The sequence below is a fragment of the Blautia sp. MSJ-19 genome, from assembly GCF_018918125.1.
Lineage (GTDB): Bacteria > Bacillota > Clostridia > Lachnospirales > Lachnospiraceae > Blautia_A.
Genome location: NZ_JAHLQA010000026.1, coordinates 1 through 57,671 on the forward strand (window position 1 = coordinate 1; position 57,671 = coordinate 57,671).

The window sequence follows — 57,671 nt, forward strand, 5'->3', positions numbered from 1 at the left end:
TCCTTTCTATGCACCCATATCAGATGAAAGAAGTATAACATAAAAAGGAACTCCCCTTGAAGTTTGTCAAGGTAAGTTCCCTATTAGACAAAAACGGGAAGTTCGAATAATAATTTACACAAAATCTGTTGTACTTCTAAAAAGACTTGATTTCATGCGGGGGGGGGCGATATACTATATATGTATAATTATGCAATAAAGAGGATTTTTGTTTTAATGAAAAAAATTGTAATTTGTGAAGACTCAGAGATTGACCGCGAAATATTGAAAAGTGCTTTGAATCAATACTTCAGTGAGATCAACGAGGAACTTGAACTTATAGAATATATCTCTGCAGATGCGATGATTGCAGATGTGGAAGAAGGATATGCGGAGACAGGCGCGGATGTATTATTTCTTGATATTTATATGGAAGGGTTGAATGGGATGCAGGCAGCCCATAAATTGAGAGCACTGCGCCGCAAAATTCCTATCATTTTTCTGACCGCGTCGCCGGATTTTGCAGTGGAGAGTTATGAGGTAAGAGCCGCAGGATATCTTTTGAAACCGTTTGAGGAATCCAAACTTCGGGAACTTCTCAGTCGTATCCTGCAGACAGAACGTAAACGACGCATTGCTGTTAAGGTCGGAAGACAGTATCGTTATCCATATACAGATGATGTCATGTACATTGAGAGCAGAGGACATGTGGTAAAACTGCATCTGAAAGACGGAACGGAAATTTCATCAGTAGAAAAGCTCAACGATATAGAAAAACGAATCAGTGAAAAACGTTTCCTGCGTTGTAACCAAAGCTATCTGGTCAATATGGACTTTATCCGGGATGTACAGAAAGATTCTTTTGTCATGCAGAACGAAGCACGGATTCCGGTTCGTGTCAGAGGCAAAAAGAACGTCTTTGACAGTTATAATGAATATTTTGTAAATAATTTTGCAGAATAGAAAATATGCAGGCAAAAATCATGAAAAAGAAATTTGCTGAAAAATTTATGGAGGGATTTTATTAAGAAAGATGATTTTTTTGTCGAAAAAGTTGATGTATTTGTGTAAAAAGGGAATAAACATCAAAATATGGTAAGATAAACTTGTGGAAGTTCTACAGGTCATTTGATCATAGGAAAATGTTTAAGCCGTCTGTTGGATTATCTCCCGGCAGACGGCTTTTTTCATAAGTTTATAGAAAGATTGCTGCGGAAATGAAGCAGTGCAGGAAAAGGAGAGGAGATTATGAGTAAACAAAAAGAAAAAACATCAGGAATCCATAAGTTCTGGACCGTGGTAGGAGTGATTCTCTGTATTTTTTTGATACCAATACTGGTCATCAACTGTACCTTGCTTTTCAAAGGTTACACGAATTCGGATGAAGTCCCGGGGATTGGCGGAATCGTTCCAATGATTGTTCTGACAGATTCCATGTATCCGGAAATTCAGTCCGGAGATCTGATCCTCTGCCACACAGAAGATGCAGAGGATGTAAAAGTTGGAGATGCGATCGCATTTTTTGATCCGGCTGGCAATGGCAGCAGCGTTGTAACCCACCGCGTTGTGGAAATTACAACAGATGAAAATGGAGACCTTGCATGGGTGACTAAAGGTGATGCCAACAATACCGAAGACCAGGCAATCGTCCCGGCAGAGAATCTGGTAGGTGTTTATCAGCACAGATTTGCGAAGCTTGGTAATGTGGCGATGTTCATGCAGACGACGCAGGGCCTGATCATCTGTGTCGTATGCCCTATCATTTTGCTGATTGCGTATGATATGATTCGTCGTAAGCTTTATGAGAAAGAAAAGAAGAAAGACACCGATGCGCTTATGGCAGAGCTGGAAGCTCTCCGGGCGGAGAAGAGTAACAAAGGCAATTAAGAAAGACACCGATCAAAAATTAAGGTATTTAGTTCCGGACATGCCACACGGAATTGGATATAAATAATACATGCTGGAAAGGAGTACATAATAATGAGAAAGAATAAAATGATGAGAACAGCAGCTGTTCTTGGTGTAGCTGCACTGCTGACTACCAGTGCACTGTCTGGAACACTTGCGAAGTATACGACTAGTACAAATGGAAGTGACGAGGCGAGAGTTGCATATTGGGGATTTAATCAGGATGCTAATACCACTATTGATTTATTTGATGCTACATATAACAATGTACAATCTGAAGATAGTAAGAATGTTATTGCACCAGGAACTGAGAAGACAAGTACATTTGCATTTGGTTATGATGTTAATGATAACGCTAAGGCACCTGAAGTAAAATATGCGCTGACTGTTGATGCTACAGCAACAGGAAGCTATGCTAAACTGGATAAGAATTCAAGTTTTAAATGGACACTTAAAACTCCGAAGGCTGCTACCGCAACAGAATACGATACAGTAGCTGAATTAACCGCAGCAATTGAAGCTTTGGCAGGAGATGAATCAGGCACAAAAGAGTACGAACCTGGAAAATTGCCGGATACATTTACCGCGGCAGACGAAGTATACACCGTTGGATGGAAATGGGCATTTGATAACAATAATGATTCTGCAGATACAATAATGGGTAATGCTGCGACATTGGATAATGTAAAACTTGTTATTACTATCACCGCAACCCAGATCGACTAACCACACCAACAGCATAATTCCAATTCTGTGAATTCAGATTTCTCGTCCCTGTCCAGTGGCAGGACAGGGACGGTTCTTCTGATTTTTCCAAATGACAGAACGGATTTAAGGTTACTGTTCACTCCGTTCACAGTAACGATTTAAGTTCTGTTTTTTTGAAAGCTCAAAAGATAGAATTGCACATTTATAGAAAATATAAAAGGAGGAGTCAGCGCATGCCGGAGAAGTATTCCAGTGTGAAAGAATTTCATAATCGAAACCGTAATCTCTGGCAGTTTGTACTCCTGCTTGTGGTTTTGGTGGCAATTACGGTTACTCTGGTAGTGACCTGCCTGTATCAGTTTATTCATCACAGTGATTATGAGATCAACCTGTATCAGGGTCTGGTAAGTGCTGACCAGAAGACATCTTCTGTATCAGGAACCAGAACAGCGGACAGCAGTGTGAAGGAACTTACCGGAAAACAGGCAAAAGCGTTTGATTTTAAAGTTGCAGATGATGAAAATGTCTGGAGTACGAATACCTCGATCGAACTGTTTCATACCAGTTATCAGAACAGCAAAGGCGAGATTACCGTACAGAGTGCAGACTCCAAAGAAGTCGTGGCACCGGGCACAGAAGGAAATTATACATTTTCACTCAAAAATGCCAGCAAACTGGATTCCAACTACCAGGTATGGCTGGAGGCAGGTGTGAATGTCAGCAGTTCTGGAATTCCGATTGAATTCCGAATGGCAGGAAGTGATGGCTGGGTAGATGATAAGGGCGAATGGCTGAGTGCGAATGAACTGAATAAGATCACAGAGAGAAAAAATCTTTATTCCGGAAAAAGTACAGAATATACGCTTTACTGGAGATGGGCATTTGAACGCGAGGAAGACGAGGCGGACACTTCTTATGGAAATCTCGCGGTGGATGCAGGAAATGTGTCCACAGGAAATCTGGAAGTAAGTCAGGCTGTTTCTTATAAAGTCACATTACACACCCTTGCTTCTGAGGGACTGATTGAAAACAGTACAACAGATTCTCCGACAGTAACACCGGGAACATCAACTATCACACCGGCACAGAACAAAAATATCGGAACAGCAGGTAATAGCAGTTCTGTAAATGAAAAACAGGCAACAGCAAAGGATACAACAGCTATTACAAAGAAGGCAACAAAAACTGGCGATGATACACCTGTTTGGGGCTGGATCCTTTTACTTGGTGCAGCGGGAACCATTGCAGCAGGAATCGGTTATCATCGTAGAAAGGACAAATGATACAGTGAAAAAAGGTCTTACCATTCTTCGAAGAATTTTTCTGATGATTCTGGGTCTGGCTCTGGGTTTGACACTTTATTTTACGAATGCACAGAAGATTCTTGGAAATCAGCTTCCAATGCCTTTTGGAATTGGTATTGCGAATGTCCTTTCCGGAAGCATGGAACCGACTTTTTCAAAAGGTTCTCTTCTTATTATTAAAGAGACCCAAGAGATAAAGAAAGGGGATATTGTTGTTTACCAGTCAGGAAACAGTCTGGTAGTACATCGTGTCATAGAGATTCAGAAAGATCAGATTACAACGCAGGGCGATGCCAATAACACATCGGACCCGGTTTTTAACAGAAGCGAGATTCGCGGAACTGTAATTGCCTGGATTCCATATCTGGGAACTATGCTCAGTCTGGTACGTACACCGGTTGGCGTGATCATCCTTTTGCTTCTTGCATTCCTTCTGATCGAAGGTTCTTTCCGCAGACAGAAAGATGAAGACGAACAGGAACTGGAAGCAATCAAAGAAGAAATCCGCAGGCTGAAACAAGAATCTGATAAGCAGGGAAAAGACAACATAGAAGATAAGTATTAGACAAAATAAAGTATTTTGGAAAAATGAAGTGAAGAACTGATAAAATGCAAGTTATTAAAAAATTATCATATCGTGAAGGGAGGCAGGGCATTATGGAGAACAGAAGAAATTTCAGCAGACTGATCATGCAGGCGTTCGCCATCTTGCTTTGCTTTACTTTGCTTTCTATGTGGCTCTTAAGCAATATGTATGCCAGATATACCACACAGGCATCTGGTGAAGACAGCGCGAGGGTAGCAAAATTTAATGTGACGGAGACAGGGAAACTTACTCAGGACATAGAGGATATATCAATTGCACCGGGTGGTTCTACAGAATATGAAGTTTCCGTGACAAATAACAGTGAAGTTGCAATATCGTATTCCATCAGTGCAGTGAATAAATACAAAAATCTTCCCCTGGAATTTCAAATGTATAAAAAAACAGATTCAGACAGTGACACCAAAATCCTTGTCGTTGAAGACCAGATTTCAGCGACTGACCGATCAGAACATACCTATACGTTGAAAATCAGCTGGAATACAGAGGATGCAGGACAACGGAGCGAAAACTATGCAGGAAAAACAGATGCTTTTGTTATTACATTAAAGGCAGTGCAGATAGATTAGCCTGTACATGACAAACATGGGCAGGCTAGAGGAGATGAGAAAATTGACAGGAATGAAGAAAAAAAGAAACAGAAGAAAAAAACGCAGGGACACAATTGCCGGTCTGAGCAGGACAGTTGTGTTTCTTGCGCTTTTTTGTGTGTTTCTTGGAATGCTGACTTTTGTGGCAGCCAAATATATCAGACAGACAGAAAAAACAAGTGTGGCAAATGCACAGGAATTTTATTTTACCAGTGATCTGCTGGATGGAAATGTGCACCAGGTATCTACACAGACAGATGGAATGGCTTCTGTGACGCTGACATTAATGAATCATGCAGATGAACTGAGATATTCAGAAGTAGATATTGCTTATACAGTTACAGTAACAGATGCAAATGGAAATGAGGAGACTGGAATCACAGTTGATCCTGCAAAAGGGAGTATCGCTAAGGGAGAAAACCACGATGCAGAAATCAAAGTCAGCGGTTTGAAAGCAGGAGAAAAATATGTCATAACAGCGTCAACTGACAATACATATGCAAAAACTCTGACAGGTACAGTAAGCGTTAACGCAGTTGACAGTCAGGTGTATGCTTCTGTAAAAGACGGAGGAGTTTATATTGAAGTGACAGTATGGACTACAGAGAGTTCTGTTTCAAATATGATACTTAAATATTGTGCTGGTTTAATCCCTGATAATACAGATACTCAGTTAAAAAATGCGGTGACAGCATCTACAGATACATCAATACAGATTGGCGAGAGTGGAATATGGACAGCAAATACGTCTCATGTATACCGCTTTTTCAAAAGTGTTGCATCCAGGACTTACAAAGCTGAGACAAACGGAACGGAGGTGACTGTCAGTGAAGCAAACTAAAAATACACATCGCAGACGAAGCCAGACCGCGTTCTGGAAAAAACTCTGCTCTCTGATGTTGGCAGTCTGCCTGATCGGGGTAGTTCTGCTCGCAGACCACCTTACAGGTGTTCGTGCGACAGAGGATTTCTCGGATTTTACTTCTACAGAAACAGAAAACGGCGAAGGTGTAGTGCAAAATGATACTGTATCGGACAGCTCAGAGGACATAGATCTGGTAGAATGCGAACCGATCGAAGAAGATAATGAAATTTCTGATGTAGAAGATGTTACAGTGGAAGATGTTGAAGAGAATGCAGATATCAACATAGAATCTGATGCAGGAGCAGAGAATTCTACGGAGTCTACAGACGGTGAAGAACTTTTTACATCTGGCGATGAGCAGCAGGTGGCAGAGTTCGGCTCCGGGATGGAAAATGAGATTGTTTTTGATCTTGCAAAAGGCGATGTTAAATTTACAGATACTACATATAGTGGTTTTGATGCAAATGGAAACCAGATTACAGGGGAACATAAGGAAGACAATAATTATGTGATAGAGCAGGAGATTCTGGCAGATGGTGGCAGTTATAGTCTGGATGGATCAAACAAAACAGCAACTTCGAATACAATCAGCATAGGGGAAGAATCTTCTCCGCTTCATAATAAGATTAATGTCTACCTTGCTGGAGTTAATATAGATGCGCCTCATGAGGATACAAATCATAAACCTGCTATTTATGTGAATACAGAATCTGACACAGTTAATATTATTCTGAAAGATAATTCTGTTAATAATGTAGTTGCATATGCTCAGAGAAATGCTAGTGCGGAAGAGAAATATACACATTCTGCAGTTGAAAAAGAAGTTAATACACAGGGAAGATTAAGGATTGTCTGTGAAAGTGGAAATCGGACAGAGAATGGAAACCATAAATGTGATAAAGATGGTGAATGCGGCAGACTGAATGCATATGCTGTGGGAGGAACAACTTATTTAAATGGTGCGGGAATTGGCTCTAAAGGTTATATAGGTTCTAACCATGATCATAATGGAAATGAAAGTAGTAGTGGAACGCTGTATAATCTGGACATTGCCGGAGGAAAAATCTATGCAACAGGAGCCGGAGGTTCTGGAAACGGGGCCGGTCCGGGCATTGGAGTGGCACAGTCAGGTCCAGATTCGCTTGCTGTTGGCTATAATGCAAAAGGATTGGTAATTAATGGAGGCTATATTGTCGCACGAACAGGAAATGGAGCATCTGCCTGCGTAGGAGGTGGATTTCATTCAGGGTATATTGAATTGACTATTAACGGTGGTTATATAGATGCAACAAGAGAATGGAATGCTCAAAGTATGCCTGATGGATTAAGAGATGTTGGAGCAGCGATCGGGGGAGGAAGTGGAGGAAGTTCCACTTCTGCATTTTTTGGAACAACTGTAACAATCAATGGTGGAGAAATTGTTGCGAATGCAAGATATGGAGCAGCGATTGGATCTTCAGCAGGTGGTGATAACGGAAATGGTGCACCGGCAACAGTAATTATTACAGGTGGAACAATAACTGCTGCAACTACGGATGGATATGGAGCGGCAATCGGATCTGGAGGATCATCCAAGATTGGTCATGCAGGTGATGCAAATATAAAAATAAGCGGTGGAACAATAACGGCATCTTCTCAATTTGGTGCAGATATCGGTGGCGGTGGAACACAGAGTGAAGAACAAAGAGCAATTGGCGGAAAAGGGATTATTGAGATATCAGGAAGTGCGAATATCAAAGCACTGACGAATGGAATTGGAGGTGGCAAAGCAAAAGCTGGAGCAGGCGGTGATGCAATCGTCACAGTAACGGGAGGAACAGTTGAAACGGTTGCTATCGGTGGAGGAAACAGTGAAAGTGGTACTCCGGGCAATGCAGAAGTTACTGTCAGTGGAGAAAAAACAGAATTAAAGTCTGGAACGATTGGTGGTGGAGTTTCTCAATCAGAAGTTGGCAGGGCAGTGGTTAATATCCATAATGGTGATGTTATGGGGCAGGTTGTAATGCAGCAGACAAATTCTACACCAGAATCACATTGTATATTTAATATGGATGGCGGTATATTAGATAATTTATCTTTAGATGACAGCGATGGGGCAACTGCTTTTAAAAGAGAGTATGCCAACGGAGGAGTCATTTATCTTACGGATGATTTGGGAGAAATTAATATCAGTGGGGGAACGATTCAGAATGGTACAGGTGATTTAGGTGGTGCTATCTACCTTGCTGGTACAAATGGTACTGTAAATATCAGTGGCGGTACGATTCAGAACTGCAATGCCGGGAACGGTGGTGCTGTCTATATGACTGCGGGAACATTTACTCTTTCTGGTAATGGAATAATCCAGGATTGTACGGCAACAGCAGGGAATGATAATACCGGAAACGGAGGAGCCGTTTATCTGGAAAATGGAACAATATCTGTCCAGGGTGGTAACATTGGCGTTGAAAAATATTCAAATACAGCATTGAACGGCGGTGGTGTTTATCTTGCATCAGGTACGATGGAAGTGACAGGAGGTTCTATCGAATACAATAATGCTTCTTCAAACGGAGGCGGCGCTTATCTTGCAGGCGGTACTTTAACAGTAACCGGAGGAAGCCTTGAATCCAATATAGCGACAGAAGATGGTGGCGGTGCTTACATCAGTGGCGGTAATTTCAAATTAAATGGCACAAATGCATCCGTTCAGAAAAATATTGCCAGAAATGGCGCTGGAATTTATCTTACAGGTGGAGTGCCAGAACTGCTGTCCGGTAATCTGACAGGGAATGAGGCAAAGACCAGAAATTCAGAAACAGGTGAATACGAGATCACAGGCAACGGTGGTGGCATCTACATCGACAATCAGGCAGTTACATTTGCTCCAACCGGGACAGTAACGATTTCAGATAACAAAGCCGACAAGGGAGCAGGAATCTACATCGGCGGTTCTGCTGAAAACAGTCAGGCTTCTTTTGCAGTTGCTTCAAACAGTACAGGAACGATTAAGCTGCTGGGAAACGCAGCAGTAACTGCAGGTGGGGGTGTCTGTGTCGATAACGGGACTTTCCATCTGGATAACAATAAGATTACGGTACAGGGCAACAGAGCCTATAGTGGCGGTGGAGTTGCAGTCCTGAAAGGTTCTTTTACACAGAGTGGAGGTATCATCGGCGGAGACAGTTCAAATGAAAATACTGCCCAAAGAGGTGGAGGTGTTTATGTAGATGGAGGAACTGTAACGCTGAATGATGGAGAGATAAAAAATAATTCTGCCAGTAACGGTGGTGGCCTTTTTGCTTCTGATGGTGAAGTCCGCATGTTTGGAGGAGAAATATCTTCTAATAAAGCCGTTCTGTACAAAAATGAAGAGACTGGTACAGAAACAGGTGGAAATGGAGGTGGGATTTTTGTCGAATCTTCAAGTACACCGGCAAAAGTTACGATCCGAAGTGGAAAATTAAGCAATAATACTTCCCAAGGTCATGGTGGAGCTGTGGCAGTAGCCGGAACAGCAGATTCAAAGGACGTAATTACAGTTGGTCTGCTGGAATCACACGATCTGAAATTACCAGATCATAAATTTACAGCTTTTTCGTATGAAGAGAGTCTGGATAATCAGTTTCATACACATGTGTCCTGCCCGGAACTGAAAAATAATACAGCCACTGGAAATGGCGGCGGCATTTATATGGCGAGCAGTCAGGCAGCATTAAATGTCTATTGTCTTGATGAAGATGGCAACACGTCACTTCTGAACAGTGATGGAAACAGTGTTATGGCAGAAGGTGGAACGGTAGTAATAGGCGATACAGAGAGTAATGATGGAACAAATAATCCGGCAGAAGCCAAAGGAAATATCATCATAAGTTCCTCCATGCTGGTATCTGGCGGTAAAGTGGACATCTATGGAAATATGGATAATCCATATTTCAAGAATGATATTCTTGTAGATATCAAAGACAATGCAGGAAAATTTGAAGATCATCGAAAATCTGTAAACGATACTGCCAAAGACTATAAAGTTCATTATTATGAAAATTTTGTTCAGGGTAATGGAATATTCAAAGCAAGGCAGTATGATCAGGATAAGGATATTTCAGCAGAAGGAGCACTGTTTGTACATGAGGGATATAAGATCATAAGGTGGGATACCAGGGCTGATGGAACAGGAACACAATATGCAATTGGTGCCCTGATCGGGTCTGGAACTGATCATGGAGCATGGCAGAACCGAGAGGGAAAGACAGAAGAAGATGCACTGGAGCTGTATGCGATCTGGCAGAGAATTTCCTATACCGTGGAATTTCCCACACCTGCGTTAGAACATTCTGGCACGATGGAAAATCAGATCTTTGAGTATGGGAAAACACAACCCCTGAGATCAAATGCTTACAAAGTAGCTGGCAAACGTTTTAACGGATGGAATACTAGAGAAGATGGTAGTGGAATCTCCTATCCGGCGGATTATGAAGAAAGCAAAATGACCAGTATAGATGGTGCGACGGTGCCGCTGTATGCACAGTGGGTCGACTGCACACATAAAGACGGAGAACATCCGGGAACACTGACTTATGCCTCAGTGGAGAATACAGCTCAGAAAACAGCCGTGATCACAGAAACCTGTGACTGTGGTGGTCATACAGCCAGTGTGACTTTGAGTGCGGTCGATGTATATTATGATGGAAAAACGCATCCTGTGACAGTGAAAACATCAGATAACTGGTTATCTGGAACGTCGGCGATACAATATCAGTATAAGGCAGATGGGAGCACAGAGGGTTATGGCAGCATGCCTGATGGAGAGCTGGAACCAACCAGTACAGGCGTTTACAAAGCAAGTATGACAGTAGATGAACAGACAGTATCTGTGGAATATTGTATTAAGTCAGCGGCACAAGGCGTATCAGTAGAAGGAAAAGTAGCAGAAGGCGAGTTTTTTGCAGAGTTCGCAGGTCAGCCTGAGATTACAGGAGTTCCATCAGACGATGCTTTTACCGTGCAGTATACAATTCAGAATTTAACTACGGATTGTTACACAACAGAGCCAGTTCTGCAGCTGAGTCAGGAACTTCCTGCTGAAACAACAGTCATTATGCAGACCGAAGGAAAATATTGGTACTATAATGTTGATTCTAATGGTACAGACAGCCTTGCACTTAATCAGTTCAGAGAAATGGGCAGTGCAGCAGGAAACAATAGTAATTTTGCATATAATACTGAAAAAATAGAGCAAAATCAGATATACCGTTTTATTTTCAACCTGTCAGAGACTTCATGGACACCGTCAGAAAATAGCATAGAGATGAATTTTATTTATAGAAACAAAAATGAATCAGATCAGGATGTCTTCGGCACTGCGAAAATAAAATTTCAGGGCAAGGATGAATTTAGCATAACAGCAATTGAAAACAAGGTAACAGTTTCTATACCAAATAACAGTTACAGTCGCTGGTCAGATAAATCATTGTTGTTGAAAATAGAATCTGCTGAAAATTCTGAAACAACATTGCCGTCAGACGCAAAGCTGACAGTCATATCCGATAGAAATACAGCTGCCTATACTCTGAATAAAAACGGCCAGTTTATCATTCCATTTGCCTGGAGCAACGATAAAACATTCACATTCACATTGAGTTCTGATACAGCTTCTGCCAGAGGAAAGAGCTATTCCCTGACCGCTTTATTGTCAGCTACACCGGGCACAGCAAATGGAAACCTGATTCCGGCAGGAGAATATAATACGGGCAAGACAGCAAATGTTTCATTGACAATTGCAGGGAATAGTAAACCGTCCCTGAAGGTTACGGGTACACAGAAACTTGTGACAACAACAACTCCAAACATGACTGTCACAGTCAGCACGAAAAACACAACAGACTGTACTGTACAGGCAACCATTCAGAGAAAGACGGAAACCGGATACGGTGGTACATATCTGTCAGCAACAACCGTGAACGAAGGGGCAAATACCATTTCCCTGGGCGGCATCACAAAGTCCGGAAGTTATCGCCTGCTTATTACAGTTCAGAAGAACAATCAGAACATCCTGGAAGTACCATATTACTTCAACGTTCAATAATAATCAGATCCGCCGGGAGTGCGAAATTTTCCTGGCGGATTTTTATGTTAAAATCTCGCAAAATCTATTGAAATCCCACCGTTTTTGTGATACAAAAATAAGGTTGCTATTAATAATTTTTCTTATGAAGAAGAGGGGATATTTTTAGGGAGGAAACGCCAATGAGCAATAAGCTGATCGACTTGATCGACATTTCCAAATCCTACGGGATGCAGACAGTTCTGGATGAACTGAATCTTTATATCAGGGAGAATGAATTCCTGACACTTCTTGGACCGAGTGGATGTGGAAAAACTACCACACTTCGTATTTTGGGAGGATTCGAAACACCGGATAAGGGTCGTGTGATCTTTGACGGGCAGGATATCACGAATCTTCCGCCTAATAAGCGTCAGCTGAATACCGTATTTCAGAAGTATGCGTTATTTACGCATATGAATATTGCGGATAATATTGCTTTTGGTTTAAAGATAAAAAATAAAAGCAAACAGTATATTTATGACAAGATCAAATATGCGTTAAAACTCGTTAATCTGGATGGATTTGAGAATCGTATGCCGGATTCCTTAAGTGGTGGACAGCAGCAGCGTATTGCCATCGCGAGAGCAATCGTAAATGAACCGAAAGTTCTGCTTCTGGATGAACCTCTTGGGGCGCTTGACCTGAAACTCAGACAGGATATGCAGTATGAGCTGATCCGTCTCAAAAATGAGCTGGGAATCACTTTCCTGTATGTAACCCATGATCAGGAAGAGGCTCTTACTATGTCCGATACGATCGTGGTCATGAACCAGGGATATATCCAGCAGATCGGAACTCCGGAGAAGATCTATAATGAGCCGGAGAATGCTTTTGTAGCCGATTTTATCGGAGAGAGCAATATCATCTCTGCGACGATGGTACAGGATCGACTTGTAAAGATTCTCGGAGTCAACTTCCCATGTGTGGATGAGGGCTTTGGACAGAATAAACCGGTTGACGTTGTGATTCGTCCGGAGGATATCGACCTCCTGAAACCAGGTCAGGGAAGCATTGATGGTGTGGTCACACATATGATCTTTAAAGGTGTGCATTATGAAATGGAAGTCATGGCAAACAATTACGAGTGGCTGGTACACAGCACAGATATGTTCCCGGTTGGAACGGAAGTCAGCATCCATGTGGATCCGTTTGACATCCAGATCATGAAAAAGCCGGAATCAGAAGATGAGGAGGCGGTAAACATTGAAGAATAAGCGTCTGCTTGCCGGACCTTATCTTTTCTGGTCCGTATCTTTTGTCGTGATTCCGCTGCTGGTGATCGTTTACTATGCATTTACCAGTGATGAGGGGGCTTTTACCTTTTCCAATCTGGCACAGATCACGACACCTGAAAATCTGAAGGCTCTCGGAATGTCCATCCTTCTGTCATTTTTAAGCACAGCAATCTGTCTGATCCTTGCCTATCCGCTGGCAATGATCCTGAGCCAGAATCAGGTCAGTCAGACAAGCTTTATTGTACTGATCTTTATTTTGCCGATGTGGATGAATTTTCTTCTTCGTACACTGGCATGGCAGACACTGCTTGAAAAAAATGGTGTCATTAACAGTATCTTAAGTTTCCTGCATCTGCCGGCACTGGAGATTATCAATACGCCGTATGCGATTATTCTTGGTATGGTGTATAACTTCCTGCCGTTTATGGTCCTTCCAATCTATAATGTGCTGATCAAAATTGACCGTAATGTCATCAACGCGGCACGTGACCTGGGAGCCAATCCGGTACAGACTTTCTGTAAGGTTACTTTTCCATTGAGCATCCCGGGAGTGATCAGCGGCATTACGATGGTATTTGTGCCTGCATTGACAACGTTCGTTATTTCCGACCTTCTTGGAGGAGGCAAGATCCTTCTGATCGGTAACGTGATCGAGCAGTCATTCAAGCAGAACAGCAACTGGCACGTAGGAAGTGGTCTTTCTCTTGTACTGATGGTATTCATCATTGCTAGTATGGCACTTGTTGCCAAATACGACAAAGAAGAAGGAGGGTCAGCATTTTGATCAGAAAATACTTACAGAAAATATATCTGGCCCTTATTTTTATACTGCTGTATGCTCCGATCGTGACTCTGGTCGTATTGTCTTTTAACCAGTCAAAAACGAGAGCAAAATGGGGTGGATTTACTCTGAAATGGTACAAAGAACTGTTCCAGAATGAACAGATCATGAGTGCCTTTTATACTACGCTGATCATTGCGTTTATTTCTGCAGCAATTGCGACGATCATCGGTACAGCGGCAGCGATCGCAATTCAGGGTATGAAGCAGAAATGGAAGACCATGTATATGGGGCTTACCAATATTCCGATGATGAATGCAGAGATCGTCATGGGTGTATCCCTGATGCTTCTTTTTATCGCATTTCATATGACACTTGGTTTTGGAACGATTCTGATCGCGCATATTACATTTAATATTCCATATGTGATCCTGAGTGTGGCACCGAAGCTGAAGCAGACCAACCGCTATACATACGAGGCAGCACTTGATCTTGGGGCATCTCCGGTCAAGGCCTTTTTTAAGGTGGTATTCCCGGATATCGTACCTGGTGTACTTTCTGGATTTATGCTGGCATTTACCATGTCGCTGGATGATTTTGTAATCACGCACTTTACTAAGGGACCTGGAATCGATACACTTTCCACCAAAATTTACACAGAGGTTCGTAAGGGTATCAAGCCGGAAATCTATGCACTTTCTACGATTATGTTTGTGACGGTTCTTGTTCTTCTGATTCTGGTAAACTATTCGCCAAAGGAAGAAGAGGAGACCGCAGTTAGAAAAAAAGTGCGCAGACCATCCAGATTCAAGAAAATCATGATTCAGCGAGTGATTCCGGTGGCAATCTGCATTGTTTTTGTCGGCGGTGGTTTCTACTATGCAAAAGAAAGTGGCGTTGTGAATGATGATAAACTGATTGTTTATAACTGGGGCGAATACATTGATCCGGAAGTTCTGACTATATTTGAGGAAGAAACAGGAATCAATGTTGTTTACGAAGAATTTGAGACGAACGAGATTCTGTATCCGAAGGTAAGTTCCGGAGCAATCGCATACGATGTGGTCTGCCCGAGTGATTATATGATCCAGCGAATGATCGAGAATGATCTCCTTTCTGAGATTAATTTTGACAACATTCCGAATATCAAGAATATCGGCGAGCAGTATATGGAACAGTCGAAGCAGTTTGATCCGGAGAATAAATATTCCGTACCATATTGCTGGGGAACAGTCGGTATCCTTTACAATAAGACCATGGTGGATGAGCCCGTCGACAGCTGGTCAATCCTCTGGAATCCGAAATATAAAGACAGTATTCTGATGCAGGATTCTGTCCGTGATGCGTTTGGTGCGACACTGAAATATCTTGGATATTCTCTGAACTCTACGGACCTTGATGAACTGACGGAGGCCAAGAATCTTCTGATTGAGCAGAAACCTCTGGTGCAGGCATATGTCATTGATCAGGTGCGTGACAAGATGATCGGAAATGAGGCAGCTCTTGGTGTCATTTATTCCGGTGAGGCGATTTACACACAGAAAGAAAATCCGAATCTGGAATATGTGATTCCGAAAGAGGGATCCAACATCTGGATCGATTCCTGGGTAATTCCGAAGAATGCAGAGCACAAAGAAAATGCAGAAAAATTTATCAATTTCCTCTGCAGACCGGACATCGCTCTGATGAACTTTGACTATATTACATATTCTACACCGAATGAGGCAGCGAGAGAGCTGATTGAGGATGAAGATATCCGAAACAGTGAGATCGCGTTCCCGGATCTTTCCAAATATGATAATCTGGAAACGTTCCAGTATCTTGGAACAGAGGCCGATCAGGTATATGGTGATCTCTGGAATAAAGTAAAATCTTCCTAAAATGTATAAAAGACTTTCTATGGAAAGAGAATTTCTGTAGAAGGTCTTTTTGTTACTGTGAATGGATGGAACAGTAACGTCTTTTTTCTTGCGGAAGAAGATACGATAGGGGTATAATGCGAAGTAACAATGAATATTTGAGGATGAGTTTGTAAGGAGAGAGAAAAGTGACAGGGGAAAAAGTTTCCAACTATATAAAACTCTGCAACGAATGGGCAGAGAAATTTCTTCAGATGGACAGAGAAGAGTTGAAAAAAAGGCTTCCTGAGCTGAAAGAGGAGGAAGGATATCTGAAGATCACACATTTCGGAGTACCGTTTGGAATCCGGCTGGATGATGGCAGGGTTGACCGTCTGGATGGGAAAGGCGAAGCTAATGCGACAGAGATGCTGAATATTTATACCCTTCTCGGATATGTCAAGGAAAATGCTTTCTTCATGGACAAGTGGGTGCCATTTGCAGATCTCCGCGATGCGAGACCTTTTGGGCCTGCATACAAGATCGGTGTGACGGATATATTCGCGGCGACTTTTTCCGGCCATGCAAAAGAACTTAAAGAAGCTTTCCTGAAATTGAATGGAACAGAACTTCCACAGGGAGATGTAGGTTATCAGATTCATGCGTTTGAATGCGAACCGATGCGGTTCTATTTCTGGGATTGTGACGATGAATTTGAGGCACAGGGGAATATCCTGTTTGATTACAGCGCAACAGATTTTAATCATGTAGAGAGTGCAGTATCTACAGCAGAAATGGGAGTAAGGAGACTGGCGGAGCTGGCGGGACTTCCACTGAGGGGGAAATCTTTTGGGATGCAGTAATCCTTATAAAACAGATAAGTGAGAGAAGAAAAAGATGAAGGACAGATATGGACGTGAGATTGATTATTTCCGGATTTCGATTACCGACAGATGCAATCTCAGATGTATTTACTGTATGCCGGAGGAGGGAATCAGCCAGATTTCACATAAGGAGATCCTGACCTATGATGAGATCCAGAGAGTTTGTCGTTGTATGACAACTCTGGGAATCAAAAAAATAAAACTGACAGGTGGCGAGCCTCTGACAAGAAAGAACAGTGCTGCGCTTGTACGGATGCTCAAGGAACTTCCGGGAATAGAGAAGGTAACGCTGACGACAAACGGTGTCCTTCTGGGGGAGCAGATCGGAGAACTGGCAGCGGCCGGGATCGACAATATCAATATCAGCCTGGATACGCTGAACGAAGAGGCATTCGAAAAGATTACGCGAAGAGAGGGCCTTCCTAAAGTTCTGGAGAGCATGAAGGAAGCACTGAAATATCCACAGATCGGTCTCAAGATCAACTGCGTGCCGGTGATCGATGATCCGCAGAATCTGGTGGAAGTTGCCAGGATTGCGAGAGACTATCCGATCCATGTGCGCTTTATCGAGATGATGCCGATCGGATACGGCAAAGAATTCCGCTTCCGGGGAGAAGATGAGATCTGTTCGCTCCTCGAGAGTGCCTATGGCAAGATGATACCAGTTACAGAGCGTTACGGAAATGGTCCATGCCATTATTACGAAATCGAGGGCTTTCAGGGAAAGATCGGTTTTATCAGTGCGATGACACACAAATTCTGTGCACAGTGCAACCGTGTCAGGCTGACTTCCGAGGGATATCTCAAAGCCTGTCTTCAGTATCAGACAGGAATAAGCCTCAGGGATCTGATGCGAAACGGCTGTACCAACGAGGAGCTGACCGAAGCGATCCGCAGAGTGATCTGGGAAAAACCGGGCGAGCATCATTTTACTTCACAGGCGATCGACAAGGACGAGAGTAAACTGATGTCGCAGATCGGCGGATGAAAAGAGATTATATTTTATGCTTTTTGCTCCGGCGATACTCTCCGGCAGTCATGCCGCAGTATTTCCGGAAACTCTGAGCCAGGTAACTCTGCGAGGAAAATCCGGCAAGATGGGCAATATCAGAAATTTCATGGTCTGTATTCTCCAGGAGATTTTTGCATACTTCGATCCGGCGGTGGGTCAGGTAGCTGATGGGGGAGATCCCATAGTAGCGCGTGAATTCGTGACTTAAATAATATTTATTCAGGTGGCTTAAGCTGGCAAGGCGTTCCAGACTGATATCCTCGCTGTAGTGTGAATCCAGATAACGCTTGATAAGCGCACATTCTCTGCTTGGATGAAAAGAAGGAAACAACTGGAAATCAGAGACAGCAAACCGGCGGAGCTGGGCGATCAGAATGGCAAGCGTATGTTTGCAGATCTCTTCATAACCATCGTTTTTTTCATCCAGTTCCTGAAAAAGAGAATGGAAATAAAACAAAAGGTCGGCATGTTTCTGGCGGCAGTGAAAGATCTGGAATTCCTTCTGATCCTGAAAGGAAAAACTGATCCCGTCCACACCGACCGTATAATAAGAAAGCGGCGAGGCACTTAAGGAAGTTTCTGTGTGCTGGATATGAGGGTTGACGATGATCAGGTCGTCTTTTTTAATAGAAAAACGCTGGTTTTCGATCAGGAATTCCCCACTTCCCTCACTGACATAAAAGAGCTCCGTAAAGGCGTGAGTATGCGGGATACTGGGCCAGTCTTCCTCATAGTGGGAAGAAGAGGCGTTCACCAGAACCGCTTCTGTTGAAAAAGGCGTATCATCCGAAAAAGAAAAAAACCGTGTGCTCATGTGTACCTCCCGGGTCCAAAAAGATTTTCAACTGTCAGGATAGCACAAAAGATAAAATACCGCAAGATTTCTAAAAAGCATAGCAAGAACAACGTTGAAAAACAGAGAAAAAGGACGTATTCTGATAGTATCTGAAAGCGAACAGAAACAGATGATAAAACAAATACATAAATATAAAATGGAGGTACACCTATGAGCCAGAACAAAGGCAGAGTTACGATCCCGACAAACCTGGATGTGGTAAAGGAAACACTGGATATCGTAGAGGAATGGGGCGCAGATGCGATCCGTGACTGCGATGGAACAGAGTTCCCGGCAGAACTCAAGGACACAGGAGCAAAGATCTACGCGACTTATTATACAACAAGAAAAGACAATGCATGGGCAAAGGCAAACCCGGATGAGATCCAGCAGATGTACATCATGAGTTCTTTCCATACAGCAACGGAGGAGAAGCTTGAGATCCACCTTATGGATCACCTTTACCCGGACATGTTGAAAGTAAATACCCGTGACGACATCACCAGATGGTGGGAAGTCATTGACCGTACCACAGGCGAAGTCGTTCCGACAGATCAGTGGTCTTATGACGAAGAGAGCGGAAATGTCGTGATCACACCGGCGAAGCTTTTTCATGAATATACGGTCAGCTTTCTGGCATATATCATGTGGGACCCGGTCCATATGTACAATGCTGTCGTAAACGACTGGAAGGACGTAGAACCGCAGATCACTTTTGATGTGCGCCAGCCGAAGACAAAGGCACATTCCCTGGAACGCCTTCGTCGTTTCCTTGATACGCATCAATACGTGGATGTAGTACGTTTTACGACATTTTTCCATCAGTTTACCCTGATTTTCGATGAGCTTGCGAGAGAAAAATACGTGGACTGGTTCGGCTACTCCGCATCTGTCAGCCCGTATATCCTTGAGCAGTTCGAAAAAGAAGTGGGATATGCGTTCCGTCCGGAATACATTATCGACCAGGGCTACATGAACAATACATACCGTATTCCGTCCAAAGAATTCAAGGACTTCCAGGCTTTCCAGAGAAGAGAAGTCGCGAAGCTTGCCAAAGAGATGGTAGATATTGTTCATGAATACGGCAAAGAAGCCATGATGTTCATGGGCGATCACTGGATCGGTATGGAGCCGTTTATGGACGAGTTTGCATCCATCGGACTGGACGCTGTCGTTGGAAGTGTCGGAAACGGTGCGACCTTGCGTCTGTTCAGCGATATCAAGAATGTAAAATATACAGAAGGACGTTTCCTTCCGTACTTTTTCCCGGATACCTTCCATGAGGGCGGTGATCCGGTCAAGGAAGCCAAAGTAAACTGGGTGACAGCAAGACGTGCGATCCTTCGAAGTCCGATCCAGAGGATCGGTTACGGCGGATACCTCAAACTTGCTCTGGAATTCCCGGATTTTGTACAGTATATCAAAGAGGTGTGCCAGGAGTTCCGCACACTTTACGACAATATCCAGGGTGTGACCCCATACTGTGTGAAGCGTGTAGCGGTCCTGAACTGCTGGGGAAAAATGCGCTCCTGGGGCAATCATATGGTACATCATGCAATTTATTACAAACAGAATTATTCTTACTTCGGCATCATCGAGGCTTTGAGCGGCGCACCGTTTGATGTTTCTTTCATCAGTTTTGATGATATCCTGGAAAATAAAGATCTGCTGAAAAACTTTGATGTTGTGATCAACGTAGGCGATGCAGACACCGCACAGAGCGGCGGCGAGTACTGGGTAAACGAGACGATCATCACTGCTGTAAAAGAATTTGTCTACAACGGCGGCGGCTTCATCGGAGTCGGCGAACCGGCAGCCCATCAGTGGCAGGGACATTATTTCCAGCTTGATGATGTACTTGGAGTAGAAGAGGAAAACGGCTTCAACCTGAACAAAGACAAATACAACTGGGAAGAACACAGAGATCACTTTATCCTGGCAGACAGTGACGGAGACGTTGATTTTGGCGAAGGAAAGAAAAATATCTACGCACTTGACGGAACTGAGATCCTGATCCAGAAAGACCAGGAAGTACAGATGGCAGTCAAAACCTTCGGCAAAGGCCGCGGTGTCTATATCAGCGGACTTCCGTACAGCTTCAAGAACAGCCGTGTCCTCTACCGTGCAGTCCTCTGGTCCGCATCCTCAGAGGAAGAACTGAACTGCTGGTATTCCACAAACTACAATGTAGAAGTCCACGCCTATGTAAAGAACGGCAAATACTGCGTTGTAAACAACACCTACGAGCCACAGGATACCGTTGTATACAAAGGCGACGGAAGCAGCTTCGAACTTCACATGGAAGCAAATGAGATCAGGTGGTATCAGATCTGAGAAGTAAATTACCCTGATATGCATATAGTGGAATTTAAACCATCCAAATTACAGGCGAAAATTGACTTGATTATAAAAAATAAAGTACAGAGCCAACCAAAAAAGAGAAAACAGATGACCTGAATTCTACAAAGACAAAAATAAACCATCCAGGAGCGCTGCAAATGGATGGTTTATTTTCTGGAAAACAGGAAACAAGTCACTTAGGAAGCCTGAAATGGATGACTTGTTTTTCTGAAAGTGGTGAAAGGTCCCATTATCGTCCATAGAACAGATGACCTGAATTCTATTAAATGAGGAATGAACCAGCAGAGGATGGCATGCTTACCATTTCTGTGCACGTTTCTCAATGAAATCCAGAATGGCATACAGCCCCATTGCAATCACGCACAGGATCACGATGGACATCAGCACCCAGGTCAGCTTGAACGTCTGGGAGCCGTAGATGATCAGGTATCCAAGCCCTTGGCGGGCGCCGATGAATTCTCCGATGATCACACCGACAAGGCACAACCCAATATTGACTTTCATTACACTTAAGATGAGGGGCACAGAAGACGGAAGGACGATCTTTGTCAGTTCGTCTTTTTTTGTGCCGCCGAGGGTGCGGATGAGCTTGAGCTTTTCCGGGTCAGCTTCGCGGAAGCCAGTGTAGAGATTGATGACTGAGCCAAAGATCGCCACAGACATTCCGGCAACAATGATCGTTCGGACGTTGGCACCGAGCCAGACAATCAGAAGCGGGGCGAGGGCAGATTTTGGCAGGCTGTTCAGGACGACAAGGTAGGGTTCCAGGATCCGCGAAAGCTTCGGACAGCACCACAGAAGAACTGCTGTGCCGATACCGAGAAAAACAGTAAACACAAAACTGACAAGCGTTTCCATCAGCGTGATCCCGATATGTGTAAAAAGCGACTGATCCTGTACCATACGAAGGAATGTTCTCCAGATCTCAGACGGACTGCTGAAGATAAAAGAATCGATCCAGCCCCGTCTGGCAGACACTTCCCACAAAAGCAGAAAGCCCAGGAACAGAAAGATCCTGGACACATGGATCAGATATTTTTCACGTCGGACACGAAAAAGATACTGTTTCTGTGCAGCAGAAAGGTCAGGCATACTGGTTCAGCTCCTTCCAGATAAGATTGAAATAAGATTTAAATTCCGGTGCACCGCGCACGGCAAGTGGTGTCCGCTCATCCAGTGACAGCTGGATCGGGACAATACGCGCGATATGAGCAGGGCGTGCAGAAAGGATGATCACGCGGTCTGCCATGCTGATTGCTTCAGAGATATCATGCGTGACAAGAATCGCTGTTTTGCGCTCTTTTTTGAGGATGCGGCCGATGTCATCGCTGACATTTAACCGTGTCTGGTAATCCAGCGCAGAAAAAGGTTCATCAAGCAAAAGAAGTTCCGGTTTCAGGGCGAGGGTACGGATAAGAGCCGCACGCTGGCGCATGCCGCCGGATAACTGGGAAGGGCGGGCGGTGCGAAACTTGTCAAGTCCGTAGGTGTCAAGCATTTCTTCGATATAGGCAAGTTTCTCGGGCGTTTTTTCTCTGCGGATCTCAAGACCGAGAAGAATATTCCGGTATATGGTCCGCCATTCCAGAAGATGGTCTTTCTGGAGCATATATCCGATGCGAGGGTCGCCGGGAGACGGAGGGATGCCGTTCATAAGGATTGTGCCTTCCTCTGCCGGGAACATGCCGCAGATCAGGTTCAGAAGCGTGGATTTCCCACAGCCGGACGGACCGACAACAGCAAGAAATTCACCGGGCATCAGGTCAAACGATATATTTGAAAGGGCTTTCGTCTCTCCGGATACGGTATGATAAGAAAGAGAAACATTTCTGATCTCCAGAAGGGGTTTCATAATAAAATACCTCCATACTGAGGGTGTAGAGATTCCGGGATATCCGTCACAGATGGACAGAAAGAGGAGAATCTATATTTTAAGATATGCGGAAGAGAGCATCTGTGTTATGATAGGAAAAAGGATTCCGTCGATACTCTGATACAGGGGATCCGCATAGAAATTTTACAAGAGGAATACCATCATGAACAAACGAAATTATCAGAAAGAGCTGGACAGGCTCATTGAAAATATAAAAAAAGAACAGAAGGTTCCGCGTCTGTTCCTCCACAGCTGCTGTGCACCGTGCAGCAGTTACGTGCTGGAATATTTATCCCAGTATTTTGAAATTACAGTATTTTTTTACAATCCAAACATTTCATTAGAGGAGGAATACCGCAAGCGAGTCGCAGAGATCCGCCGGCTGGTATCCGAGATGCCATTTACGCATCCGGTCCATATAGAAGAAGGAGCTTACGATCCACAGGTTTTTTATGAGATGGCAAAAGGCATGGAAACAGTCCCGGAGGGCGGTGAACGCTGTTTCAAATGCTACCGTCTCCGTATGGAAGAAGCGGCGAAACTTGCCGAAGAAGGCGGCTATGATTACTTCACGACAACCCTCTCGATCAGCCCGCTCAAAAACGCAGAGAAGATCAATGAGATCGGCGAGGAACTGGCAGAAATCTACAAAGTACCCCACCTTCCATCCGATTTCAAGAAGAAAAACGGCTACAAACGTTCCATAGAACTGTCCCACGAATACGATCTTTACCGGCAGAATTACTGTGGCTGCGTCTTTTCGAAGTGCGAACAGGAAGAAAAAATGAGAGAAAAACAAATTTCAGAGGGTTCTGCTCTTTGATTTTCCACTGGAATGTGGTAAACTGATAACAAATTATGCACTGGCGGGATTCTGAGAAACACCGACAGCTACAAATCACCGTACAACAAGGAGGAAACTATGGCACAGTTATGGGGAGGACGTTTCACAAAGGAGACGGACAAACTTGTATACAACTTTAATGCATCTATTTCATTTGACCAGAAATTTTATAAACAGGACATCCGTGGAAGCAAGGCTCATGTCAGAATGCTTGCAAAACAGGGGATCCTGACAGAAGAGGAGAGAGACCAGATCCTTGAGGGACTGGATGGCATTCTTGCAGATGTAGAATCCGGCAAGCTGGAGATCACATCCGAATATGAGGATATCCACAGCTTTGTAGAGGCAAATCTGATCGACCGTATCGGAGATCCTGGCAAGAAGCTTCACACAGGAAGAAGCCGTAACGACCAGGTTGCCCTTGACATGAAACTTTATGTCCGCGATGAGATCGAAGAGATCGACGCAGAACTCAAGAAACTTCTGGAAGCACTTCAGACTATTATGGAAAACAATGTGCACACCTACATGCCTGGATTCACACATCTTCAGAAAGCACAGCCTGTTACCCTGGCACATCATGTAGGGGCATATTTCGAGATGTTCCGCAGAGACAGAAGCCGTATGGCAGACATCCGCAAACGTATGAACACCTGTCCGCTCGGGGCAGGCGCACTTGCAGGAACCACCTACCCGCTGGACAGATTTTATACAGCAGAGCTGCTTGGCTTTGATGAGCCGACAAGAAACAGCATGGATTCCGTATCTGACAGGGATTATGTGATCGAGCTTCTTTCTGCCATGTCCACTGTCATGATGCATCTGAGCCGTTTCTGCGAGGAGATCATCCTCTGGAACTCCAACGAGTACCGTTTCGTTGAGATCGACGATGCTTACAGCACAGGAAGCAGTATCATGCCGCAGAAGAAGAATCCTGATATCGCAGAGCTTGTAAGAGGAAAAACAGGCCGTGTCTATGGCGCGCTGACTTCTATCCTTACAACCATGAAAGGTATTCCGCTTGCCTACAACAAAGACATGCAGGAAGACAAAGAGCTGACCTTTGACGCGATCGACACGGTAAAAGGCTGCATCGCCCTGTTCACAGGCATGGTTTCCACAATGGAATTCCGCAAGGATGTTATGGAAGCAAGCGCAAAGAATGGCTTTACCAACGCGACAGATGCCGCTGATTATCTCGTGAATCATGGGGTACCGTTCCGTGATGCGCATGGTATCGTAGGCCGCCTTGTCCTGACCTGTATCGACAAGGGAATCTCTCTTGATGAACTTCCACTTGAAGAGTACAAAGAGATCTCGTTGGTCTTTGAACAGGACATCTATGAGGCAATCAGCATGAAGACCTGCGTAGAAAAACGTGAGACTTACGGTGCACCTGGTCCGAAGGTCATGGAACAGATTATCGCAGCGAACAAAGAATATCTGAAAAATAATTAAAAAGCACTTGCATTTTTGATTAAAGTGTTATAGTATGTACAAAGAAAACAGATGTGTGCCACACAAAGACACATAGAAATATATGATATGAGGAGAAAGAGGATTATGAGTGAAAAACTGAGAGTCGGTATTTTAGGTGCTACAGGTATGGTAGGACAGAGATTTATTTCTCTTCTGGAGAATCATTCGTGGTTTGAGGTTGTTACCCTTGCAGCCAGCCCGAGAAGTGCCGGAAAAACTTACGAAGAAGCTGTAGGCGGCAGATGGAAAATGGATACTCCGATGCCGGAAGCAGTAAAGAAGATCGTTGTCATGAACGTAAACGAAGTAGAGAAAGTTGCTTCTACTGTAGATTTTGTATTCTCAGCAGTTGACATGTCCAAGGACGAGATCAAAGCGATCGAAGAAGAATACGCAAAGACAGAGACTCCTGTTGTATCTAACAACAGCGCACATCGCTGGACACCGGACGTACCGATGGTAGTGCCGGAAATCAACCCGGAACACTTCGATGTTATCAAATATCAGCAGAAACGTCTTGGAACAACCAAGGGATTCATCGCTGTTAAACCAAACTGCTCCATCCAGAGCTACGCACCGGTACTGACTGCATGGAAAGAATTCGAGCCATATGAAGTAGTTGCGACTACATACCAGGCAATTTCCGGAGCAGGAAAAACTTTCAAAGACTGGCCGGAAATGGAACACAACATCATTCCATACATCGGTGGAGAAGAAGAGAAGAGTGAGAAAGAGCCGCTGAGACTGTGGGGCAAGATTGAGGATGGTGTGATCGTACCGGCTACAGAGCCAGTCATCACCTGCCAGTGCCTGCGCGTTCCGGTACTGAACGGACATACAGCAGCAGTATTCGTTAAATTCCGCAAAAAACCTACCAAAGAACAGCTGATCGAAGCCCTGAGAAACTTCAAGGGACTTCCGCAGGAACTGGAGCTTCCGAGTGCACCGAAGCACTTTATCCAGTATCTCGAAGAAGACAACCGTCCGCAGGTAAGCGAGGATGTCAACTATGAAAACGGAATGGGTGTATCTATCGGACGTCTCCGTGAGGACAAAGTTTACGATTACAAATTCGTAGGACTTTCCCATAACACCGTAAGAGGAGCTGCCGGTGGAGCTGTACTTTGTGCAGAGACACTCAAGGCAAAAGGATATATCACAAAGAAATAAGAATTATTGTATTTTAAATATAATGATATTTAACCGAAACTGTCCTGGCAGAAAAACAAATCTGTCAGGGCAGTTTTTTATCGACTTTTTCTATCAAAAAAAGACATGGAGAAAACAGAAGATTTATGTTATCATAGATGGACAAGGTCAAGACAGAAAGGAATTTACTAAAATGGAGAAAGTATATCTTACGAAGCTCGCACCAAACTGTGGCTGTACAGCCAAAGTAGGACCGGGGACTCTGGCAGGTGTACTTTGTGGACTTCCGAAGTTTTACGATCCGAATCTTCTGGTTGGTACAGAAACTTCGGACGATGCGGCTGTTTATAAGATTTCGGATGAACTGGCAATGATCCAGACACTTGATTTTTTTACTCCGGTGGCAGATGACCCGTATGATTTCGGACAGATTGCAGCAGCGAATGCACTGAGTGATGTTTATGCGATGGGTGGAGAACCAAAGACTGCGCTGAATATTGTAGCATTTCCGAAAGATATGGATACGGCGATCCTTGGAGAGATTCTGAAAGGCGGAGCAGATAAAGTGCTGGAAGCAGGGGCTGTCCTTGCCGGAGGACATACCATCCAGGATGATACACCGAAATATGGGTTAAGTGTGACTGGCTTTGTTCATCCGGACAGATTCTGGAAAAATTTCGGTGCACAGACAGGTGATAAACTGATTCTGACGAAACCGCTTGGAACCGGTATTGTCAACACTGCGATCAAAGCAGAACTGGTATCTGAAAAAGCAAGAGAGGCCGCATTGAAATCCATGAAGACATTAAATAAAGCTGCCCGTGACGTGTTAAAGAAGTATACGGTCCATGCATGTACAGATGTAACAGGTTTTGGACTTGGCGGTCATGGAACAGAGATGGCAGCGGGCAGCAATAAGACTCTTGTGATTCAGACAAAAGAGCTTCCGGTTCTTCCGGATGTAGAGGAATATGCTTCTATGGGGCTGATTCCGGGCGGAGCATATCGAAACCGGGAGTTTGCGGCAAAAGCCGGTTTTGTCAGCACGGCAGAACTCTGGAGAGAAGACCTGGTATTTGATCCGCAGACATCAGGCGGGCTTCTGGCAGCGGTTCCGGCAGAGGAAGCAGAAAAAATTCTTCAGGAATTAAAAGAAGTTTCTTTATCAGGAGCAGTAATTGGCGAAGTGGTTGACAGAGAAGAACATGTTCTGATCATCCGATAACTGACAGTTATCGAAATTAAGTGAAAATTTGTTAGAAAAATATCAAACTTGGCAGTATATATATTGAGAATTATTATCAGAAATGTTATAATGCAAGAATACAATATGTGGAGGGAACAAAGAGCTTACAAGATGCAGTGTTCCCGGGAAAGGGAGGTATTTTTTATGAATCATGAGGATGTACAGAAACTTTCAAACGCAGCATTTGCAAAGAGCACCCTGCTGAAAAATGACTTTTTCAAGTATTTCATGCGGGCGATCATGGCAGGGTTCTTTATTGTGGTTGCAATGATCTTTTCCAATGTTGTAGGGAATGTGTTTTCCGGGGCAGAGGAACCGGCATGGGGGAAATTTCTGGGGGCACTTGTATTCTCCATTGCTGTATTACTGATCTCTATGGTTGGTGGTGAATTGTTTACCGGGAATAATCTTGTCATGGCATTTGGGGCTTTTGACAAAAAGATCAGCTGGGGAGATGCAGCTAAAGTGTGGGTAGTCAGCTACATTGGCAATTTTGTCGGCTGTTTGATCCTTTCCCTGATCTTTGTATGGGCAGGTGCATCCGGAACAGCAGATTATTTCGCCGGATTTATCGGAAACAAGCTTGCGATTCCGGCAGGACAGATGTTTTTCCGTGCAGTTTTGTGCAATTTCTTTGTTTGTCTTGGGGTTCTTTGCGGTATCAAACTTAAGAGTGAAGCTGCAAAGTTTTTGATGATCGTTATGTGTATCTCGGGATTTGTTGTCAGTGGATTTGAGCACTGTGTGGCAAATATGGGTATCTTTGTGACCGCAGGGTGCCTGGTACCGGGACTTTCCATTGGAGCAATGGCAAAGAGCATGCTGATCGTCACTTTGGGAAATATGGTAGGCGGTGCACTTCTTCTTGCATGGCCTCTCAGAAAGATGAGTGCAGATAAATAATATGGGTAAATCCTTATACATAGCTGAGAAACCAAGTGTTGCTCAGGAATTTGCGAAAGCATTAAAAATCAACGGACAGAGAAAGGATGGCTATCTCGAGTCAGAAGATTCCGTAGTGACCTGGTGTGTAGGACACCTGGTCACTATGAGCTATCCTGAAAAATATGATATCAAGTACAAAAGGTGGAGTTTGGAAACCCTGCCTTTTTTGCCGCGTGAATTTAAATATGAAGTGATTCCGGGGGTGCAGAAACAGTTTAACATTGTTAAGGGGCTTCTGAACCGGCCGGATGTAGAGATAATTTATGTATGTACCGACTCCGGGCGCGAGGGAGAATATATTTATCGTCTGGTGGCACAGATGGCAGGAGTGAAGGACAAAGATCAGCGTCGTGTCTGGATCGACTCGCAGACAGAAGAGGAGATCCTTCGAGGAATCCGTGAAGCAAAAGAACTGTCGGCGTATGACAATCTGGCAGATTCCGCTTATCTTCGTGCAAAAGAGGACTATCTGATGGGAATTAATTTTTCCAGAGTCCTTACGCTTCGCTATGGAAACAGTGTCTCAAACTACCTGAACAGTAAATATCAGGCAATTTCCGTGGGCAGGGTCATGACCTGTGTATTGGGAATGGTTGTGAGACGGGAACGCGAGATTCGTTCTTTTGTAAAAACTCCGTTTTATCGTGTCCTTTCCAGTATTGCACTGGAGGGAGAACATTTTGAAGGAGAATGGAGGGCTGTAGAGGGAAGTAAATACTTCCAGTCACCGTATCTTTACAAAGAAAATGGTTTCAAAGAGAGAAGGCATGCCGAAGAACTGATCCGCATGCTGGAAGCAGAGCGGCCACTGAACTGTCGTGTGGAAAAGGTCGAGCGCAAAAAGGAAAATAAAAATCCGCCGCTTTTATTCAATCTTGCGGAGCTTCAGAATGTATGTTCCAAGCTGTTCAAGATCAGTCCGGATGAGACGCTTCGTATCACGCAGGAGTTGTATGAAAAAAAGCTGGTTACTTATCCTCGAACCGATGCCAGAGTTCTGTCGAGTGCAGTTGCAAAGGAAATCTATAAAAATATTTCCGGGCTTCGACGTTATCCGGCAATTGACAATGCAGCAGAAGAGATTTTGCAGATGGGTTCTTACAAAACGATCGCAAAGACCAGATATGTTAATGACAAGCAGATCACAGACCACTATGCGATCATTCCGACCGGGCAGGGCTTAAATGCACTGAACAGTCTTTCTCAAACTTCGCAGCGTGTTTATGAGACTATCGTAAGACGTTTCCTGTGTATCTTCTGTCCACCGGCAGTTTACCAGAAAGTCAGTCTGGTAACGGAGATGCAGAGGGAAAAGTTCTTTTCCAGTTTTAAAGTTCTTCAGGAAGAAGGTTATCTGAAATATGCGACGAATTCTTTTGCCAGAAAATCGGCTGCAGAAAAGTCTCAGGATTCCGGCAAAGAAGAGAGTGAAGATGTTTCCTGTGATGCGCAGCTTCTGGATGCATTGCATCGACTGAAAAAGAATGATATACTGACCGTAGATGCTCTGAATATTAAGGAAGGTGAAACTTCACCACCGAAGCGTTATAATTCCGGTTCGATGATTCTGGCAATGGAAAATGCGGGTCAGCTGATCGAGGACGAGGAACTGAGAGCGCAGATCAAGGGAAGCGGGATTGGAACCAGTGCAACAAGGGCTGAGATTCTGAAAAAACTTGTTTCTATTAAATATCTCTCGCTGAATAAGAAAACGCAGGTGATCACCCCGACCCTGCTTGGAGAGATGATCTTTGATGTGGTAAACTGTTCGATTCGCCAGCTTTTGAATCCAGAGCTGACGGCGAGCTGGGAAAAGGGCCTTACCTATGTGGCTGAGGGAAGTATCACTCCGCAGGAATATATGGATAAGCTGGAACATTTTGTACGTGTGCGTACAGCCCAGGTTGAGCAGAGCAACTATCAGTATGCACTGCGGCAGTTTTTTGATGCGGCGGCAGTCAACTATAAAACGAAGCCAACAGCTTCCAGACGAGGAGGAAAATCATAATTATGTTAAAAGATTTTACAATTGCAAATCTTCTGGATTTGGACGAGACAATTGCAGCAGATTTATTTGAAGGAAAGACATATCCGTGGGAAGTGCTTCCGGAAATCAGTGATTTTATTATGAAACTGGGTCCGACACTCAGTCCGTTTGAGTATGAGTGTCGTGACGGTAATGTGTGGATCGCAAGATCAGCCAAAGTGGCTCCGACTGCATATATCAACGGGCCGGCGATCATTGGCAAAGATGCGGAGGTACGTCATTGTGCATTTATCCGTGGTAATGCGATCGTAGGAGAGGGAGCGGTTGTTGGCAATTCCACAGAACTTAAGAATTGTGTCCTTTTTAATAAAGTGCAGGTTCCTCATTACAATTATGTTGGGGACGCTGTTCTGGGTTACAAATCTCATATGGGAGCGGGATCCATCTGTTCAAATGTCAAATCTGACAAGAAACTGGTTGTTGTCAAAGACGGTGATGAGAAGATTGAGACAGGGCTTAAGAAATTTGGTGCCATGCTTGGAGATCATGTAGAAGTGGGCTGTGGTTCTGTGCTGAATCCTGGAACTGTGATCGGCAGAAACAGTAATATTTATCCGCTTTCACCGGTAAGAGGCTGCATTCCTGCGGACAGTATCTACAAAAACGCAGCCGAGATCGTCAAAAAGAATTAAAACAGTTATTAAAGAAAAAAGAGATTCCGGATGATCACGAGGATCGTGATATGTACGGGATAAAATAAGTAGAAGAAATATTTCGCGGCTTTTCCCTGGATAAAGCCGCGTTTTCCATTGTACATATTAATGGAAATAAAGGCAAAACAGGCTTTCCATTCATAACTCAGCCAGCAGCTGCCGACAATTGCCTGAGAAACTTTTTCGTTTCGGAGAAGATACATCAGAACGAGAAAGATAAAGCCCCGCCAACCGTAATCAGCATGCAGAACAATAGAGACACCGAGCAGTGCAAGCAGAGAACTGAGCTGCACCCATGGTGTTTCCCAGAAATATTCGAGTGCACAGAATGCCAGATAACCAAGGAACAAAGTGAAAAATACATTTTGTTTTTCGACATAGTGCCAGGTATTGGCAAACATAAAGTTCCATGGGATTTCGGAGATCAGTGCGAACAAAAGCAGGTTCCGGCCGTATTTTCTGCGGTTATGGGTGTGCAGAAATCCTTCTACGATCAGAAAACAGAAAACAGGAAAGGCACATCGGCCGATATCACGGACAATGCGGTAGGCGGTGATTCCTCTTCCATTAATATAGAAAAGACTTTGAAGAGCCGGTTCATATCGGCTGAGAATGATCGCACCTGTATGATCGATCAGCATGGCAATACATGCGATCAGTTTCAGCATACTGCCACTTAGGATCTGAAAGCGGGCAGGAAAAATGCTTGGAGGTAACTTTTCAGTCACAGGAAGTTTTTCAGACATCGTAAAGCTCCTTTGTTTTTTCTTTGATTCTACCATAAATAAGCTGCAACAGCAATTATGTGTAGGATTATGTCAAATCTTCGCATTTTTGGTTCAAGTTTGACTGGACTAACAGGAGTGGTTTGTGAGAGAATACTGCTAGGTTGTTAGTCTATCTTTTAACAACATCATAAGTAAATCTATACTTGAAAGGAGTTTTAACATGATTTATTCACGCGAAGTAGAAGAAATGTGCCCAGTTGCACAGGGTGTGCATCACGGAGCTGCTCCGATCCCGGAAGAAGCAAAATGGGTTCAGGCTAAGGAAGTAAAGGACATTTCTGGTTTTACACATGGTGTAGGCTGGTGTGCTCCTCAGCAGGGTGCCTGTAAGCTGTCCCTGAACGTAAAAGAAGGTATCATCCAGGAAGCACTGGTTGAGACAATCGGATGTTCAGGTATGACTCATTCCGCAGCTATGGCATCTGAGATCCTTCCAGGACTGACTGTTATGGAAGCTCTGAATACAGACCTTGTTTGTGATGCTATCAACACAGCTATGAGAGAACTCTTCCTTCAGATCGTTTACGGACGTTCCCAGTCTGCATTCTCTGAAGACGGACTTGCTGTAGGTGCTGGTCTGGAAGACCTTGGTAAAGGACTTCGTTCTCAGGTTGGTACAATGTACGGAACACTTAAAAAAGGTCCTCGTTACCTGGAAATGGCAGAAGGCTATGTTACAGGTATCGCTCTTGACGAAGATAATGAAATTATCGGTTATCAGTTCGTAAGCCTTGGCAAAATGACTGACTTCATCAAAAAAGGTGACGATCCGAACACTGCATGGGAAAAAGCAAAAGGTCAGTACGGCCGTGTTGCAGATGCTGTTAAGATCATCGACCCACGTAAAGAATAATTATACCGATTATAATTTCAGGAGGATAAGTAAATGGCTTTATTTGAATCATATGAGAGACGAATTGACAAAATCAATTCAGTTTTAAACAGCTATGGAATCGCTTCTATCGAAGAAGCAGAGAAAATCACTAAAGATGCAGGTCTTGACGTATACAACCAGATCAAAGGCATCCAGCCGATCTGCTTCGAGAACGCTTGCTGGGCATACATCGTAGGTGCAGCTATCGCAATCAAAAAAGACTGCAGAAGAGCAGCAGACGCTGCAGCAGCTATCGGTGAGGGACTTCAGGCTTTCTGTATTCCTGGATCCGTTGCTGATACACGTAAAGTAGGTCTTGGACATGGTAACCTTGGTAAAATGCTTCTGGAAGAAGAAACAGACTGCTTCTGCTTCCTGGCTGGACATGAGTCCTTCGCAGCAGCTGAGGGTGCTATCGGTATCGCTGAAAAAGCAAACAAAGTTCGTCAGAAACCACTTCGTGTTATCCTGAACGGTCTTGGAAAAGACGCTGCTCAGATCATCTCCCGTATCAACGGATTTACATATGTAGAGACAGAGTATGATCCATACAAGAACGAAGTTAAAGAAGTATTCCGTAAATCTTATTCTGAAGGACTTCGTGCAAAAGTTAACTGCTACGGCGCTAACAGCGTTCCGGAAGGTGTTGCTATCATGTGGAAAGAAGGCGTTGACGTTTCTATCACAGGTAACTCCACAAACCCAACACGTTTCCAGCATCCGGTTGCAGGTACTTACAAGAAAGAATGTAACGAAAAAGGAAAGAAATACTTCTCCGTTGCATCCGGCGGTGGTACAGGACGTACACTTCACCCAGACAACATGGCAGCAGGTCCTGCTTCCTACGGTATGACCGATACACTTGGACGTATGCATTCTGACGCTCAGTTCGCAGGATCTTCTTCCGTACCGGCTCACGTAGAAATGATGGGTCTCATCGGCGCAGGTAACAATCCGATGGTTGGTATGACAGTTGCTGTTGCAGTAGCCGTACAGGAAGCTGCAGACGCTGGCAAGTTCTAAATAATTAGGACAGTATAATTAACTGGATTTCTAACAAATAGAGTTAGACACGTCATTTTGAGTAAAACGCTCATGACGTGTCTAACTTTTTTGTTGTCGAAGAAAGATATTTGACGATTTCAATGAACTATGCTACGATTAAGCAGAATAACGAAAAAGCTGGAGATGTTTTTATGCAACAAAATCGACAGGGAGAAAGATACTATAATATAGAATGTTTGCGGTTTGTATTTGCAGTCTGTATTATATATTTTCACTTGCTTCACTCGTTTATCATGCCGTATACAGGTGGCAATGCCATATATAAAATACTGGCAGAGCAGACAAAATATACAAAGTATATTGTAGAATGTTTCTTTATCATTTCCGGATATTTCCTGTTTCAGTCTGTACAGAGACATCCTGAACGGTCTGTGCGGGAATTTATTTGTGGCAGGATTCAGCGCCTGTGGCCGGTACTGGCATGTTCTGTCTGCATTTCTGCATCTTTTTTTGGAAAATCGTGGTACACATCTTTTGCAGACCTTTTCTTTTTGCAGTCCAGTGGACTTGTGACAGACTGGAAGGGGCTGAACTGGTATGTTTCTGCCTTTTTTCTTGCGGAAGTATTTTATTTCATGTTATATAAATGTTTTCACAATTCTACAAAGATGAAGCTTCTGATTTGTCTGCTGATCTATTTTGGATATGTAGTTAATATCAATGCGATGAATGGTGGATTTGGAAGAAAAATGCTGTATGGAATGCTTAATCTTGGCCTGGCACGGGCAGTGTCCGGCGTAGGTCTGGGGTATCTTATTGGAATGCTGTATAGTTCCTGGGTTACCACACAGACCGAAGGGGAACCGGCGGGGAAAGTACGGCTTAAAAATATAGGAATTTCATTGGTTGAGATAAGCACGGTTTTCTTGTTGGCAGAAGACTTCTTTTATAGTAAAAAAGCATATGAAAACCAGTTCATTGTCGTAATCTTGTTTACGGCATTGTTTGTGTGTCTTCTTACACGCAGAGGTGTCTTTTCGAAACTGACAGACCATTCTGTCTGGGCATTTTTTGGAAGATATACGTATTCGATGTATGTGATGCAGGAAGTTGCTTTTGCAATTCTGAAGCGGACATTCTGGAAAGATACTTCCTTTATCCGGGCGAATCCGGCAGCAGCAATGATTCTGTCGATCATGATAGTCATAACTATTGCGGTTCTGACTTATCATCTGATAGAACGTCCGGGGGCAGCGATCATGAAGAAACTCATGTCTCTGCAGTAAAAATATATAGAAGAAAAGGTACATAAAAATGACTTTTTATTTATTATTGATTCTGGTATTAAGTATATATGGAGTCACGGTATATCAAAAACCGGAATTTTGTAAAGACTATCTTTCAAGAGAAAATACGATGTCGATCCGGGGGATTTTTGTTCTCCTGGTCATTGCACAGCATTTTGTGACTTATACAGAACTCAATGGTCCATATGATGCGTTCTACATGCAGCTTCGCCAGTTCCTGGGACAGAATATTGTTACCGTGTTCCTGTTTTATTCAGGCTATGGTGTTTATGAATCCATCAGGAAAAAGGGAACAGATTATATTCACAGAATGCCGATAAAAAGAATTTTATTAACACTGCTGCATTTTGACTGTGCAGTTTTGCTTTTTTGTATAGTAGATAAAATCCTTGGCAGACAATACCCTGTGAAACAGATTCTTCTGGCTTTTACAGGATGGACGAGTATTGGAAACAGCAACTGGTATGTGTTCGCTGTGCTGTGGACTTATATTTTTACCTGGATCGCTTTTTTGATTCTGCACAGATATCCTGCAGCAGCACTTACACTGACGACATTATTGATCATGGCATATGTTGTTGTGGTACATCATTATCGTCCACAGGAGGGGTGGTGGTACAACACCATTCTGTGTTACGCGGCGGGAATGTGGTATTCCTATTTCAGGAAACAGATAGAAAAGCTTTTATTTGGTGACAAACATCGGAATACTTATTATGTTGTACTGCTTGGCGGAATGATTGCGGTACTTCTTGGCAGACCATATATTGGCAGATTATCTGTATATATCCTCTGGACATTGTGTTTCACTCTGGTAGTGATTTTGCTGACTATGAAAATTTCCATACATAATAAAATTCTGCACTGGTTTGGAATGTATACGTTTGAATTGTACATTTTACAGAGGATTCCTATGATGATCCTGGCAGATTTGGGATTCAGAGACAGACCGTATGTCTTTTTGGTTGCTTCGGCAGCAGGAACCATAGGACTGGCCTGGGTTTTCAAAAAAGTACTTACCTGTATGGATAAAAAGATCTTGAATCTGATTTAAAAAGAGAAAAACGAATTTTGAAGGGAGAACGAAGGTATTGGATAAAAAGGAAAACTATCTTTTTTCAGTTGTGATACCTGTATATAATGCAGAAAAATATTTAAAGGAAACACTGGATTCTGTGATCGCACAGGACATTGGATTTCAGGACAAGATTCAGGTCATTCTTGTAAATGATGGAAGCAAAGACGAATCAGAAAAAATCTGTCTTGAATACAGAGAAAAATATCCGGATAATATTGTCTATGTTGCACAGGAGAATGCGGGAGTCAGTGCAGCCAGAAATCATGGAATTGAATACATTAAGGGAAAATATGTCAGTTTTCTGGATTCTGATGACAAATGGGAACCGGATGCTTTCCGACAGGTATATCGTTTTTTTGAAAACAGTTATGAACATATTGATCTGGTCGCATGCAGGATGCGTTTTTTTGAAGCTCGAACAGATTTTCATCCGCTGGATTTTCGATTTGACAAAAAGCAGAGCAGGATCATTAATATTCTGAATGAAGAAAGCAGCATCCAGATGCATGTCACTTCCTGTGTAATAAAGGGAGAGACTGTAAAAAAATGGCGGTTTAACGAAGCTCAGAGTTATGGAGAAGATGCGGTTTATATCAATAAGATCATCATGGACAGAGGAAGATATGGGGTTGTGACAACGGCTGTCTGTGATTACCGCAAACGTATGGATGAGTCTTCAGCTGTACAGGGACAGCATTCCAAACGCAAATGGTATATTGAAACACCAGATCAGTTTTATGGAGAACTGATACGTTTTTCACAGGAAAAATATGGCACGGTGATTCGATATCTGCAGAATATTCTGATCTATGATATTCAGTACCGGGTTTCGGCAGGGAATAACCATACACTGAACAAAGAAGAATTTCAGCATTATAAAGAAGAAATCAAAGAGTATCTCCAGTATGTAGATGATCAGTGTATTGTCCGCGGAAGATGCCTGGGAATGGATGAAAAGATCCGGCTTCTGAAATTCAAAAACGGATCGATAGACAAAGACAAAGTTACTCTGAGTGATAATATGGCAATGTATGAAAAGTATTCGCTGATCAATATGGCAGAACGAGGCTCTACTCTTCATGTAAATTTCATTTCAGTTGCTCAGGATGAACTGTTGATCGAAGGGTGTCTCCGTAACTGGATTTTTGAGTGCTGGCCGGATCTGAAACTGAAATATACTTCCAATGAAAAAGAATATTATCCGGTTCAGTTCAATGCGTATGACATTGGAAAAAAAGATACTCTTGAAGGAACGCAGTGGACGTACAAATTTTACAGGGTCAGAATTCCTCTGACCGGAAAAAAACAAAGAGTCTTTCCGGTGCTGGAATTGCCAAATGGTGCAGAATGCCGAATGAAAATGGTATTCACAAAGTTTATGCCGATCGCCTACAAAAATTCAGGTGCGGTTTATTTCTCAGATAAATATTTTGTGCGCCAGACCAATAACTGGCTGGAGGTATCAGCTCCGAAAAACATGCTGAAAACGAAATTTATATGTGAGCTGAAAGCAACGAAATATATGCTGAAAAATAATGGACAGCATGCAATCTGGCCAAGATGGTCTGCCTGGTTCAAACGTTTCCTTAAGAAAAAACAGATTTGGCTGATCTCTGACAGAGATTATGTGGCAAATGATAACGGAGAGCATCTGTTCCGTTATATGTGCAAACATCGCAGTGAATATCCCAATATTCAATTCTATTTTGTGATAGCTGGCGAATCTCCGGATTATGAACGTCTCAAACAGTATGGACCGGTAATTGACCTGCATAGCAAGCGTTACAAAAAACTGTTTTTACTTTGTGATAAGATTGTTTCTTCTTCTGCAAATGAGGATGTTTTTGATCTGTTTGGAGAAGACAAAATATTTTATAAGGGAGTCACGCAGTTCAAGTATATTTTCCTGCAGCATGGAATCATTAAAGATGACCTTTCCACATGGCTGAATAAAGTAAATAAAAATATTTCTGCATTTGTTACTTCAGCAAGACCGGAATATGATTCAATCAAAAACGGCAGATATCTCTATGACAAAGAAGTCAAACTTACCGGGCTTCCGAGATTTGATAATCTGATCGAAAAGAACAAAGAACATGATCCTGAAAAGATCCTGCTGATCATGCCGACATGGCGCAGATATATTTCAGACAGTTTTGATCCGGTTACTTCGCAGAGTGTATACAGCCGTACGTTTAAGGGGACAGATTTTTATAAGTTCTATAATGGCCTGATGAATCATGAAAGACTGTTAAATGTTATGCGTGCACATGGCTACAGGGGAATCCTCGGACTTCATCCGATTCATTCAGAGCAGAGTGTGGATTTTGAGAAAAACGATGTTTTTGATATTCCGGAAGGACATCTGGATTATCAGGAACTTTTTGTGAAGGGCAGCATTATGCTGACAGACTTTTCAAGTACTTTCTTCGATTTCTGTTATCTGAGAAAACCGGTAGTCTATGCACAGTTTGACAGGAAAAAATTTTTCCATGGACAGGTCTATGATCCGGGATATTTTGATTACAAACGTGATGGATTCGGACCGGTATGTGAAGATCTGGAATCTACGGTGGATGCACTGATCGCAATTATTGAAAATGATGCAAAGCTTGCACCGGAGTATCAGGAACGGATTGAAAACTTTTATGCATATGATGATCAGAATAACTGTAAACGTGTTGTGGAAGCAATCATGGAAACAGATGATTGATGAAAAAAGGGAAAATTCAGGTTACACCTGTCTTTTCCCTTTGGGCTATAATATAGGACAATATGAATGCATAAATTAACAATACAGCAGATAAGAGGAAAGAGATTATGGCAGAGAAAACGGGACTCAGCAAAAAGACAAAGAAGATCATTCTGGGAACCTGCATCGGTGGGGTGGTCGTTCTTGTGGCAGGTCTTTTTACCTATATACACATTGCAGATACCAATACGCTTGGACGTAAGATATCCATTTATGGAGTAGATGTTTCCAGGCAGACGGCAGAGGAAGCAGAGCAGACGATTCTGGATGCATTTCGCAGCAGGAAAGTAAAGTTCAAAGAGAATGGTGATGATGTTTATGATACGACATTGAGTGCTCTCGGATATGATCTGGATGAGGCGGCACTTAAGACAGAACTGGAAGAATTGCAGACAACCAGAGAAGCCAACAGGAAGTTATTTGCCAGACAGGAAGATTATCAGATCGATTATCAGACGGTCAGGGATGAAGAGCAGGAAAAAACGGCACTGCAGGAATCAAACTTCGGTTCAAAAGACCGTGAAGCATCGATTGATGCAGCTATTCAGTATGATAAGGACAAAAAAGAATTTATCCTGATCGAGGATAAACAGGGAAATCAGATCGATGAAGGAAAACTTCTTACGTATGTGGATCAGACTATGGAGGATAATTTCCGCTTGAAGCTTCTTGGAGGCGATATTCAGGTGACGCTGGATGAAAATGTTTACAGACAGCCATCAGTAACTGCCTCTGATGAAATGAAGACAAAAGCAGCGGATCTGAATGCAGAGCTTGATAAATATCGGAGTACAACAGTTACTTATACATTTGGAAATGAAACGCAGGTTGTAGACAGTGAGACTGTGGAGTCCTGGCTGCAGATTTCTGACGATGGTATTGCAGTTGATCAGGATGCGGTAAAGACCTATGTACAGGATCTTGCGACAAAATATAATACGATCTATGTTCCACGTACCTTCCATACTTCGTATGGAAATGATGTAACGGTCTCAGATAATGAATATGGTTTTCAGATCGATCAGGATGGGGAGCTGAAGCAGCTGCTGACAGATCTTTCCAGTGGTGAAGCGGTTACCAGAGATCCGGTATACAGTATTGGAGCTATGCAGCGGAATGGTACGGATGATCTCGCAGGAAGTTATATTGAGGTGAGTCTGGATAATCAGCATTTGTGGCTGTACAAGGACGGTGCGCTTGTTACAGAAACAGATATTGTAAGTGGTGCACCGAAGGCAGGCAGAGAGACGTATCGTGGAGCATGGCCAATTGCGTACAAAGCAAGTCCTTATAATCTGAGCAGTCAGGAATATGGATACAATGTAAAGGTTGACTACTGGATGCCATTTGTCTATGGACAGGGATTACACGATGCTTCCTGGCAGTCTTCTTTTGGGGGTAATCGATACAAGAGCGGTGCGGGAAGTCATGGATGCATCAATCTTCCAAAAGATCAGGCAGCTTTGATTTACAATACCATAGATGGTGGTTATCCGATCATTATTTATTAAAGTGCATAAAATATTAAAAACCAGTCCGGAGAGGGGCTGGTTTTTCTTTGGGGAAAGAGAGGCGTTTCATTGACATTTTTTTGGCGTAATTATATAATGGATAGGCATATGTAAGGAGGAAACTATGGCACACAAAACAGGATTGGAAGACTATTATGTGATTAAAAATCAAAAGAAGCTGCGTTTTGGTTATACAACGGGATCCTGTGCGGCAGGAGCCGCAAAAGGTGCTGTAGAAATGCTTTTTGGTGGAGAAAAAAAGCAGGAGATCTCGCTTATGACACCCAAGGGAATCCTGCTTTATCTGGAGCTTTTGGATATCTGTATGGAAACAGACTGTGTAAGCTGTGCTGTCCGCAAAGATGCCGGAGATGATCCGGATACGACCAATGGACTTCTGGTATACGCAAAAGTAGAAAAAACTCCGAAGACAGGAGAAATTCTCATTGATGGCGGAAAGGGCGTCGGGAGAGTGACCAGACCGGGACTTTCACAGAAAGTAGGAGAGGCGGCAATCAATCCGGTTCCCAGGGCGATGATCCAAAAAGTACTTGAAGAAGCGATGGATTACTGGAATTATGAAGGTGGTCTGAAGGTGACGATCTCAGTACCGGAGGGTGAAAAAACTGCATTAAAAACATTTAATCCACGCCTTGGAATAGAAGGTGGGATTTCTATTCTCGGGACTTCAGGGATTGTGGAACCGATGAGTGAAAAGGCATTGATTGAAAGTATTCATGTCGAAATGAAGCAGCATGTTTCGCAGGGAGAAGAGTATCTGATCGTGACACCTGGAAATTATGGCGCAGATTATCTGAGGGAGCATATGAATCTTCCGTTCGAAAAAAACATTAAGTGCAGTAATTATGTGGGTGAGACGATTGATATGGCAGTCAATATGGGAGTAAAAGGAATCCTTTTTATTTCTCATATCGGCAAATTTGTCAAGGTGGCCGCAGGTATTATGAATACACATTCACACAGTGCGGATGCACGTATGGAAGTGCTCTGTGCAGCATTGATCCGTTCAGGTGGCAGTCTGGAATGTGCCAGAAAGATTCTGGCCTGCAATACAACTGACGAGGCACTGCATGTACTTGATCGCTATCAGATTTTACATAAAACGATGGAGGATGTGACCAGACATATACAGTTTTATCTGGATCACCGTTCTTATCAGCAGATTCTTCTGGGTGCAGTGATCTTTTCCAGTGAATTTGGTTATCTGGGACAGACCGAACATGCAGGAGAACTGATAAATCATATAAACAGGGGAGGAAATTGACATGGTTCATTTTGTTGGAGCAGGACCGGGATCACCGGATCTTATTACCGTGAGAGGAAAACAGTATCTGGAGGAAGCAGATGTGATCATATATGCAGGATCTCTGGTCAATCCGCAGCTTTTGGAATACAGCAAGGATGTTTGTACGATTCATAACAGTGCCAAGATGACATTGGAGGAAGTGATCTCTGTCATGGAACGGGCAGAGGCAGAGGGTAAAATGACTGTGCGCCTTCATACCGGAGATCCGTGCATTTATGGTGCGATCCGTGAACAGATGGATATTCTTGATGAGAAGGGAATCGCATATGATTACTGTCCTGGTGTCAGTGCCTTTTGTGGTGCGGCAAGTGCCCTGAATCTGGAATATACACTGCCGGATATTTCACAGAGCGTGATCATTACGAGAATGGAAGGCCGTACACCGGTACCATCCAAAGAAAGCATCCAGTCTTTTGCGGCACACCAGGCAACTATGGTTGTATTCCTGAGCACCGGTATGCTGGAAGAACTCAGCAGACGTCTGATCGAGGGTGGCTATACGGCAGATACACCGGCCGCAATCGTATATAAGGCGACCTGGCCGGATGAAAAGAAATTTATCTGTACAGTGGGCACACTTGCACAGACTGCAGCAGAGAATAACATTACCAAGACTGCTTTGATGATCATTGGAGATTCTGTCCAGGCGGCACATTATGACCGTTCCAAACTGTATGATCCGGGGTTCACAACAGAATTCCGTGAGGCGACTGAATAAAGGAAATACGATGAAGCAGGAAGAACAAAGCATGCAGATTTCCATCATCTGTTTCAGCCTGACCGGATATACGACAGCGGTGAAGCTGGAGGAAGGGCTGCGGAAGGCCGGCAGCAATGTGCTGCTTTTCAAAAAGAGCAGATATCTGGAAGATTCCATTACGGAAAGTACAGGAGAATGGACCGGCAGTCATTTTGATGCGGATGATGGAATCATCTTTGTGGGGGCATGCGGAATTGCAGTACGAAGCATTGCACCTTATGTAACCAGCAAAAAATCAGATCCGGCGGTAGTGGTGATTGATGAATGCGGAAAATTCGTGATCTCGCTTTTGTCCGGGCATCTGGGTGGTGCCAATGAACTGGCTCTGGAAGCTGCGGAACTTCTGGGAGCAGTTCCGGTAGTGACTACGGCAACCGATCTTCATGATCAGTTTGCTGTAGATGTGTTTGCCAAAAAGAATCATTGCGAAATCTTCAATATGAAAGCAGCCAAAGAAGTCTCAGCGGCTTTACTGGCAGGTAAATCTGTGGGGTTCTACAGCGAATTTCCCTATGTGGGAAAGCTGCCGGAGGGACTTCAGGAATGTATATTGGAAGGAAACTGTCTGCCGGAAATCGGTGTGGCAGTGACCATCCATTCATCCTGCCGGCCGTTTGCTTCTACGGTGCAGATAATCCCGGATGTGGTGACACTGGGAATGGGATGCCGCAAAAATAAAGAAGCAGATGTGATCATAGAGGAGGCTTCTGCGTGTCTGGAAGATGCGGATATATACAGACAGGCAGTCGAGAAACTGACCAGCATTTCCATCAAAAAGAAAGAAACAGGACTTGTGGAGCTTGCAGAGAAATGGCAGATTCCTTTTGTCACATTTGAAGAAAACGAACTGAAAGATGCAGAAGGAGAGTTTACTCCTTCAGAATTTGTAAAAACTATCACAGGTGTAAATAATGTCTGTGAGAGAAGTGCAGTCCTGGGTGCGGAGCAGGGCAGACTGATCAAAAAAAAGACAGGGAGAAATGGCGTGACAACAGCGCTTGCACTCCGGAACTGGGAGGTACATTTTGAATAAATTATATGTAGTAGGAATCGGACCGGGAGGCTGTGACCAGATGACCGGAATTGCCATGCAGGCATTAAAAAACAGCGATACGATCATTGGATATACGGTGTATGTGGATCTCGTAAAAGCTACATTTCCAGACAAAAAATTTCTGACTACACCGATGAAAAAAGAAGTTGATCGATGTGTCCTTGCTTTTGAAGAAGCGAAGAAAGGCAAAAGTGTTTCCATGATCTGCAGCGGAGATGCCGGTGTATACGGAATGGCAGGACTGATGTATGAAGTAGGCGAAAAATATCCGGATGTTGAACTGGAAATCGTTCCGGGCGTGACCGCAGCTCTTGGTGGGGCGGCAGTTCTTGGAGCACCGCTGATCCATGATTTTTGTCTGATCAGTCTCAGTGATCTGCTGACTCCGTGGGAAAAGATTGAGGCAAGACTTCTTGGGGCATCTCAGGCAGATTTTGTCATCTGTCTTTATAATCCATCCAGCAAAAAACGTCATGACTATTTACAGAAGGCATGTGATCTGATGATGCAGTATAAATCTCCGGAAACTGTCTGCGGAACGGTATGTAACATCGGCAGAGAGGGAGAAGAGTATCATGTTATGACTTTGAAGGAGCTTCGTGATACAAAAGTCGATATGTTTACGACCGTCTTTATCGGCAATTCCCAGACAAAAGAGATTGGAGGAAAGATGGTGACTCCGCGAGGATACCGGAATGTATAAAGCAATTGTGTTTGCCGGTACTACAGAGGGATATGAGATCAGTCGTTTTCTGTCTGCCAATAAAGTACGGACACTGACATGTGTGGCAACGGAGTATGGATCCAGAGCGCTGAAAGAGAATGAATATCTCAGGATTCATGCAGAACGCCTTGATGAGCATGCAATGTATGTGCTTTTTACAGAAGAAAAACCGGAATTGATTCTGGATGCCACGCATCCGTATGCAGCAGAGGTGACGGCTAATCTCCGCTGTGCAGCAGAACAGGCTCAAATTCCCTATCAGAGAGTTTTGCGGGAAAAAGGAACTCATCGGGATGCTGTTTATGTAGAAAATACAAAAGCAGCTGTACAGTATCTGCAGAACATGACCGGAAATGTACTTCTTACGACTGGAAGCAAGGAACTGGCAGCATATACGGCTGTTCCGGATTATCAGACCAGGATTTTTGCACGGGTGTTGTCTCTTCCGTCTGTGATCGATATCTGCCATTCTTATGGATTTGAGGGAAGAAATCTGATCGCTATGCAGGGACCCTTTTCTAAGGAACTGAACGCAGCCATGCTCCGGCAATATGACTGTCGATATCTGGTGACGAAAGATTCCGGAAAAGCAGGTGGTTTTGAAGAAAAGATCGAGGCAGCTGCAGAATGTGGTGTGATTCCGGTGATCATCGGACGTCCGATGGAAGAAGAGGGACTGTCTGTAAAAGAATGTAAACAGTTACTGGCAAGGCATTTTCAGATAACAGCGGCACCTCATATAACTCTGCTTGGCATAGGAATGGGAAGCGAAGATACACTGACGATGCAGGGGAAGAAAGCCGTAGAACAGGCAGATCTGGTCATTGGTGCCAGAAGGATGGCGGATGCGGTGGCACTTCCGGGGCAGGACGTTGTGTACGAATACAGAAGTCAGGTGATTGCAGATTATATCGGAGCACATCCGGAATATTCCAGAATTGTGATCGCTCTGTCAGGAGATGTCGGTTTTTACAGTGGAGCCAGACAGCTTTTGGATGCACTTGACGAAAATGTTGAAGTGATCTGTGGGATTTCTTCTGTGGTTTACTTTATGTCAAGAATCGGACTTTCCTGGGACGATGCAAAGATCGTCAGTGCACATGGAAGAAACTGTAATCTGGTATCTTTGATCCGTACAAATAAAAAAGTTTTTGCAATACTTGGCACAGCGGACGGTGCAGCACAGCTTGCAGAAAAACTGACATATTACGGAATGGGAGAGGTGCTTCTCTATGTGGGAGAAAACCTGTCTTATGATGATGAAAAGATTTTTATGAAACCGGCAAAAGAACTGGTCGGATATGTGGGAAATCCGTTAAGTGTGATCTGTGCATGGAATCCGGAAGCGGCTGCAGTTCCGACTACTCATGGTTTGCCGGATACGGCATTTATCCGAGGAAAAGCACCGATGACAAAGGCAGAAGTACGTGTAGTATCACTTGCAAAACTTATTCTCGCAGAAGACTCTGTATGTTATGACATTGGAGCAGGAACAGGATCCGTATCTGTAGAAATGGCATTGCGTGTGCAGCGGGGAAGGGTTTTTGCGATTGAAAAAAAAGAAGATGCACTGGCTCTTCTGGAAGAAAACAAAAAGAAATTTGCACTGGATCATATGACGATCGTAGCTGGAAGTGCACCGGAGGCTCTGGAAGATCTGCCGATACCAACGCATGCATTTATTGGAGGCTCTTCGGGAAATATGAAGGAGATCACAGAGCTTCTTATAGCAAAGAATCCTCTGGTGCGGATCGTGATAAACTGTATCACACTGGAAACGGTGGGGGAGGCTCTGGCATCGATAAAACTGCTGAAAGAAAAACTTCCGGATCTGGAATGGGAAACAGAAGTCGTTCAGCTGGGGGCTGCACGTTCAAAAGAAATTGGCCGATATCATATGATGATGGGAGAAAATCCAATCTATATTATTACCATACAGGCACATGAGAGGGAGAACAGCTTATGAAGATCCCGAGAATTCTTCTGGCAGCAGGAGCCAGCGGCAGTGGAAAAACACTGATTACCTGCGGACTTCTTCAGGCACTGGTAAATCGTGGGCACAAAACAGCATCTTTTAAATGCGGTCCGGATTACATTGATCCAATGTTCCATAGTCGGGTGATCGGAGCACGCTCCAGAAATCTGGATACTTTTTTTACGGACAGAGAGACAACGAGATTTCTTCTTTGTGAAAATACCGCAGACTGTGATATTGCAGTTATGGAAGGTGTTATGGGATTCTATGACGGAGTTGCAGGTGTCACAACGAAAGCAAGTGCCTATGATCTGGCCTGTGCGACGGATACGCCGGTAATCCTGATTGTAAACAGTAAAGGAATGAGCGTATCTCTGGCAGCATATATAAAAGGTTTTATGGAATACCGGAAGGACAGCCATATTCAGGGAGTGATTTTTAATCAGATGTCCCCGATGTTGTATCCTCGGATGAAAGAACTGCTGGAAAAAGAACTGGGAATCCGGGCACTTGGCTATGTGCCAAAAGTAGAGGACTGTGTGATTGAGAGCAGACATCTGGGACTGGTTCTGCCGGATGAAATTCCGGAATTAAAGGAGCGTCTTCAGAAACTTGCAGGAATTCTGGAAAAAACGTTGGAGATTGACAGGATACTGGAACTGGCGAAAGAAGCTCCCGAAGTTACAGTGCAGGCATCTTCGGAAACATTTCATCTGAACAGGCCGGTTCGTATCGGGGTGGCAGATGATGAGGCATTCTGTTTCTTTTATGAAGATAATTTTCGTCTTCTGCAGAAAATGGGAGCAGAGCTCATTCATTTTTCACCGCTTCGAGATGCGAAACTTCCGGAAAATCTGGACGGACTGCTTTTTTATGGCGGTTATCCGGAGCTGAATGGAAAAGCCCTGGAAGCAAATTATTCTATGCGAAAAATGATTCGTGAAAAGCTTCTCGGTGGCATGCCATGTATGGCAGAGTGCGGTGGATTTATGTATCTTCATGAAGAAATGGAAGATATGAATGGGAATTTTTATCAGATGGCGGGTGTGATTCCAGGCAGAGCATATCGCACATCCCGGCTGAATCGTTTTGGTTATGTAACGCTAAAACAGAAACAGCGTGTGTTGGGAACGGAACATCTGGGCGATATTCCGGCTCATGAATTTAACTATTTTGATTCTGAAAACTGCGGAGAAGCATTCCGGGCAGAAAAACCGGAGAGCAGCCGGGCGTGGGACTGTATTCATGCAGGGGAAACGATGCTGGCAGGATTTCCGCATTTTTACTATTATGGAAATCCGGCGGTTCCGGAGGCATTTCTCAGACAATGCCAGAAATACCAAAGCAGACGGGGAGAGTGACAGAGTTGATTTATATATACCATACGATTGCCCTTGCAGCAGGGTTTGTGTTAGATTTAATATTTGGTGATCCGAGATGGCTGTATCATCCGGTCTGCCTGATTGGAAATCTGATTTCGGTTCTGGAAAAGGGAATCCGCAAGATTTTTCCAAAGACAGCAAAGGGTGAACTTGCAGGAGGGCTGCTGGAAGTGATACTGGTATGTATTTGTTCATTGTGCATTCCGGGAGTGGTTTTGTATCTCCTTTATCGCTATTTACCATGGGCGGGAATGATCCTGGAAACATTCTGGTGTTATCAGCTTCTTGCTACCAGATCACTCAAAGAGGAAAGTATGAAAGTTTATGACAGCCTGAAGCATGGGACTATTCAGGAAGCACGACATGCGGTGTCAATGATCGTTGGACGTGATACGGAGGAACTGACAGAAACCGGAGTTACAAAAGCGGCTGTTGAAACAGTGGCAGAAAATGCATCGGACGGAGTGATCGCGCCGATGATCTATATGGCAGTCGGTGGTGTTCCATTGATGTTTTTGTATAAAGGAATCAATACGATGGACTCCATGTTGGGTTACAAAAATGACAAATATCTCTATTTTGGAAGATGTGCGGCAAAACTGGACGATGCAGCGAATTATCTTCCATCCAGGATTTCCGGACTTCTGATGATCGCAGGAGCTTTTGTGATCGGTCTGGACAGTAAAAATGCTGCACGTATTTACAGAAGGGACAGCAGAAATCATGCCAGTCCGAATTCTGCACAGACAGAAGCTGTTATGGCAGGGGCTCTTGATGTAGAATTGGCTGGAAATGCATATTATTTTGGAAAATTATATGAAAAGCCAACAATTGGTGATCCGATTCGTGAAGTAGAAACAGAAGATATTCGTTATGCAAACCGGTTGTTGTATGCAACAGCTGTACTGGGAGTACTTCTTTGTATTCTGTTCCGGCTTCTGATTCGATAATAGCAGAATAAAAAACGATGAAAAATGTCTGGCTGACAGGCAAAAAGGAGAAATAGAATGGCGAAACACGTACATGGCGGAAATATTTATACTTACAGAAACTGTCTGGATTTTTCGGCAAACTGTAATCCACTGGGAACACCGGAAAGCATCAAACAGGCGGTACGTGACAGTCTGGATCATATCAAAGATTACCCGCAGGTAGGATATGCGCCGCTTCGCAGGGCAATAGCAGAATATGAAGGTGTTCTGCCGGAAGATATTATTTGTGGGAATGGTGCGGCAGAATTGATTTTTTCGCTATGTCAGGCAGTAAAACCTAAAAAAGCCCTGATACCGGTTCCGACTTTTGCAGAATACGAACAGGCACTGGAAAGTTGTGGATGTGAGGTAGAGCATGTCCTTCTGAAAGAGGAAGATGGATTTACCATGCAGGAGAGCTTTATTGACTGGCTGCATCGGGATCTGGATATGGTTTTTGTGTGCAATCCGAATAATCCTACAGGGATTCCTGTTGAAAGAGAATTTCTGTTTCGCATTCTCAGAGTGTGTCGGGAATTAGATATTCTTTTGGTGGTAGACGAATGTTTTCTGGATTTTATTGAAGAACCGGGCAGATATTCGCTGAAGGCGCAGCTTTCCAGATACCATAATCTGTTTCTTCTGAAGGCCTTTACAAAACGTTATGCGATGGCAGGAATTCGCCTTGGTTATGGAATTACAGAAAACAAAGAGTTGTTGGATGCCATGACTCAGGTGACTCAGCCATGGAATATTTCTGTAATGGCACAGGCAGCAGGAATTGCTGCATTGAAGGAAAATGCTTATGTGGAAGAGGGACGACAGCTGATTTTCCGCGAAGCAAAATTTCTGAAAAAGGAACTTCAACGTCTTGGAATGCAGGTATTTCCATCGGCAGCAAATTATATTTTCTTCCGGGGTCCGGAAAATCTGTTTGATGTATGCGTAGAACAGGGAGTATTGATCCGGGACTGCAGTAATTATCCAGGATTGAAGAAGGGATTTTACAGGGTTGCGGTCCGGACACATGAAGAAAATGAGGAATTGATTCGGGCAATGCGAGATGGGACGACTGCGGTTGCCGTTGCGCATGCAGAGGCATTGAAAGAAGAGGAAGAAGCGTAAGGGGCAGAGAGGAAAAGAACTATGGCAAAAGCGATCATGGTGCAGGGAACGATGTCAAATGCGGGCAAAAGCCTTCTGGCAGCGGGACTCTGCCGTATCTTTAAACAGGATGGATACCGTGTGGCTCCGTTTAAGTCACAGAATATGGCATTGAATTCCTTTATTACAAAAGAAGGACTGGAGATGGGAAGAGCGCAGGTCATGCAGGCAGAGGCTGCCGGGATCGAACCGTCCGTCCTTATGAATCCGATCCTTCTGAAACCGACCAATGATGTAGGTTCTCAGGTCATCGTAAATGGTGAGGTACTTGGCACTATGAGTGCCAGAGACTATTTTAAATATAAGAAAAAACTTGTCCCGGACATCATGAAAGCATTTGATGCACTTGCGGCAGAAAATGATATCATCGTGATCGAAGGTGCAGGAAGCCCGGCGGAGATCAACCTCAAAAAAGAGGATATCGTAAACATGGGAATGGCGAAAATGGCCAAAGCGCCGGTGCTTCTGGTCGGAGATATCGACCGCGGCGGTGTGTTTGCGCAGCTTTACGGGACCGTGGAGCTTCTGGAAGAAGACGAGCGAAAGATGATAAAGGGTCTGATCATCAACAAATTCCGCGGTGACAAGACGATCCTTGATCCCGGCGTGGAGATGCTGGAGAGCAAATGCAGGATTCCGGTTGTCGGTGTCGCACCGTATCTCAACATTCAGGTGGAGGACGAGGACAGCCTGACAGAGCGTTTTGACCGTCCGCAGGAAGTTGGAATGATCGATATGGCAGTCATCCGTGTGCCGAGGATTTCCAATTTCACAGATTTTAACCCGCTGGAGAGCATACCGGGAGTTTCTCTTCGCTATGTACAGCATCCGTCCGACCTTAAGAATCCGGATGTGATCTTCCTTCCGGGAACAAAGAATACGATGGATGACCTCAAGTGGCTCCGTGAGAGCGGAATGGAGGCGCTGATCCTCAAGGCGGCAGCTTCCGGTACCCTGATCTTTGGTGTCTGTGGTGGCTATCAGATGCTGGGCGAGACCTTAAGTGATCCGCACGGTGTGGAAGCAGGAGGCTCCATGCGTGGAATGGGACTTCTGCCGATGGATACCGTATTTGCGGAGAAAAAGACAAGGACACAGGTTACCGGACGTTTCCTTTCTCTGGAAGGCGATTATGCACCGCTTAAAGATGTCGAATTTACAGGATATGAGATCCATATGGGCGAGAGCACCTGGAAAGAGGGCGCATCTGCCAGCACCTTTACGAAGGATACCGTGACAGGAAACGAGAAGAGAGAAGGTACGTTCTACCACAATATCTGCGGCACCTATGTGCATGGAATCTTCGATAAAGAAGAAGTTGCACTCGGCCTCGTAAAAGCGGTTGGCGACAAAAAGGGAATCGATGTATCCGAGATGGAAGGCGTGGATTTTGCGGCATTTAAAGAGACACAGTATGACATTCTGGCAGCAGAACTGCGGAAACATCTGGATATGAAAAAAATCTATGAGATACTGGACGAGGGAATCGAGCCGGAAAGGGAGAATATTTAATGAAGGTAGAACTTGAAAATGTAAAACCGATGGAGATCGAGAAGAGAAGCTTTGAGATCATCACGGAAGAACTCGGGGATACCCCGCTGATCCCGGGAACAGAACTGGTGGTAAAACGCTGCATCCATACGAGTGCAGATTTTGATTATGCCAGAAATCTTTGTTTTTCACCGGATGTCATCGAGAAGACAATGGAAGCGATCAAAAACGGGGCCTGCATCGTCACAGACACACAGATGGCAAAATCCGGCATCAACAAACGTGCCCTTGCCCGTTATGGCGGTGAGGTTTACTGCTTCATGTCCGATGAAGATGTGGCAAAGATCGCGAAAGAAAACGGAACCACAAGAGCGACCGCGAGCATGGACAAAGCTGCCACTCTCGATAAGAAACTGATCTTCGCGATTGGAAATGCACCGACGGCACTGGTACGTCTCTATGAACTGATCGAGGACGGCAAACTGGATCCGGAATTGATCATCGGTGTTCCGGTAGGATTTGTCAATGTGGTGCAGTCCAAGGAACTGATCATGCAGTCCGGAGCACCGTACATCGTTGCAAGAGGACGCAAGGGCGGCAGCAATATTGCAGCCTGCATCTGCAATGCACTTTTGTACATGATTGACAATCGGAGAGATTAAAGAAAAACACCTGTTCCGGAGAAAAAGCGGGACAGGTGTCGGGTAATCCTTATTTATTAAGAAGTTCTTTCAGGAGCCGGCATGCCGGGGCAAAATCGTCTGTGGGGATCGAGGAACAGGAAAGCAGGAGCGTGATCGTGTCTGCGCCTTCCTCGAGGATCAGCAGATCGAAGCCCTTCATGCGGGTTTCTTTTTTTAGTTCCAGGCCGGTGCGGGCGTAGGGAACCGTAAGGGCGAGGCTTGTTCCGGCGGCACCTGTTTGGATCGTACAGTCACTGCCAAAGGTGTTCCGTGCTTCGTTTTTCAGTTTTTTGAGTTTCTGTGCGTAGAGTTTTTTTAGTTTTTTGGTCTGTGAAGTCAGGTGACCGTCGCGGATAAACTGGCAGAGTGCGATCTGCTCAGCCTTGGAGGCAGTCTGGCTGTAGCGGTCTGCGACAGCGGCGTATTTCCTGGAAAGATCCGGCGGCAGGACCATGAAACTTAAGCGGATCGACGGTAGCAGCAGACGGGAAAAGGACCCGATATAAACAACCCCATGTCCGCCGGCAAGGTTAAAAAGGGACGGGGTCGGCCGTTGAAAATTGACGAATTCATTCTCAAAGTCATCCTCGATGATCAGGCTGCCCTTCTGAGTTGCGTAATGTACCAGTTCCATACGGCGGCTGACCGGCATGATCTCACCCCATTTGGTCATATGGGCAGGAGAAACGTAGATGACATCACAGTCCTTGTTACGGTACCGTACGTCAAAACCATAACCTGCAAAGATCGTGCTTCCCTGTACAAAAGAAGCATTTGGGAAAGAAACTGACTTTCTGTCCCGGATCAGAGGACAGAGAAGGTTCAGAAGGCTCTGCACACCGGCTCCGATCACGATATCATCGGCAGAACAGTTGACATTCCTGCGCTGTCGGATATAGTCAGCGAGCACCTGACGGAGATCTGCCTCTCCCTGCGGTTCACCGTAAGAGAGAAGACGGTCACTCTGGCGCAGAGCACTTTTGATATAACGCTGCCACAGATCGAAGCGAAAGCTTTCCCGGTCGACTCCGTTGGAGGCAAAATCATACTGCACCGGCGGAAGATCTGCATGCCAGGAAGCGGTGGACACCGGTTTCTGGTCGGCGATACTGGTCACGTAGTAACCGCTCTGTGCACGGGCGACGATGTAGCCGTCCGCGGCAAGCTGAAGGTAGGCATTTTCAATCGTGGTGCGGCTGAGTTTCAGCTCTGTGGCGCATTTACGCAGGGAAGGCATACGGCTTCCGGCAGGGATCCGATGCTCCATGATCAGATTTTTGTAATGGTCGTATACCTGGAGATACAGGCTTTCTTTGGTGGAATGGAATGCTAGACTCATAAACTGTCCCCTCAAAAATGAATGAAAGTGGTTATTTTTATAAATACACTTAGGTGCTATTCTAAATCAGAATATGACAAAAAGCAAGACAAGGAGACAATACTTTGAAGAAAATTGCAGTTCTCAATGACCTGTCCGGGATGGGAAAATGTTCCCTGACAGCAGCGATACCGGTGATCTCGGTGATGGGGGTGCAGGCATGTCCGCTTCCTACTGCTATTTTGAGTGCACAGACCGGTTTTCCATCTTATTATTGTGATGATTATACAGACCGCATGGATATCCTGATGGATGAATGGCAGAAGATGGATTTTCACCCGGATGGCATTTATACAGGATTCCTGGCCGATGCTGCACAGGCAGACAAGGCGGTGGATTTTATACAGAGATTTAAGAAAAAAGAAACAAAAGTCCTCGTTGACCCGGTCATGGGTGATGACGGGGAGGAATACCCGATCTATACAGAAGAACTGTGCGAAAAGATGAGAATGCTTGTCAGAGAGGCAGCAGTGATCACTCCGAACATCACAGAAGCGTTACTTCTTCTTTATGGAAGAGAAAAAATGCACGCAGAATGGCAGAAGATTTCCGGCTTTTCCGGAGAGGAACTTCTGGAATATGTCCAGACGATCGGCAGTCTGCTTACAGAGAACTTTGATGTGGAAGCCGTGATCACAGGTATCAGCCATGAAGCAGAAGATGGTACGAAATACATCAGCAATCTCATCTGCAAAGAAGCAGAACAGATCTGGGTGACAACGAAGAAAGAGGGCGGCAGCTATTCCGGTACGGGAGATCTGTTTGCCTCAATCTTAAGCGCAGGGATGGTTAAGGGTACCGATACCGCAGCTTCTGTACAGAAGGCGGTGGATTTCCTTGCAAAAGGCATCCATGACGCTGTAGAAGAAGGAACAGACCGCAATGAGGGGATCTGTTTTGAGACCTATCTCTACGAACTTGCAGATACAAAATAACAGAAAAAATGCCCGCCGGTGGTCGCAGTCGATCTGGCGGGCATTTTTTGCTCAAAGATTTTTTTTCTTATAGATAAACCAGGAGGCGATTCCTGTAAACACCAGAAGGTAAACAAGCAGGATCACAATTCCCGAAAATGCAAAGCCGTCACCGGCAGAAATGCTTCGGATCATATGGCTTGTCTGGGAAAGCGGAAGCGCAGCTACAAACTTTCCGATAAAGCCAGGAAGCTTCTCAGTGGAGAAGAAGGTGTTGCAGAGATAAGCCATCGGCATGATGATGTAGTTGGAAAAACGCGGTACATCGGCGTGGTTTTTGGCAAGGAAAGAAACAACCACTCCGATCGCAGAAAAGACTGCTCCGTTTAAGAACATCACCAGGAAGGACCATCCATTGAAGATCAGTCCTGTGTCGATCGGCAGAGTCAGGATCAGGATCACACCTCCGGCATAAAATCCGCGGAGACTTCCTCCGATGATCTGGCCGGCGATAAACTGCCACAGAGGAGTCGGTGAGATCATGACCTGGTCGAATGCTTTTTCGTACAGTCTCTGTACGTTCAGGTTCTGGGCGATCGCATTGAAACTTCCGTTCATAGTCGTCAGAGATACGACACCGGGGATCAGGAAATTCAGATAAGGCTGTCCGTGGGACGTTGTCTGGATCCCCATTCCAAATACGACAAGATACATCAGAGGCGCGATCATGGCAGCCAGGGTGATCTTGTAGAAATCTCTGCGGAATTCTACCCATTTTTCCCATAAAATCGTTATAATTCCCATAATTGACCTCCCTTTATGACGGCATCAGATGACGGCCGGCACGTTCCACAAAAACATCTTCCAGTGTGGTCTCACGAAGAGAAGCCTGTCCCGGAATGCCGGACAGATAATCAATGGCTTCCTGACGGCTGTGGAAATAGCGGCTGACGGTATTTCCATCCGGTCCGGGCTCATCGATCGTGTAGGCTCCAAGACTCTCGATCAGTGCAGAAGGTGTGCTGACTTCCTCAAGTTTACCGTGATCCATCAGGGCGACGCGGTTGCAGAGGTTCTGGGCTTCTTCCATATAGTGTGTGGTCAGAAGGATCGTCAGGTTTTTGCCGTTCAGCTTGCGGAGAAGGTTCCACATCTGTCGTCTGGAAAGCGCATCCATTCCGGCGGTCGGCTCATCCAGAAGAAGAATCTCCGGATCTGTAAGAAGGGCACGGCAGACCATCAGTTTACGCTTCATACCGCCGGAAAGTTTGCGGACGGTACGTCTGCGGAACTTGATCAGGTCACAGAACTCCAGAAGCTCCTCGGTACGCCGTTTGATCTCCTTGCGAGGCATGAAATAAAGCCTGCCCTGATATTCCATGATCTCGTCCATGGTCATATCCTGGCGCATGGAATATTCCTGGGTGATCACGCTGATCTTGCGTTTTAGGTCCGGGCGGTTTCGTTTCAGTGTCTGACCATCGATCAGGATCTCTCCCTTTGAGGGAAGGAGCAGGGTGGACAGAAGACTGATCGTCGTTGTTTTTCCCGCACCGTTCGGACCAAGAAGACCGAAAAACTCTCCCGTTTCAATCTTGAGATCCAGGGAATCCACGGCTGTGAAATTATCAAATGTCTTGGTCAGATTTCTGGTTTCGATCATTTTTATTTTTTCTCCTTTGCGATGATCAGGGAATAATATCCTGCATCATCCGGAATCTCCTCAACACTTCTGTAAATATGTTCCTCCGGCATACCGCAGTTTTCGACCATCAGGACATCACGATCGCTCTTTGCGAGGATTTCTTTGACCTGATTCATCTTTTTGCCGGATTTCATCAGTACATAGTTGCCGGATTCGCTGAGGTCGCTGTCCAGGCGGTGAACAGCCGGCACGATATGAAGCTGCTCATTCCACTCGGAAAGAGAAATGTTCAGGCGGGCAGCAGCAGCGCAGAAAGAAGTGATTCCGCTTACCAGCTCTGTGTGATATCCGTCTGCCTCCACACGGTGCTGCAGATAGGAAAAAGTAGAATATACACAAGGATCTCCAAGTGTCAGGAAGACAACGTTTTTGCCCTGGTCAAGACAGGCTTCCAGAGTTTTGGCTCCCTTTGCGTGGTTTTCTTCGAGCTCTTTTGCGTCATGTGTCATCGGCATATAGATCGGAAGAAGTTCTTTGTCGGCTAATTCCGGCACTGCCTGGACTGCGATCTTGTAGGCAACGGTTTCTTTGACATCAGCACCCGGTACGGCGATGATCTCATTTTCGCGGATCATGCGGACTGCCTTCAATGTCATTAATTCCGGATCCCCAGGACCGACTCCTACGCCATATAATGTTCCTTTCATTGGTAAAAAACCTCCTGATATTTAAAAATGATATAATTACTCACATTCTTTTTATTATACTAAAACCTTATATGGTTTGCAATGTGTGATTTGCTGTGATATAGTATTTTTCAGAAAAGAAAGTTACTGTGAACGGAGTGAACAGTAACAAAGAGATGAAACGGAGTTTGAAGTACGATGCATAAATATAAGAAATTTCTAACAGCCTGTTCTCTGACAGCACTGTTATCTTCCTGTACTGCACCATTTGTCTGTATGGCGGCAGCAGATACGGCAGAAACACAGGCAGTGGAATTCGACAAAGAAGACGGAGAATATTCCATCCAGGTAGATCTGGAGGGCGGAAGCGGCAAGGCGAGCGTGACTTCTCCGACACTTTTTACCGTGAAGGACGGAACCGGATACGCACAGATCCAGTGGAGCAGTTCCAACTATGACTACATGATCGTGGACGGAGAAAAATATCTTCCGACCAATGAGGAAGGCATGAACTCTGTATTTGAAATCCCGATCCTCACACTTGATGAGGCAATGCCGGTGATCGCAGACACCACGGCAATGGGAGCACCTCACGAGATCGAATATACGCTGACTTTTTATTCAGATTCCATCGGCTCCAAGAGCCAGCTCCCGCAGGAGGCAGCCAAGAGAGTCGTTGGGGTTGCAATGGTGATCATCGTTGGCGGCGGGATCCTGAATTATTTTGTCAACAAACGCAACAGATGTTAGGGACATTTATTGAAGACATTAGTAATTTATATTAAAGAGATTTGGCACTAAGGGATGGTGCCAAATCTCTTTTTCTATTTCTTGAAAAATACAGTGTTTTTCCGCTATAATGAACTCATCAAGAAGAGAGTAACTGGCCGGTTACACCTCAGAAAAAAAGTAAAAAAATGAAACCGACAAGCAGAGAGAAGGGAATCTGCTCACAAAAAAATCAAGATGAGGTGTAA

General features: G+C 44.4%; 47 protein-coding genes. 39 read left to right on the forward strand and 8 right to left on the reverse strand.

Annotation, left to right across the window (positions count from 1 at the left end; translation table 11 throughout):
* The first annotated feature begins 216 nt into the window (after positions 1–216).
* From KQI91_RS09285 to moaA, 13 genes are all read left to right on the forward strand, one after another.
* The gene (locus KQI91_RS09285) at positions 217–942 is read left to right on the forward strand and encodes a LytR/AlgR family response regulator transcription factor (protein ID WP_216392502.1); all 726 of its coding nucleotides are present in this window, start codon (positions 217–219) and stop codon (positions 940–942) included.
* A gap of 285 nt (positions 943–1,227) precedes the next feature.
* Positions 1,228–1,866 carry a signal peptidase I gene (locus KQI91_RS09290; protein WP_216392503.1) on the forward strand — a complete coding sequence of 213 codons (639 nt, stop codon included), beginning with the start codon at positions 1,228–1,230 and terminating at the stop codon, positions 1,864–1,866.
* 93 nt (positions 1,867–1,959) lie between these two features.
* Positions 1,960–2,613, forward strand: coding sequence for a hypothetical protein (locus KQI91_RS09295; RefSeq protein ID WP_216392504.1), 654 nt, complete (start codon positions 1,960–1,962; stop codon positions 2,611–2,613).
* Between the two features lie 215 nt (positions 2,614–2,828).
* On the forward strand, positions 2,829–3,878 hold the full coding sequence (locus KQI91_RS09300; protein WP_216392505.1) for a hypothetical protein: 1,050 nt from the start codon (positions 2,829–2,831) through the stop codon (positions 3,876–3,878).
* A gap of 4 nt (positions 3,879–3,882) precedes the next feature.
* Positions 3,883–4,464 carry a signal peptidase I gene (locus KQI91_RS09305; RefSeq protein WP_216392506.1) on the forward strand — a complete coding sequence of 194 codons (582 nt, stop codon included), beginning with the start codon at positions 3,883–3,885 and terminating at the stop codon, positions 4,462–4,464.
* 92 nt (positions 4,465–4,556) lie between these two features.
* Positions 4,557–5,072, forward strand: coding sequence for a hypothetical protein (locus tag KQI91_RS09310; RefSeq protein ID WP_216392507.1), 516 nt, complete (start codon positions 4,557–4,559; stop codon positions 5,070–5,072).
* A gap of 34 nt (positions 5,073–5,106) precedes the next feature.
* On the forward strand, positions 5,107–5,934 hold the full coding sequence (locus KQI91_RS09315) for a hypothetical protein (protein ID WP_216392508.1): 828 nt from the start codon (positions 5,107–5,109) through the stop codon (positions 5,932–5,934).
* Positions 5,921–12,022 carry a beta strand repeat-containing protein gene (locus KQI91_RS09320; RefSeq protein ID WP_216392509.1) on the forward strand — a complete coding sequence of 2,034 codons (6,102 nt, stop codon included), beginning with the start codon at positions 5,921–5,923 and terminating at the stop codon, positions 12,020–12,022. Before KQI91_RS09315 ends, KQI91_RS09320 begins: the two co-directional genes overlap by 14 nt.
* Before the next feature lie 161 nt (positions 12,023–12,183).
* On the forward strand, positions 12,184–13,257 hold the full coding sequence (locus tag KQI91_RS09325; RefSeq protein WP_072521338.1) for an ABC transporter ATP-binding protein: 1,074 nt from the start codon (positions 12,184–12,186) through the stop codon (positions 13,255–13,257).
* Positions 13,247–14,062, forward strand: coding sequence for an ABC transporter permease (locus tag KQI91_RS09330; protein ID WP_216392510.1), 816 nt, complete (start codon positions 13,247–13,249; stop codon positions 14,060–14,062). The genes KQI91_RS09325 and KQI91_RS09330 overlap by 11 nt, the downstream gene beginning before the upstream one ends.
* A complete protein-coding gene (locus tag KQI91_RS09335) occupies positions 14,059–15,939 on the forward strand; it encodes an extracellular solute-binding protein (protein WP_216392511.1) in 1,881 nt (626 codons plus the stop codon). The genes KQI91_RS09330 and KQI91_RS09335 overlap by 4 nt, the downstream gene beginning before the upstream one ends.
* 167 nt (positions 15,940–16,106) lie before the next feature.
* The gene (locus KQI91_RS09340) at positions 16,107–16,760 is read left to right on the forward strand and encodes a DUF3786 domain-containing protein (RefSeq protein ID WP_216392512.1); all 654 of its coding nucleotides are present in this window, start codon (positions 16,107–16,109) and stop codon (positions 16,758–16,760) included.
* Between the two features lie 34 nt (positions 16,761–16,794).
* Positions 16,795–17,769 carry a GTP 3',8-cyclase MoaA gene (moaA, locus tag KQI91_RS09345; protein WP_216392513.1) on the forward strand — a complete coding sequence of 325 codons (975 nt, stop codon included), beginning with the start codon at positions 16,795–16,797 and terminating at the stop codon, positions 17,767–17,769.
* Between the two features lie 7 nt (positions 17,770–17,776).
* On the opposite strand, the gene KQI91_RS09350 is transcribed toward moaA, so the two are convergent.
* Entirely contained in the window at positions 17,777–18,607 is an 831-nt protein-coding gene (locus KQI91_RS09350) for a helix-turn-helix transcriptional regulator (RefSeq protein ID WP_216392514.1), read from the reverse strand.
* 192 nt (positions 18,608–18,799) lie between these two features.
* Between KQI91_RS09350 and gnpA the strand changes: the two genes are divergently transcribed.
* Positions 18,800–20,962 carry a 1,3-beta-galactosyl-N-acetylhexosamine phosphorylase gene (gene gnpA, locus KQI91_RS09355; RefSeq protein ID WP_216392515.1) on the forward strand — a complete coding sequence of 721 codons (2,163 nt, stop codon included), beginning with the start codon at positions 18,800–18,802 and terminating at the stop codon, positions 20,960–20,962.
* Positions 20,963–21,286: 324 nt separating this feature from the next.
* Here the strand turns inward: gnpA and KQI91_RS09360 are convergent, their stop codons facing one another.
* Both KQI91_RS09360 and KQI91_RS09365 read right to left on the reverse strand, forming a co-directional pair.
* Complete coding sequence (locus KQI91_RS09360) at positions 21,287–22,081, reverse strand: ABC transporter permease (RefSeq protein ID WP_216392516.1); 795 nt, start codon at positions 22,079–22,081, stop codon at positions 21,287–21,289.
* Complete coding sequence (locus tag KQI91_RS09365) at positions 22,074–22,841, reverse strand: ABC transporter ATP-binding protein (RefSeq protein WP_216392517.1); 768 nt, start codon at positions 22,839–22,841, stop codon at positions 22,074–22,076. The genes KQI91_RS09360 and KQI91_RS09365 overlap by 8 nt, the downstream gene beginning before the upstream one ends.
* Positions 22,842–23,025: 184 nt before the next feature.
* Between KQI91_RS09365 and KQI91_RS09370 the strand changes: the two genes are divergently transcribed.
* From KQI91_RS09370 to KQI91_RS09400, 7 genes are all read left to right on the forward strand, one after another.
* A complete protein-coding gene (locus tag KQI91_RS09370; RefSeq protein ID WP_216392518.1) occupies positions 23,026–23,685 on the forward strand; it encodes an epoxyqueuosine reductase QueH in 660 nt (219 codons plus the stop codon).
* Between the two features lie 99 nt (positions 23,686–23,784).
* Positions 23,785–25,164, forward strand: coding sequence for an argininosuccinate lyase (argH, locus tag KQI91_RS09375; RefSeq protein ID WP_216392519.1), 1,380 nt, complete (start codon positions 23,785–23,787; stop codon positions 25,162–25,164).
* 105 nt (positions 25,165–25,269) lie between these two features.
* Complete coding sequence (gene asd, locus KQI91_RS09380) at positions 25,270–26,355, forward strand: aspartate-semialdehyde dehydrogenase (RefSeq protein WP_216392520.1); 1,086 nt, start codon at positions 25,270–25,272, stop codon at positions 26,353–26,355.
* Positions 26,356–26,527: 172 nt separating this feature from the next.
* On the forward strand, positions 26,528–27,559 hold the full coding sequence (gene selD / locus KQI91_RS09385; RefSeq protein WP_216392521.1) for a selenide, water dikinase SelD: 1,032 nt from the start codon (positions 26,528–26,530) through the stop codon (positions 27,557–27,559).
* Between the two features lie 165 nt (positions 27,560–27,724).
* Positions 27,725–28,483, forward strand: coding sequence for a formate/nitrite transporter family protein (locus KQI91_RS09390; RefSeq protein ID WP_216392522.1), 759 nt, complete (start codon positions 27,725–27,727; stop codon positions 28,481–28,483).
* 1 nt (position 28,484) lies between these two features.
* Positions 28,485–30,533 (forward strand): DNA topoisomerase, encoded by a 2,049-nt coding sequence (locus tag KQI91_RS09395; protein ID WP_216392523.1) that lies wholly within the window; start codon positions 28,485–28,487, stop codon positions 30,531–30,533.
* 2 nt (positions 30,534–30,535) lie between these two features.
* The gene (locus tag KQI91_RS09400) at positions 30,536–31,204 is read left to right on the forward strand and encodes an acyltransferase (protein ID WP_216392524.1); all 669 of its coding nucleotides are present in this window, start codon (positions 30,536–30,538) and stop codon (positions 31,202–31,204) included.
* Between the two features lie 8 nt (positions 31,205–31,212).
* Here the strand turns inward: KQI91_RS09400 and KQI91_RS09405 are convergent, their stop codons facing one another.
* Entirely contained in the window at positions 31,213–31,971 is a 759-nt protein-coding gene (locus KQI91_RS09405; protein WP_253288482.1) for a TraX family protein, read from the reverse strand.
* Between the two features lie 202 nt (positions 31,972–32,173).
* On the opposite strand from KQI91_RS09405, the gene KQI91_RS09410 reads away from it, so the two are divergent.
* The 16 genes from KQI91_RS09410 to KQI91_RS09485 all read left to right on the forward strand — a co-directional run bounded on the left by KQI91_RS09410 (position 32,174) and on the right by KQI91_RS09485 (position 52,050).
* Positions 32,174–32,866 carry an iron-sulfur cluster assembly scaffold protein gene (locus tag KQI91_RS09410; protein ID WP_005422272.1) on the forward strand — a complete coding sequence of 231 codons (693 nt, stop codon included), beginning with the start codon at positions 32,174–32,176 and terminating at the stop codon, positions 32,864–32,866.
* A 33-nt stretch (positions 32,867–32,899) separates the two neighbouring features.
* On the forward strand, positions 32,900–33,910 hold the full coding sequence (locus KQI91_RS09415; protein WP_118251392.1) for a GGGtGRT protein: 1,011 nt from the start codon (positions 32,900–32,902) through the stop codon (positions 33,908–33,910).
* Positions 33,911–34,083: 173 nt separating this feature from the next.
* Entirely contained in the window at positions 34,084–35,178 is a 1,095-nt protein-coding gene (locus tag KQI91_RS09420; protein ID WP_216392525.1) for an acyltransferase family protein, read from the forward strand.
* 28 nt (positions 35,179–35,206) lie between these two features.
* Positions 35,207–36,253, forward strand: a complete 1,047-nt coding sequence (locus tag KQI91_RS09425; RefSeq protein ID WP_216392526.1) for an acyltransferase family protein — start codon at positions 35,207–35,209, stop codon at positions 36,251–36,253.
* A gap of 37 nt (positions 36,254–36,290) precedes the next feature.
* Positions 36,291–38,990: a CDP-glycerol glycerophosphotransferase family protein gene (locus KQI91_RS09430; protein ID WP_216392527.1), complete on the forward strand. Its 2,700-nt coding sequence runs from the start codon at positions 36,291–36,293 to the stop codon at positions 38,988–38,990.
* 107 nt (positions 38,991–39,097) lie between these two features.
* Positions 39,098–40,540, forward strand: coding sequence for a L,D-transpeptidase family protein (locus KQI91_RS09435; protein WP_216392528.1), 1,443 nt, complete (start codon positions 39,098–39,100; stop codon positions 40,538–40,540).
* A gap of 124 nt (positions 40,541–40,664) precedes the next feature.
* Positions 40,665–41,825, forward strand: coding sequence for a cobalt-precorrin-5B (C(1))-methyltransferase CbiD (cbiD, locus tag KQI91_RS09440; protein WP_216392529.1), 1,161 nt, complete (start codon positions 40,665–40,667; stop codon positions 41,823–41,825).
* Position 41,826: 1 nt separating this feature from the next.
* The gene (gene cobM / locus KQI91_RS09445; RefSeq protein ID WP_216392530.1) at positions 41,827–42,585 is read left to right on the forward strand and encodes a precorrin-4 C(11)-methyltransferase; all 759 of its coding nucleotides are present in this window, start codon (positions 41,827–41,829) and stop codon (positions 42,583–42,585) included.
* 10 nt (positions 42,586–42,595) lie between these two features.
* Complete coding sequence (locus KQI91_RS09450; RefSeq protein WP_253288484.1) at positions 42,596–43,660, forward strand: cobalt-precorrin 5A hydrolase; 1,065 nt, start codon at positions 42,596–42,598, stop codon at positions 43,658–43,660.
* Complete coding sequence (gene cobJ, locus KQI91_RS09455) at positions 43,653–44,384, forward strand: precorrin-3B C(17)-methyltransferase (protein WP_216392531.1); 732 nt, start codon at positions 43,653–43,655, stop codon at positions 44,382–44,384. The genes KQI91_RS09450 and cobJ overlap by 8 nt, the downstream gene beginning before the upstream one ends.
* Positions 44,377–46,371, forward strand: a complete 1,995-nt coding sequence (gene cobK / locus KQI91_RS09460; protein ID WP_216392532.1) for a precorrin-6A reductase — start codon at positions 44,377–44,379, stop codon at positions 46,369–46,371. The genes cobJ and cobK overlap by 8 nt, the downstream gene beginning before the upstream one ends.
* Complete coding sequence (locus KQI91_RS09465; RefSeq protein WP_216392533.1) at positions 46,368–47,741, forward strand: cobyrinate a,c-diamide synthase; 1,374 nt, start codon at positions 46,368–46,370, stop codon at positions 47,739–47,741. Before cobK ends, KQI91_RS09465 begins: the two co-directional genes overlap by 4 nt.
* Positions 47,742–47,755: 14 nt before the next feature.
* Positions 47,756–48,712, forward strand: a complete 957-nt coding sequence (cbiB, locus tag KQI91_RS09470) for an adenosylcobinamide-phosphate synthase CbiB (protein WP_442860606.1) — start codon at positions 47,756–47,758, stop codon at positions 48,710–48,712.
* 57 nt (positions 48,713–48,769) lie between these two features.
* Entirely contained in the window at positions 48,770–49,858 is a 1,089-nt protein-coding gene (gene cobD, locus KQI91_RS09475; protein ID WP_216392535.1) for a threonine-phosphate decarboxylase CobD, read from the forward strand.
* Positions 49,859–49,879: 21 nt separating this feature from the next.
* Positions 49,880–51,409 (forward strand): cobyric acid synthase, encoded by a 1,530-nt coding sequence (locus KQI91_RS09480; RefSeq protein WP_216392536.1) that lies wholly within the window; start codon positions 49,880–49,882, stop codon positions 51,407–51,409.
* Positions 51,409–52,050: a precorrin-8X methylmutase gene (locus KQI91_RS09485; protein WP_216392537.1), complete on the forward strand. Its 642-nt coding sequence runs from the start codon at positions 51,409–51,411 to the stop codon at positions 52,048–52,050. Before KQI91_RS09480 ends, KQI91_RS09485 begins: the two co-directional genes overlap by 1 nt.
* 49 nt (positions 52,051–52,099) lie before the next feature.
* Here KQI91_RS09485 and pdxR read toward each other — a convergent pair whose 3' ends face one another.
* Complete coding sequence (gene pdxR, locus KQI91_RS09490) at positions 52,100–53,410, reverse strand: MocR-like pyridoxine biosynthesis transcription factor PdxR (RefSeq protein ID WP_216392538.1); 1,311 nt, start codon at positions 53,408–53,410, stop codon at positions 52,100–52,102.
* Between the two features lie 104 nt (positions 53,411–53,514).
* On the opposite strand from pdxR, the gene KQI91_RS09495 reads away from it, so the two are divergent.
* On the forward strand, positions 53,515–54,384 hold the full coding sequence (locus KQI91_RS09495) for a pyridoxamine kinase (protein WP_216392539.1): 870 nt from the start codon (positions 53,515–53,517) through the stop codon (positions 54,382–54,384).
* A gap of 51 nt (positions 54,385–54,435) precedes the next feature.
* Here KQI91_RS09495 and KQI91_RS09500 read toward each other — a convergent pair whose 3' ends face one another.
* The 3 genes from KQI91_RS09500 to cobI are packed head-to-tail and all read right to left on the reverse strand — an operon-like array spanning position 54,436 to position 56,715.
* Positions 54,436–55,167 carry an ABC transporter permease gene (locus KQI91_RS09500; protein ID WP_216392540.1) on the reverse strand — a complete coding sequence of 244 codons (732 nt, stop codon included), beginning with the start codon at positions 55,165–55,167 and terminating at the stop codon, positions 54,436–54,438.
* 13 nt (positions 55,168–55,180) lie between these two features.
* Complete coding sequence (locus tag KQI91_RS09505; protein ID WP_216392541.1) at positions 55,181–56,026, reverse strand: ABC transporter ATP-binding protein; 846 nt, start codon at positions 56,024–56,026, stop codon at positions 55,181–55,183.
* A gap of 2 nt (positions 56,027–56,028) precedes the next feature.
* Positions 56,029–56,715: a precorrin-2 C(20)-methyltransferase gene (gene cobI / locus KQI91_RS09510; RefSeq protein WP_216392542.1), complete on the reverse strand. Its 687-nt coding sequence runs from the start codon at positions 56,713–56,715 to the stop codon at positions 56,029–56,031.
* Between the two features lie 177 nt (positions 56,716–56,892).
* Here cobI and KQI91_RS09515 point away from each other — a divergent pair, with 177 nt between their 5' ends.
* Complete coding sequence (locus KQI91_RS09515; protein ID WP_330654519.1) at positions 56,893–57,444, forward strand: hypothetical protein; 552 nt, start codon at positions 56,893–56,895, stop codon at positions 57,442–57,444.
* The last annotated feature ends 227 nt before the right edge of the window (positions 57,445–57,671 follow it).

Bases quoted from the DNA above. Each gene is read 5' to 3' on its own strand.
- cobI (WP_216392542.1), bottom strand. From the start codon at position 56,715: ATGAAAGGAACATTATATGGCGTAGGAGTCGGTCCTGGGGATCCGGAA.
- gnpA (WP_216392515.1), top strand. From the start codon at position 18,800: ATGAGCCAGAACAAAGGCAGAGTTACGATCCCGACAAACCTGGATGTG.
- KQI91_RS09515 (WP_330654519.1), top strand. From the start codon at position 56,893: ATGCATAAATATAAGAAATTTCTAACAGCCTGTTCTCTGACAGCACTG.
- KQI91_RS09505 (WP_216392541.1), bottom strand. From the start codon at position 56,026: ATGATCGAAACCAGAAATCTGACCAAGACATTTGATAATTTCACAGCC.
- selD (WP_216392521.1), top strand. From the start codon at position 26,528: ATGGAGAAAGTATATCTTACGAAGCTCGCACCAAACTGTGGCTGTACA.
- KQI91_RS09325 (WP_072521338.1), top strand. From the start codon at position 12,184: ATGAGCAATAAGCTGATCGACTTGATCGACATTTCCAAATCCTACGGG.
- cobM (WP_216392530.1), top strand. From the start codon at position 41,827: ATGGTTCATTTTGTTGGAGCAGGACCGGGATCACCGGATCTTATTACC.
- KQI91_RS09405 (WP_253288482.1), bottom strand. From the start codon at position 31,971: ATGTCTGAAAAACTTCCTGTGACTGAAAAGTTACCTCCAAGCATTTTT.
- KQI91_RS09415 (WP_118251392.1), top strand. From the start codon at position 32,900: ATGGCTTTATTTGAATCATATGAGAGACGAATTGACAAAATCAATTCA.
- pdxR (WP_216392538.1), bottom strand. From the start codon at position 53,410: ATGAGTCTAGCATTCCATTCCACCAAAGAAAGCCTGTATCTCCAGGTA.
- KQI91_RS09290 (WP_216392503.1), top strand. From the start codon at position 1,228: ATGAGTAAACAAAAAGAAAAAACATCAGGAATCCATAAGTTCTGGACC.
- KQI91_RS09435 (WP_216392528.1), top strand. From the start codon at position 39,098: ATGGCAGAGAAAACGGGACTCAGCAAAAAGACAAAGAAGATCATTCTG.
- KQI91_RS09370 (WP_216392518.1), top strand. From the start codon at position 23,026: ATGAACAAACGAAATTATCAGAAAGAGCTGGACAGGCTCATTGAAAAT.
- KQI91_RS09350 (WP_216392514.1), bottom strand. From the start codon at position 18,607: ATGAGCACACGGTTTTTTTCTTTTTCGGATGATACGCCTTTTTCAACA.
- KQI91_RS09425 (WP_216392526.1), top strand. From the start codon at position 35,207: ATGACTTTTTATTTATTATTGATTCTGGTATTAAGTATATATGGAGTC.
- KQI91_RS09450 (WP_253288484.1), top strand. From the start codon at position 42,596: ATGAAGCAGGAAGAACAAAGCATGCAGATTTCCATCATCTGTTTCAGC.
- cobD (WP_216392535.1), top strand. From the start codon at position 48,770: ATGGCGAAACACGTACATGGCGGAAATATTTATACTTACAGAAACTGT.
- KQI91_RS09285 (WP_216392502.1), top strand. From the start codon at position 217: ATGAAAAAAATTGTAATTTGTGAAGACTCAGAGATTGACCGCGAAATA.
- asd (WP_216392520.1), top strand. From the start codon at position 25,270: ATGAGTGAAAAACTGAGAGTCGGTATTTTAGGTGCTACAGGTATGGTA.
- KQI91_RS09365 (WP_216392517.1), bottom strand. From the start codon at position 22,841: ATGAAACCCCTTCTGGAGATCAGAAATGTTTCTCTTTCTTATCATACC.
- KQI91_RS09480 (WP_216392536.1), top strand. From the start codon at position 49,880: ATGGCAAAAGCGATCATGGTGCAGGGAACGATGTCAAATGCGGGCAAA.
- KQI91_RS09315 (WP_216392508.1), top strand. From the start codon at position 5,107: ATGAGAAAATTGACAGGAATGAAGAAAAAAAGAAACAGAAGAAAAAAA.
- KQI91_RS09485 (WP_216392537.1), top strand. From the start codon at position 51,409: ATGAAGGTAGAACTTGAAAATGTAAAACCGATGGAGATCGAGAAGAGA.
- KQI91_RS09410 (WP_005422272.1), top strand. From the start codon at position 32,174: ATGATTTATTCACGCGAAGTAGAAGAAATGTGCCCAGTTGCACAGGGT.
- KQI91_RS09295 (WP_216392504.1), top strand. From the start codon at position 1,960: ATGAGAAAGAATAAAATGATGAGAACAGCAGCTGTTCTTGGTGTAGCT.
- KQI91_RS09390 (WP_216392522.1), top strand. From the start codon at position 27,725: ATGAATCATGAGGATGTACAGAAACTTTCAAACGCAGCATTTGCAAAG.
- cobK (WP_216392532.1), top strand. From the start codon at position 44,377: ATGTATAAAGCAATTGTGTTTGCCGGTACTACAGAGGGATATGAGATC.
- KQI91_RS09310 (WP_216392507.1), top strand. From the start codon at position 4,557: ATGGAGAACAGAAGAAATTTCAGCAGACTGATCATGCAGGCGTTCGCC.
- moaA (WP_216392513.1), top strand. From the start codon at position 16,795: ATGAAGGACAGATATGGACGTGAGATTGATTATTTCCGGATTTCGATT.
- KQI91_RS09465 (WP_216392533.1), top strand. From the start codon at position 46,368: ATGAAGATCCCGAGAATTCTTCTGGCAGCAGGAGCCAGCGGCAGTGGA.
- cbiD (WP_216392529.1), top strand. From the start codon at position 40,665: ATGGCACACAAAACAGGATTGGAAGACTATTATGTGATTAAAAATCAA.
- KQI91_RS09360 (WP_216392516.1), bottom strand. From the start codon at position 22,081: ATGCCTGACCTTTCTGCTGCACAGAAACAGTATCTTTTTCGTGTCCGA.
- KQI91_RS09420 (WP_216392525.1), top strand. From the start codon at position 34,084: ATGCAACAAAATCGACAGGGAGAAAGATACTATAATATAGAATGTTTG.
- KQI91_RS09400 (WP_216392524.1), top strand. From the start codon at position 30,536: ATGTTAAAAGATTTTACAATTGCAAATCTTCTGGATTTGGACGAGACA.
- KQI91_RS09395 (WP_216392523.1), top strand. From the start codon at position 28,485: ATGGGTAAATCCTTATACATAGCTGAGAAACCAAGTGTTGCTCAGGAA.
- argH (WP_216392519.1), top strand. From the start codon at position 23,785: ATGGCACAGTTATGGGGAGGACGTTTCACAAAGGAGACGGACAAACTT.
- KQI91_RS09300 (WP_216392505.1), top strand. From the start codon at position 2,829: ATGCCGGAGAAGTATTCCAGTGTGAAAGAATTTCATAATCGAAACCGT.
- KQI91_RS09500 (WP_216392540.1), bottom strand. From the start codon at position 55,167: ATGGGAATTATAACGATTTTATGGGAAAAATGGGTAGAATTCCGCAGA.